Source organism: Halomonas sp. AOP43-A1-21 (assembly GCF_052376775.1).
GTDB lineage: Bacteria > Pseudomonadota > Gammaproteobacteria > Pseudomonadales > Halomonadaceae > Vreelandella > Vreelandella colorata.
The window spans coordinates 1-56,519 of record NZ_JBQSWC010000005.1; the positions used below are offsets into that span (position 1 = coordinate 1).

The following is a 56,519-nucleotide window of genomic DNA, read 5'->3' on the forward strand; positions in this document are numbered from 1 at the left end:
ACGCCTGGGGGCCAAAAAGGTTCTGACGCTGATCAACAACGCCGCCTATGTGGATCTGGTGCAGGGCGGCGATATCGATATCGCGATTTCTCCCCAGCAGGCGACTATCGGCAGCCTCTTAACCCACGTGCGCCGCGGCGATATCGTCAACGTGCACTCGCTGCGCCGTGGGGCGGCGGAAGCCATTGAGGCTATCGCCCACGGCGACAAACAGTCTTCCAAGGTGGTGGGCCGTACCATCCGCGAGATCAACCTACCGGACGGCACTACCATCGGCGCGATTGTGCGCGGCAAGGAAGTCATTATCGCCCACGGCGATGTCCTGGTGGAAAGCGGCGACCACGTGATTCTGTTTGTGATCGACAAGCGCCGCATCCGTGATGTGGAACGCCTATTCCAAGTCGGTTTGACGTTCTTTTAGGAGCATGCAACAACCATGAGTCTGCGGGTCATTTCACGCATTTTAGGGCTACTGCTGATGCTGTTTAGCCTGACCATGCTCCCCCCCATGTTAATTTCCCTATGGTTTCGCGATGGGGTTTGGCACGCCTTTATGATTGGTCTCGCCATTACGGTGGTGACCGGCTTGATCATTTATCTGCCTAATCGAAAAGCTCGTAAAGAGCTGCGCATCCGTGATGGATTTTTAATTGCGGCCATGTTCTGGACGGTACTGGCCCTGTTCGGTTCGCTGCCCTTAATGCTGTTTGGCGATACCGCGCTGAGCATTACCGACGCAGTGTTTGAATCTTTTTCCGGCTTGACCACGACGGGTGCCACGGTGATTACCGGGATCGATTTTCTACCCGAATCGATTCGCTACTATCGTCAGCAGCTCCAGTGGCTAGGCGGAATGGGGATCGTGGTACTGGCCGTGGCGATTCTGCCCATGCTAGGCGTCGGCGGGATGGCACTCTACCGCACCGAGATCCCGGGGCCGCTAAAGGATTCCAAGCTGACCCCCAGAATCACCGAAACGGCCAAGGCGCTGTGGTATATCTATGCCACGCTGACTATTGCCTGCATGGTGGCCTATATGCTCGCGGGCATGAACTGGTTCGATGCGCTCGGGCACAGCTTCTCGACCGTGGCGATTGGCGGCTTCTCGACCCACGATGCCAGCATCGGCTACTTCAATAGCCCGTCTATCGAGCTGATCTGCGTGGGCTTTATGCTGATTTCAGCATTCAGCTTCAGCCTGCACTTTATAGCCTGGCGCGAAAAGCGCTTGCTGCATTACTTCCAGGACCCTGAAGCGCGCTTCTTAATGCTGTTTCTGGCGGGGTTGGTCACCATCGCCGTGATCACCTTATGGCTGACGCAAACCTACGATACGATGAGCGGCTTACGCTACGGTCTGTTCGAGGTGGTGTCGGTTGCCACCACGGCAGGCTTTTCAGTGGCCGACTTCTCGGCCTGGCCCGGCGCGCTACCCTTTTTACTCTTCATTGCAGCGTTTGTGGGTGGCTGCTCAGGGTCAACCGCGGGCGGCATGAAGGTTATCCGTATTATCCTGATCCTCAAGCAGGGCATGCGTGAAGTCATGCGCCTGATTCACCCCAACGCAGTGATTGCGGTCAAGGTCGGCAAAGTAAGCGTACCGGACAGCATCGCCCAGGCGGTTTGGGGATTTTTCTCCGCCTACGTCATGCTGTTCTTTTTAATGATGGTCGGCGTGATGGCCACCGGTGTCGATCAGATCACGGCCTGGTCATCGGTGGGTTCCGCGCTTAATAACCTGGGCCCCGCACTCGGCGAAGCCAGCAGCCACTACGGCGAGCTACCTGACCTTGCGAAATGGATACTGGTACTTGCGATGCTCTTGGGCCGCCTAGAAATTTTTACCGTGTTAGTGTTGTTTACCCCGGCCTTCTGGCGACGCTAGCACCCGCTTTATTATTTGAGTTGAGATATCATGAATCACGATGAAACCACCCCGCTGAGCGCGGCACCTGCCGCCTTGCCGGCCACCAGCGGGCCGCTGAAAACGGTTGCCGTTGGCGATACCACCTATACGCTATTGGGCACGGCACACGTTTCGGCGCAAAGTGCTGATGACGTGCGCAGCCTTGCCGATAGCGGCCATTTTGACGCTATCGCCATCGAGCTCTGCGATGCCCGCCACCACAGCATGAATAACCCTGACGCTATGGGCGAGCAGGACCTGTTCCAGGTATTCAAGCAGGGTAAGGCCGGTATGGTAGCGGCAAGCCTGGCGCTGGGCGCTTTCCAGCAGCGCATCGCCGAGCAGTCGGGTATTGAGCCGGGCGCGGAGATGCGTGCAGCCCTTGAAGAGTGCCGCAGCCGCAACCTACCGTTGCTGCTGGTCGACCGCGATGTGGGCGTAACGCTTAAGCGCATCTACCGTAACGTTCCCTGGTGGCAGCGGTTTTCGCTTTTTTCCGGCTTGATTGGCAGCGTGCTATCACGCCAGGACGTATCCAAGGAAGAGATCGAAAAGCTTAAAGAAGGCGACATGCTGGAAGCCACGTTCAGCGAGTTTGCCGCCGAGTCGGAAGCGCTGTATACCCCGCTGATTCGCGAACGCGACCGCTATATGGCTCTGCGTCTTGCCGAACAGGCCCCACCCGGGCGCTTCAAAAACGTATTGGTGGTACTGGGCGCCGGGCATCTCAAAGGTACCGTTGAGCACTTGGAGGCCCCGCTTCCCGAAAATCCCACCGTTGAGCGTGAAGCCCTGGAAGCAACACCGCCGCCCTCTAAGCTGTGGAAGGCTCTGCCCTGGCTGATTACCATTCTGGTGATTACCGGCTTTGCGATTGGCTTTTCACGCAATACGGATCTCGGCTGGCAGCTGGTGCTGGAGTGGTTTTTGATCAACGGCATCTTATCCGGCGGTGCGACCATTATTGCTCTTGCCCACCCGGTCACGGTCATCGCCACCTTCTTTGCCGCTCCACTGACCTCGCTAAACCCGACCATTGGCGCAGGCTTTGTCGCCGCTGGGGTCGAGCTTTACATGCGCAAGCCCAAAGTGCGTGACTTCTCATCGCTGCGTAAAGATGTCACTCACCTTAAAGGCTGGTGGAAAAATCGTGTATCGCGCACGCTGCTGGTGTTTATCCTGGCAACGCTGGGCTCGGCGATAGGTACCTGGGTCGCGGGCTTCAGAATTGCCGGCGCTCTGTTTGGTGGCGACGCCGCGTGAGTATGCACCGGCGCGCGCCCTGGCAGGCGGATGCCCTGCTGCTGCTGGTAACCATACTGGCGGCAGGCGGGTGGATTTTCTCCAAAGAAGCCCTTGCCGGGATGCCACCGCTGCTGTTTATCGGCACGCGCTTTTTGCTGGCCGGGCTGATCCTGCTGGGGTTTGCCTGGCCTGCGCTAAGCCGTATGCCCGCCCGCCGTATTCGGCGCGGCATTTTTGTAGGCCTGCTGTTTAGCGTCGCCATCGGCTTCTGGATCATGGGACTTAAAACGTCCAACCATCTGGGCGAAAGCGCGTTTATCAATAGCCTTGGGATACTGCTGGTACCTGTGGTCGCCAAGCTGCTGTTTGGCGACCGCCCGCCACGCACCACCTGGATAGCCCTGCCCGTTGCCCTGCTGGGATTTGCCTTACTTTCGCTCAATGCGGGCTTTAGAGTAGAAACCAGCCAGCTATTAATGGTATGCGCAGCGCTCTGCTTTGCGTTCCTGATTAATGTTAATACCCGCGTAGTGCGTAATGTACCCGCCCTGCCGTTGACCACGCTGCAGCTTTTATCGGTGGGTACCGTGTTAACCATCGTGTCGTTTACGTTTGAACGTCAGCCCGTGGCGCTTAATACGTCCATTTTAGGCTGGTTTATCGCCAGCGTGCTGCTCGCAAGCTCTGCGCGGTTTTTCCTGCAGATCACCGCCCAAGGGATGACCACGCCCAGCCATGCCTCGGTCGTTTTGATGCTGGAAGCGGTATGGACGGCGTTATTCGCCGCCTGGTGGTTTGGCGAAACCATGGCACCGCTTCAGTTGCTCGGCTGTGGGCTGATTTTTACCGCCCTGCTGATTAACCGCTGGTATTGGGTGCGGAAAATATTGCTGCGCTGGTTACCCGGCGCTGCCCGCTAAATCCTAGTCTTCCAACACTTCCTGACGTGCTAACAGGCGCGTCATTGCTTCCGTGGGTTCGGCAATTTTCTTGTAGAAGCGGCTGGCGGCGTAACTGTCGTTGAACACGTCAAAATAGTCATCCAGTACCGCCGCCGCGTTCTCATCCCCGCCCTGGCGCAGCAACTCAATAGCCACTTCTGCCGTGCATAAATGCGCTTTAGAAGCAGGCTTGCGCAGCCGGTAGCGGGTTTCGCGCTCGGTACGTAAAGGCAGTACCGGCAAGCTATCCAGGTAAGCGCTTTTGCGGAACATGCGCCGCGCCTGACGCCAGGTGCCATCCAGAATGATAAACACCGGGATGCGTGAATCCTGCTTGGCGCTGTGCACGGCGTCCATCCCCACCACGCGATCCGCATAGTCGGGCTGATCATCAGGGAAAATCAAAAACGGCGCATAGCGCGGGTCTGCCAGCAGAGCGGTCAACTGCGCATCGGGCGCCGTGCGGTACCAGGTAAACACCTGGGTTTGCGCCAGCACATCACCAATCAACCGGCCGGTATTGGTCGGTTTGTAGTGCTCCAGTGAGTGGGTGATCAGCCATACCTGGGCGTCACTTTCCGCCTTTACCTGATACGGGCACAGGCAGTTCAGCTTGGGTAGATTGCAGCCTTCGCAGCGTATGACAAAACTGCCCCGCGCCTTGAACTCACGCCGCGGTGGGCGCGAATGGCCGGTAGCCGGATCACACTCAGGGGAAGTATCAGAGGCAGACATCCGCGCTCCAGACAGAAGAAAAGGGCGCAGAGTATAAAGCAGGGCATCCCGAATGACGAACCCAACCATGTAAACCAGAAAAATTCTTGAAGTTGACATAACACTCTTGGCGCCGATAAAGTCTAGTCAACTTATTAAACTGAAATGGTTTACCGATGACTGCGACTGCCGCCCCCCGCCATGACTGGACGTTAGACGAAATCAATGCGCTTTTTGCGCTGCCGTTCAATGATCTGCTGTTTCAGGCCCAGCAGGTTCACCGGGCGCACTTTGATGCCAACGCCGTGCAGATATCCACGTTACTGTCGATAAAAACCGGCGCCTGCCCGGAAGACTGCAAGTACTGCCCCCAATCCGGCCACTACAACACGAAGCTCGAAAAAGAGAAGCTGCTGGAGATCGAAAAGGTCGTCGAGCAAGCTCAGGCGGCAAAAGCGGCAGGCGCCAGCCGCTTCTGCATGGGGGCTGCATGGCGCAGCCCTCGCGACAAGGATTTAGTGCTGGTTGAAGAGATGGTGCGTCAGGTAAAGGCCTTGGGGCTTGAAACCTGCATGACGCTGGGCATGGTGGACAATCTTCAGGCCAGCCGCCTGGCGGCCGCTGGGCTTGATTACTACAACCATAATCTAGACACATCGCCCGACTATTACGGCGAGATCATCACCACACGCACCTATAGCGACCGCTTGGAGACCCTGGCCACGGTGCGCGACGCGGGCATGAAGGTATGTTCGGGTGGCATTTTGGGCATGGGCGAAGACGCCCAGGATAGAAGCGCCCTGCTGCAACAGCTGGCGAAACTCACTCCCCACCCAGAGTCAGTGCCGATCAACATGCTGGTAAAAGTACCCGGCACGCCGCTGGAAAACGCAGACGACATGGACCCTCTCGAATTTATCCGCGCCATCGCCGTTGCCCGTATAATGATGCCGCAAAGCCACGTGCGTCTTTCGGCCGGGCGCGAGCAGATGAGCGAATCTACCCAGGCGCTGGCGTTTCTGGCGGGCGCCAACTCGATCTTCTACGGTGACAAGCTGCTAACCACCGGCAATCCTCAGGCCGACCGCGACCGCGCCCTGTTTGCCAAGCTGGGCCTTCACCCTGAAAAGCGCGAGACCTGTGAAAGTGAAGATACTCAGGCCGCACGCCTTGCCCAGCAGGCGCAGCAGCAACGGCTTAATGAACGCGCCGCCGAGCTTGCGGTGGATGCCAGTGTCTAAAGCGTGGCGTGAGCGGCTAGGCTATGCTCATGATACTCGCCAGCATGCTCGGCAGTGGCGCACTCGGCGCATCAGGCAGCCGGAATTGCTGGATTTCGCAGGCAATGACTACCTCGGCCTGGCGAAAGACCCGCGGGTCCAGAACGCTCAGGCCGAAGGTGCCCGACGGTTTGGCGCGGGTGCCGGCGCATCGCATCTGGTAAACGGCCACCTAGCGATTCATGAAGCCCTGGAAGAGGCATTGGCCGCCTGGACGGGGCGCGAGCACGCGCTGCTGTTCTCCACCGGCTATATGGCGAATCTGGGCGTACTCCAAGCGCTTGCCGATACTGATACGGCCATCTTTCACGATCGACTCAATCACGCCTCACTGCTGGATGGCAGTGCGCTGAGCGGCGCTCGCTCGCGGCGCTACCACCATAACGATATTGACGATTTGACCCGCCTGATGGCACGCAGCGCCTGTACACACAAGCTGGTGGTAAGCGACGGTGTCTTCAGCATGGACGGCGACGTGGCCGATATTGCCGCTCTGGCGCAGGTAAGCCAGCAGCATGACGCCTGGCTGATGATCGATGATGCCCATGGCATGGGCGTTATGGGCGTTAACGGTAGCGGTTGCGTCGGGCCTCGCTGGAGTAGCCAGCAAGTGCCCATTCTGGTGGGCACGCTAGGCAAGGCGCTAGGTACTGGCGGTGCGTTCGTCGCGGGTGATGCGCTGCTCATTGACCACCTGACCCAGTTCGCCAGAAGCTATGTCTACACCACCGCGCAGCCGCCCGGCGTTGCCGCCGCGACGCTTCAAGCGCTCACCATTGTTCAGCGTGAACCCGAGCACCGCGAGCGCCTTGAGCGGTATATCAGTTACTTTCGTGAGGAGGCCTGGCGGCTCAACCTGCCACTCGGCGAATCACGCACGCCCATTCAGCCGCTGTTGCTGGGAAGCGAATCGCGCTTAATGCTGTGGGCCGAACGCCTGCACCACGCGGGGATCGATGTTGGCGCGATTCGTCCACCGACAGTGCCCAAGGGTGAGTCGCGCCTGCGGATCACGCTGAGCGCCCGCCATTCGCGCGGCGATATTGATCAGTTGCTTGAGACATTGGACGCCTGCCGTCGGGAGATTTCATGACACGCCTGGTAATGCTTTCCGGCTGGGGAATTGACCAGCGCATCTGGCAGCCGCTTGAGCCCCACTGGCCAGACAACGTTGATGTGGTCACCGTTGACTGGCCAGGCTACGGCAAGACGCCCTCTCTACCTGGCAACGCCACCATGGAGACACTTGCCGCGGCCATGGCGAACCGTCTGCCAAGCGATGCGGTGTGGGTGGGGTGGTCGTTGGGCGGCCTGCTGGCAACCGCCCTGCTTGATTACCTGCCCGCGCCGAGGGGGCTAGTGCTGCTGGGAGCAGGCGCCCGATTCTGTGCGCCGGGCAGCACGCTTGCCGCAGAGCTTGCCGACTTCCAGGCAGTATTTGCGCACCGCCCTGATGCCGCTTGGCGGCACTTCCTGCACTGGCAGGCCCAGGGCGAGCCCACGCCCCATCACGCTCATGCACAGCTTCGCGAGTTATTGGGCAAGACGCCTGTTGCAGATCACACGACACTGGCTACGGGCCTTCACTGGCTGGCCACGCTGGATAACCGCCGGCGCCTCAAAACACCTCCTTGTCCGGTGGTTCACCTGGTAGGCGAGCACGACCCGCTGGCAAGCCAAACTGCACGCCACGAGGCGCTGACGCTTGAGCAATGTGGCCATGGTCCGATGCTTTCGCAGCCGACACATCTGGCCTCACTGCTCGCCACTCAGGCCGCCTTGTTATCCGCAAAGGAGGTCGCATGAGTCTCAGCACCGCGCAACCGCTGCTACCGCCCGAGGCTGACTGGCCGGCCAAAGTAGCCCGCGCCTTCTCTCGGGCGGCGTCTCGTTATGACACTCTGGCCAGCGCCCAGCGGCATATCGGCGAGTCGCTGTGGCGCGGCCTGCCAGGCACCGCCCAGCACATACTCGACCTGGGGTGCGGCACCGGCTACTGGTCGCAGCGGCTGGCCGCTCGTTACCCCACCGCGCACGTGACGGGGCTGGATATTGCACCGGGTATGCTGGAACACGCCCGGGCGCGCCATGGCGATACGATTACCTGGCAACTGGGCAGTGCCGAATCGTTACCCCTGCCCGCAGAATCGTTGGACCTGGTATTTTCCAATCTGGCGATCCAGTGGTGCCGCGACAGCTTGGCCGTCATGGAGGCGCTTTATCGCGTATTGGCCCCGGGCGGCCAGGCGTTCATTACTACACTGCTGCCCGGCACGCTCAGCGAGATTGCCTTCGCCTGGCAGCGGCCAGACGCTGTGCTGAAAACGCCAGCATGTTGCGTGCTTGAAGCCGCTATCAGCAAAAGTGGCCTGCTCTCATTGAAGCAGTCGACTTGGGTGGAGACGTTTTTTTACCCTGATTTCAAGGCGGTCATGGCCTCCATCAAGGGGGTGGGCGCCCAAGTGGCCAGACCCAATGCTACGCTCACCCGGGCTGACCTGACAGCGGCAGCAGCGCGCTTTGAGCAGCTTCGCGAGCCACGGGGGCTGCCGGTCAGCTACCACTGCCTAAGCTTGCAGCTGGAGAAACCTCGATGACGTGTTTCTTCGTCACCGGCACCGATACCGATGCGGGCAAAACGCTCGTTACCGGCGCGCTACTCCATGCGGCCCAACGCCAACAGCTAAGTACGCTGGGGCTCAAACCCATCGCCTCTGGCAGCATGCAAACGCCTGATGGGCTGCGCAATAGTGATGCCCTGGCGCTGCAACGCCAATGCGAGCCACCGGTCGACTACACCACGGTCAACCCGCTCACCTTTGAACCAGCCATCGCACCTCATCTGGCCGCGCTGGAAGCGGGCAAGTCGCTAAGTGTGAGTGATATCACCCGTCTGCTGCGCGAAACGCTTAGCCAGACGGCCCGGGACTTCATGTTGATCGAGGGCGCAGGCGGCTGGCGCGTGCCGCTCAACGAGCAGGAGGACTTTGCTGACATTGCGATCGCGTTGAGGCTACCAGTCATCCTGGTGGTTGGTTTAAAGCTCGGCTGCCTGAATCACGCGCGTTTAACAGCCGAAGCTATTCGCGCCGATGGCCTGACGCTTGCGGGCTGGGCAGGCAGCGTGGTTGATCCTGCCTTTGAGGCTCAGCCTGCTCGCTTTGCGAGTAATATCGCCCATCTTGAGGACAAGCTGACGGCGCCCTGCCTGGGCATCATCCCTCATTTGGCAAACCCCGATGCCGCTACCGCCCATCGCTATCTCTCTCTGGAGGCCTTATGAGTTCGCCGGTTTGGCATCCCTATGCGCATATTAAAACCCAAACGCCCGCTCCCAGAGTGGTCGGCGGCAGCGGCGCTCATTTTGAGCTTGAAAGCGGCGAGCGCCTGCTGGATGCCACCTGTTCCTGGTGGTGCATGATTCACGGTTACAGCCACCCACGCCTGGTGGCAGCCATTCGCGAGCAGGCGGGCACGCTGTGCCATGTGATGCTGGGCGGTCTGACCCACGAGCCCGCCGATCAGCTGGCCCGTGAGCTGGTACGCATCACCCCCGCCGGGCTTAATCACGTTTTCTACTCCGACAGCGGCTCGGTGGGCATGGAAGTGGCAATGAAGATGGCGCTTCAATACCAGGTGCTGAGCGGGCGCCCCGGCAAATGCAAGATGCTGTCGTTGATGAAGGCGTACCACGGCGACACCACTGGCTGCATGGCGGTCTGCGACCCGGAAGAGGGCATGCACAGCCTGTTTGCCGGCCTGTTGCCAAAGCATCACTTTGCACCCGCGCCTACGGCCCCTTTTGATGCCTCGCCTGAGCAGGTCGAAGCGGACCTTAACGCCTTGCGCAGCATTCTTGAGCGCCACCATGCCGAGATCGCCGCTCTGCTGATGGAGCCGCTGCTGCAAGCCGCCGGCGGGCTGAACATGACCTCACTCGAGTACCTGCGCGGTGCGCGAGCGTTGTGCGATGAGTTTGGCGTATTGCTGGTGTTTGACGAAGTAGCCACCGGCTTCGGGCGCACCGGCAAGCTGTTTGCCGCCGACCATGCAGGCGTCACGCCGGATATCATGGTGCTTTCCAAGGGGTTGACCGGCGGCTACCTGGGTCATGCGGCAACGCTTGCCACGGACCGCGTTCACGCCGCTTTTATCGGCGACAGCGCGCAGCATGCCTTTATGCACGGCCCTACCTTTATGGGAAACCCACTGGCCTGCCGCGTCGCACTCGAGAGCTTGCGGGTATTTGAAGAAGAGGATTATCTAGGCAAAATCGCCATGCTCAACCAGACGCTAAAACGCGAGCTACTCGATGACCGCGCGTTAAACGCTCACCCGGCGGTGGCCGACGTGCGTGTTCTTGGCGCCACGGCAGTCATCGAAACGCACACGGCAGATGCGCTTGCCGGCGTGGCGAGCTTTGCCCGCCAGCGCGGCGTATGGCTGCGCCCGTTTGGCCGCTGGCTTTACACCATGCCTGCCTATATCACATCGCCTGCGGAGATGGCCCAAATTACTGATGTCATGAAGGCCTGGTTTACAGAGGATTAGCGTCTCTTAATTACCTGAACCGATGGATCACCTGAACTTACGGTAGCACCAGCTTACCGCGTGCTTTCCATTGTTCCACCAAGGCAGGCACGCCCTCCCCGGCGGTGGCGTTGATGGCCGCCACGCCGGGTGGGCTCAGCGCATCGGCATCAGGGTCAATCAGCGCGCACGGCGTATCGTAGTCGATGTAAGAGAGTAGCGACGCGGCCGGCATCACCGCAAGCGACGTGCCCACCACCAGCAAGAAATCTGCCTGGGTGGCAATCTCACAGGCCTCTTCAAACAGCGGTACGGCTTCGCCAAACCAGACCACATCCGGGCGCAGCTGGCTGCCTTTATCGCACACATCGCCCAGCACAATATTGCCTTTCAGCGGATAGCGCATGCGCTCATCTACACTGGAGCGCGCATTGAGTACTTCTCCATGCAGGTGAATCACCTGGCTGGAGCCTGCCCGCTCGTGCAGGTCATCGATGTTCTGGGTGATGATGGTGACCTTGAAGCCCGCCTGCTCAAGGCTTGCCAGCGCACGGTGCGCCGCGTTGGGCTTGGCCTTGCGGATCTGGTCGCGGCGCTGGTTATAAAAACCCAATACGCGCTCGGGGTCACGCTGCCAGCCTTGCGGCGTGGCCACCTCTTCAACCGGATGGTCTTCCCACAGCCCGTCGCTTGCGCGAAATGTCTTGATACCACTTTCGGCGCTGATCCCCGAGCCGGTAAATACCACCAGATGGCGCGCTGTCGTCATGATTACCTCGCTGCTTTACCGCAGTTGCTGTTCAGCGTCTACAAAGCGCTGCTCGTTTCCATAAGGGTACACGTCAATGATACGGCCATCGACAATGGCCTGCTGCAGGCCCTGCCAGTAGCTGACCTCGAAGAGCTCGGGATGGAAGGTCTTGAAAATCCGCAGCCGCTCCGGGTTGGCAAACATGAACGGGCCAAACTCCTCGGGAAAGATATCGTTCGGGCCAATGGAGAAGCTTTCATTTCCACCGCTCAGGTAATCGCCATCGCTTGAGACAGGAATGGCGCGAAAGTGGCATTCGGTGAGATAGCACACTTCATCGTAGTCGTAGAAGATCACCCGCCCCTGGCGCGTAACGCCAAAGTTTTTAAGCAGCATATCGCCGGGAAAAATATTGGCCGCCGCCATCTGCTTGATGGCATCGCCGTAGTCCTTGAGCACGGCCAGCTGCGCCTCATGACTGCACTGCTCCAGGTAAATATTCAGCGGGGTCATCATGCGCTCGGTATAGCAGTGCTTGATGATGACTTTCTCGCCTTTTAAATAAACCGTAGAGGGCGCAACGTCCAGCAGGTGGGCCAAACACTCGGGGGCGAAATGATCCTTGCGGACCGTGAAGTTGGAGAACTCCTGAGTGTCGGCCATGCGTCCCACCCGGTCGTGGCGCTTTACCAGACGGTACTTTTCGCGCACCACGGCATGTGTCACGTCCTTGGCGGGGTCAAACTTGTCCTTGATGACCTTGAATACCATGCGAAAACTCGGTAGCACAAACACCGCCATCACCATGCCGCGCACGCCCGGGGCAATCACGAACTGGTCTTCGCGCTTGGCGACCTGGCGGTTCAGGGCACGAAAGAACTCGGTTTTGCCGTGCTTGAAAAAACCAATGGCTGCATACAGCTCACCGGCCGGTTTATGGGGCATCAGCGTCTGGAGGTAATCGACAAACTCGCCGGGCACCGCTACATCTACCTGAAAGTAGGCGCGGGTGAACGAGAAAATTATCGCCACATCGTCGGAGTCGATCAGCACGGTATCCAGATGCAGCCCGGGGTCCGCGCCCGCCTGTTCATCAAAGCGTTCGCTGTGGCGGATAGGCAGTACCAGCGGTACGTGCTGGCCGCCGCCACTTATCCGCCCCACCAGATAGGCGCCCTTGTTGCGGTAGAAAATGCTGTTGAGCAGCTCAAGCTCGGCGTCTTCGGCGTGAGCGATGGCGGCGGGCAGAAGCTCTGCCAGACGCGCCGCGCCCAGGCGTGTATCGCTAGCCATATCGGCGAAGGGGTTTTCAAGCCCGGCGCCGTCCAGTGCCCAGGTCAAAGCATTTTGCCAATCACCGCCGACCCGGTGGCGGCGACATAGTTCGATCCCCGAACGGTGCGCGGCGTCGGCTCGAGAGCTTTCTACAAACATCCAGTCGTTGCGGATATGGCGATGGTTGAACACGGCGCAAAACAGCGAATTGAAGAACGTCTCGGCCAGTTCGTAATCCAGCCGCTGGCTGATCCGCTCGGCATACTGATCGCGCGCCTCGCGCCACAGGTCGCAGTGGGCCAACGTGTCTTCTGAAAACGCCTGTTTAAGGCTCGCCAGCCCCTCCTGGACCTTCTGCTGATAGAGGTTAATGCGATCAACCGAGGCCTGCTGCCCTTCCCGCCAAGCGCCCTCGCGAAACCGCCGATGGGCGTCTTGGGTGATGGCTTTAAAGCGCGTTCGATACGCTTCAAAACCGTGCAGAATGGTGGCGGCCAGGCGGTCGGCGGGCGTGGTTTTCACAGGCGAATCTCTTGGCGTTTTCCCCCAGCCTATACGGTGCAAAGCCCCCGGGCTATTGAGCGCGGGGGCTTTATCAGCAAGACGGCCGCGTTACGGTTTTGCGCCAGATATTGCCGGCTCTGGCGTGGCGGGAGTTACGTCCGGCTCGGCGATGACCAGCGCAAACTCCTCCTCGGCGGTTTTCGCCACCAGCTTGTTCTTGCTGTACAGGAAGTAATACGCCGCACCGATGATAAACAGCACGATGGTGTAATTAAATGCACGCGGATCAAACGCGTAAACGCCGGTGAGGGCGACCAGCGCCAGCACTAGGGCGATAGACGACGTGACGATACCCCCAGGTGTTTTATAGGGCCGCGGCAGGTCGGGGCGCTTAAGGCGCAGCAGAATATGGCTAAGTGCCATCAGCGCATAGGAAAGCGTGGCGCCCACCACGGCCATCGCCAGGATCAGATCGCCCTCGCCGCTTAACGAGGCCAGAAAGCCGAAGATGCCCGGCACGATCAGCGCCAGATACGGCACTTTACGGCGACTGGTCAGCGACAGCTTTTTCGGTAGGTAACCCGCTCGGGAAAGCGCAAACACCAGGCGGCTATAGCCATAAATAATCGAGAAGAACGAGGCAATCAGGCCCGCCAGCCCCAGCACGTTCACCAGCGTAGCAAGCGTTGGGTTACCCGCCGCGTTAAGTGCATCCACCAGCGGCACACCGCTTTGACCAATCATTTCAGCTCCGGCGGCCCCGGCCAGCAATACCACGACCAGCAAGGCCGTGAAGAGCAAAAACAGCATCGCAGCAATAATCCCCCTGGGCATATCGCGGGCGGGGTCTTTGGCCTCTTCCGCAGCCAGCGGTACGCCTTCCACGGCTAAAAACAGCCACATGCCAAACGGCAGCGCCGCCCAGATGCCGTACCAGCCATAAGGCATAAAGGTGCTGGCGCCGGCCGCGTCAGTGGGCGCAATATCGAATAGATTGTCCACATCAAAACTGCCGATCAGCGCCACCGCCGTGGCCAAAATGGCAAACACGGCCAAGCCGCTGATCACCATCATCACCTTTAGCGCTTCCCCAACCCCTGCCAGGTGAATGCCGATAAAGGCTGCGTAAAACAGCAGATACACCAGCGGCCCATCCAGGCCGGTGAGGGCTTCCACCGCGGAGCCAATAAAAATCACGATCGCGGCGGGCGCCAGAGCGTACTCGATGAGTACCGCCAGCCCGGTTAAATAGCCCCCGGCCGGCCCCATCGCCTGGCGGGCAAAGCTGTAGCCACCACCAGCCGCGGGAATCGCGGCGGACATCTCGGCAAGCGATAGCACCAACGCCAGATACATCAAGGCCATTAAACAGGCGGCAATCGCAAACCCGCCCCACCCGGCCTCGGCGATGCCAAAGTTCCACCCCGCGAAATCACCCGATATAACGTAGGACACCCCAAGCCCTGCCAGAAGTAGCCAGCCAGCGGTGCCTCTACGCAGCTGGCGCTTGGCCAGGTACGCCTGATCAACAGAAGATTGTGTCATTGTCTTGCCCTTTTAGTGAGGAACGAAGCGAATGTCAGCGGCGTGCTGTCAGGCTGTAATGCCAAGTTCTCTATTATTGTTAGTAGTGATACGTCATTGAGTTTAATCAGCAACCAGAAAATTCTGCGTTGAGCCCGGCGCAGCGGAGTCGCCTTCCAGCACATTATCCTCGCTGCGGTCTTTGAGTTTGACGCCGGAAAGCTTTTTCTGACGCGCCTCTTTCAAGAGCAGAAATAGCCGTCTGGCAGCTTCATCCATTTGCAGCCCGGCAGGGCGCACGTTGGAAATGCAGTTGCGCCGGTCATCCTTGAGCCCGGGCTCCGGCGCCCAGGTCATATAAAGCCCCAGGCTGTCCGGCGAGCTAAGCCCCGGGCGCTCGCCAATCATTACCAATACCACATCGGCATTGAGCAGCGCGCCAATTTCATCGCCTATCGCCACCCGGCCCTGCTCGACAATAGCGAGCGGTGCCAGCTGCCACTCAGCGCTATCCTGCTCAAACTGTTGATAAAGTGCTTTTAAGAACGGCTGGCTGTTCTGCTGGACTGCCAACGCGGAAAGCCCATCGACGACCACCACAGCCAAGTCCACGCGGGACTTCGAAGCTACGGCTTCCAAACGCTCGCGCGACTCATCATTCAGCTTGCGGCCAAAATCGGGGCGTTGGAGATACATGGCACGGTCCTCCACTTGGCTGTGCAAGCGAAGCGGCTCATGCTCAAGCACAAAGGCTTCTTGCAACTGCTGAGCCAGCGCCTCGACATCCAGCGGGCAGTGCACCGCATCCTGTGCCTGGGCGTGGGCCAGCTGAAACTCCAGCAGCTTGCCTGTGGGCAGGCTGACACCAGCCCGGCCCAAGCCAATGCGTGCATCGGTAAACGCGCGCAGCCGCTCCCAGGGGTTTTCAACCACGATAGGCTTGTTAGACGTCATGATGCGGCTCCTTGGGCAGGTGGCGCAGGCTGTTGGCAAACGCGGCGGGCAGTTGGTCGTTTAGCTGATGCGTTTTCACATCTTGGAAAATCTGCATCTCGGTAAGCCAGCGCTCAAATTCAGGCGCGACTTTGAGCCCGAGCACCCGACGGGCGTAGAGCGCATCGTGAAACGAGGTGGTCTGGTAATTGAGCATGATGTCGTCAGAGCCCGGAATGCCCATCACGAAATTGCAGCCCGCCACGCCCAACAGGGTCAGCAGGTTATCCATATCATTCTGATCGGCTTCGGCGTGGTTGGTATAGCAGACATCACAGCCCATGGGCACGCCCAGAAGCTTGCCGCAGAAGTGATCCTCAAGCCCGGCTCGGGTGATCTCTTTACCATCGAATAAGTACTCGGGGCCGATAAAACCGACGACCGTATTGACCAGCAGCGGGTTGAATTTACGTGCGACCGCATAGGCGCGGGCCTCGCAGGTCTGCTGGTCAAGCCCGTGATGAGCATCGGCAGAAAGCGCGCTGCCCTGGCCGGTTTCAAAGTACATGACGTTGTGCCCCACCGTACCCCGGTTCAGCGACTGAGCCGCCGCTTCAGCCTCGGCCAGAATGCTTAAATCGAATCCAAAACTGCGGTTAGTCGCTTCGGTGCCGCCAATTGACTGAAACACCAGATCCACCGGGGCGCCCTGCTCGATAGCCTCCAGCGTATTGGTCACATGGGTAAGCACGCAGGACTGGGTGGGAATCTGATACTTCTGAATCACGTCATCCATCAGGCGCATCAGCTTCACGCTCTGGGCGACGTTATCAGTCGCCGGATTAATCCCGATCACCGCGTCGCCGCTGCCGTATAACAGACCATCCAGAATGCTCGCGGCAATGCCGGTAACATCATCCGTCGGATGATTGGGCTGTAGTCGAGTAGAAAGCCGCCCCGGCAGGCCGATGGTGTTACGAAACGCCGTAACGACCCGGCATTTCTTGCCCACCAGAATCAAATCCTGATTGCGCATCAACTTGCTTACCGCCGCAGCCATTTCCGGGGTAATGCCAGAGCGAACGTCGCTCAGGGCTTCTGAAGTTGCCTGGTCCGAAAGCAACCAGTTACGAAAATCTCCCACCGTTAAATGCTGGATGGGCGCAAAAGCCTCGGCGTCATGGTCATCGATAATCAGCCGGGTGATTTCATCCTGCTCGTAGGGCACCAGGGCTTCGTTTAGAAACGTGGTGAGCGGCAGATCCGCCAGAACCATCTGCGCGACCACGCGCTCTTCCGCGCTTTCGGCGATTACACCCGCCAGCCGGTCGCCCGAGCGAGCCGGGGTCGCTTTGGCCATCAGTTCGGCAAGGCTTTTAAAGCGATAATGGCGGCTGCCTACTGTTGTTTGAAAGGTCTGGGCCATGGTGTTTCCTTGTATTTATTTTCCTAACGCCTAGGCGATACGAAATAGAAAGTTATTGGGTTTAACCATAGCGCTTTTACGATAGCTACGCCCCGTGTGCATAGGCTGCCGCCCTAACACCCAGTATTCTATAAGCACATTTCGTACCAATTTTAAGCTCGCCTGAACCACTGGCCGATTTTGATGCCCTATAATGGCGTCGTTACGTCGCCTCTCATTTATTTCCCTGTAAGGTGCCAATATGCCCAACGCATCGGTAAAACGTTTTCGCTGCCTGCCGGATGATGAGCAGTCCCGCGTGATTGAAATGGCTTGGGAAGACCGCACGCCGTTTGAAGCCATCGAAACGCTGTTTGGTCTTTCAGAGCCCGATGTCATCGACGTAATGCGCCAACAGCTAAAGCCCGCCTCGTTTCGGCTTTGGCGCAGGCGCGTCACCGGCCGCACTACCAAGCATCGCGCTTTGCGCTCGCCAAATGTGCTGCGCGGCTACTGCCCTACCCAATACAAGCGCTGAGATTTTTCCTGTCTGACACAACACACGCTTTTTAATCGCCTCCTAATTGTTATACTATTACATAACATAAACCCGTTTAGAGGCGTGCTAGCAATGACTGCGTTTTCTCCCCTGCCCGTTACCGTGCTGTCGGGCTTTCTGGGTGCCGGTAAAACTACCGTGCTCAATCATATTCTCGCCAACCGCGAAGGCCTGCGTGTGGCGGTGATCGTCAACGATATGAGCGAGGTGAATATTGACGCTGCGCTGGTGCGTGGTGGCCCCGGTGAGTCGACGCTTGAGAGCGAAGTGGCGCTCAACCGTTCTGAAGAGCGCCTGGTGGAGATGAGCAACGGCTGCATTTGCTGCACCTTGCGCGAAGATTTGCTTATCGAAGTCAATCAGCTCGCCAAAGAGGGCAAGTTTGATTATCTAGTAATTGAATCCACCGGGGTTTCCGAGCCGCTGCCCGTGGCGGAAACCTTTACCTTTGAAGATGAAAGCGGCCAGAGCCTTTCCCACGTGGCCCGGCTGGATACGCTGGTAACGGTGGTGGATGGCGCCAACTTCCTTAAGCAGTACCGCGAAGCACAAAGCCTGGAAGAGGCTGGCGAGAGCCTGAATGATGAAGATGAGCGTAACGTGGCCGACCTGCTGGTCGATCAGATCGAGTTTTGCGATGTGTTATTAATCAGTAAAACGGACCTGATCAGCGATAAGGAGCTTGCCTCATTAAAGGCTATTCTGCGCTCGCTTAACCCGGATGCCGAGCTGGTACCGATTAGTCGGGGCGGCGTGCCGCTGGATAAGGTGCTAAATACCGGCAAATTTGACTTTGAACGTGCTCAGCAGGCGCCCGGATGGTTGAAAGAGATGCGCGGCGAGCACGTGCCCGAAACCGAGGAGTACGGCATTGGCAGCTTCGCTTATCATGCCCGGCGCCCATTTCATCCAGCGAAGTTTCACGATCTGCTCCATTCCGAGTGGTTCGGCGAAGGTCTATTGCGCTCCAAAGGCTTTTTCTGGCTGGCCACTCGCCCTCAGTGGGCCGGACAATGGAGCCAGGCAGGCGGCATTGCCCACCACGGCGTAGCGGGCATGTTCTGGAAAGCCATTCCGGAAGAGCGCTGGCCGGAGGATGCCGAATACCGCGCGTTTATTCAGGAAAAATGGCAGGAGCCGTTTGGCGATATGCGCCAGGAGCTGGTGTTTATCGGCCAGGGGCTGGATCAAGCGCGGATGCGCCAAGCGCTGGATGATTGCCTGCTTAGCGAAGCCGAGCTATTGGAAGGCATGGACGTTTGGAAAACGCTGCCTGACCCCTTCCCCGCGTGGGAATAAACCCTTTTTTTGAGTCAGTCAAAAAGCCTCAGGTACGACCTGGGGCTTTTCAGTTAAAGCGTAATAGCAGCGCTTGTGCCTAGACCTTTTGAGCTTTCTTCGAGATCAACCAGCGTAGCGTATCAATCAGCGCAATGACGACCAGGCTGCCGCCCAGTACCGGCAAGGCGAATCCTAGCCCCACCATCATGGCAATCAAGCCCAGCTGAATGGATAGGGGCAACATGATAAACAGTGCCGTCATGGTCTGCGCCTGGTTAACCGTGGTGCTTTTGATGCGCTGCCACCACATCCGATAACCCCACACAATCAGGAAAACCAAGGCGGCGGCAAACAGAGCCAACACCAGCTGATTGATCAGCCCAAAGAGGACGCCCATATGCAAATCGATGCCCCAACGCGTCAGCTTTGCCGCCAGAGGGAAGGTAGAAAAATCCGTTTGATCGAGAATCTGCATATCGCCGGGGTTCAGGGCAACCTGATCTACCTGGGTAGGCCAGCGGCGGTCGATTTCAGCCACACGCCACGCTCGGCCTTCACTGGCAGGTGGCTCTATCTGAATCCTTTCCGCCATTAACCCGGCACCTCTAGCCACCGACAGCGCCTGATCAAACCCTTCAGAGCTTGCGTGCTCACACACTTCGGGGGCACTACTCACGCCGTGGTCGGCATGCATATCGTGATGGGCATGACTCGTCGCATTGCCGGGCACCTCGAGTACGGTAGACACACTAGGCGTACCCCATCCCCAGGCTTGCCTTAGCTCGCCGATATTGCCTCCAGCCCACTGCGACCAGGTAAGCCCGGTGGCTGAAAAGAACAGCAGTCCGACAAGTGCCAGCGCACCCACGGTGGCGTGGTGGCGCCTGGGTTTCATGCGCGGGCTTTGGCCGCTCAGCGCTTTACGGCGCGCGATCCAAAGCATTAGCCCCAATAGGGCAATAATCCATAGCCACGAGGCGGCCAGCTCGCTGTAAAGCCGTCCCGTATCGCCTAGCAGCAGGCCTCGGTGAAATTGATCAATGGCGGTACGAAAAGGCAATATGCCGCTGGTGCCGTAAACCGTCATATCGCCTTTCACTTCAAGCGTTGCCGGGTCAACAAAAATGGCACGATGCTCGGAAGGGCCGAGCGCTGGGTCGGCAAACATGACCCGTGTGGTGCTGTACGCATCTGGCGCGGGGCGAACTGCTGCCGGTAGTGTATCTTGCCCGGCAGCTAGTTGGGCGGTCTCAATTTGCCGAGCCAGTGGCTGCGCGGTGCCCGGCGTAGTCGCGGTTAACGCATCACGGTAAAGCCATGTTTCTACCGAAGGTGTTAACACGTATACGATGCCGGTCAAGGCCGCTACCAGTATAAAAGGGCCTACCAGTATGCTTACGTAGAAGTGCATCCGCATTAATAGCGCAAAGAGAATTTTTCCACTTCGCCTAGGCGGTGCTGGGTGGGATTCTTTCTTTAGCATCTTTTAACTTTCCCTAAGGGTTTAGAGCAGGCTTTCTATAAATACACAGTGTGTGAAATTCTTAGCCATTTAAAACCCGTCGAACTAACTATAAGCAGCACATTAAACAGCTTTTCAAACACCGGGCGTAAAGTATGTGGTGCTATGTCGCATAAGATTCAGCACTTGTAGACTTATAAACCAGCCAATTATTTATTTCATAATGTAATAGCGCCCCCCCACAGGGCTGCTACAATAACGCCACTTATTAATGCCCTGAGGGCTGGATTTGATGGCGCTGTCTCGCTCAGCACGCTTACTCTACTACCGCTTTACGTTAGCGATGGCGTGGGTAGCCATGTGTCTGTTATTTGCGGGCCCGCTCATTTCTCAGTTGCAGGCCAGTCATAACGCCCACGGCCACCATGGTCATACGCATATTCAGCATGCCCACAGCCATGGGCACCCGGCTAGCGACCAACACTATGACCACTCTGCCGATGAGCATGCCGGTCATTCTGTAGCCCATCAGGCCGAGCCCACTATCAGTCCGCTGGATAAGGCTCTTGGTCTATCCCCGTCAAGCGCCTTATCGGATTGGCACAATCAGTGTGGTTACTGTGAACTGTGGCAACACAGCCCGTCGCTTTCAATCGCGTTACCTGCCATTGCCAATGACGTTTTTTTGGCACTTTGTGGTGAGTTTCTTGCGCCTAAAGCTGGGGCGCTTTTTCAGTATAACTACCCGCATGCATTAACCCGCGGGCCGCCCTTTTTTATCTATGGCTGCTTAAAACATTATACGCGAGCAGTGTTGATAGTAACGCGAAACAGTAAAAAAGAAATAGGGCTGTTAAGCTTTTTTAAAGCATAACAAGGCTCGGCTTTAGTGCGCTTTTAACTATTTAAATAAACGACCAAATTATTTTCACTATTGTTTATTAAGATCAGTAATAATAGTTTTTCTTTATTGATCACCTTCCGCTTAAATTATCACTACCATCCCATCCTAGGGTTAAGACGATCCAACAAAATAAGGCAGCCACGACCCAGGGTCGGCATCCGAGTGCCACCAGGAAGCCAGTACTTAGAGCCAGTACTTAGAGCCAGGACGTAGCGTCGGTGCAAGCAACCACAAAATTTTTACCGAATAGCTAATGTAGCCTTTTATCTATATAACTACGCCCATCCCTTTACGCGAGCGCCATTGATGTTTCACTTCGTCGTTGCCATACCCTGCCTGATTGTTATCGCCCGCTACCTGGCGCCGCTCCGCTGGCCTCTCTGGTTCAAGATTGCACTCAGCGCCTTACTCCTGCTCATCTCACAGCACCACTTGCTGACGTATCTGGCCTTCGGCAGCATGTTTTCTCCCGAGGTTCCCAGAAGTATGGTGATGGCCATTAATTGGCTGTTCGGCACCATGCTTTTTCTGGCCGTGTTACAGCTCGTCGTTGACTTGATGGCGGTTCTCTTGATGGTGGTAAAGAGACGAGGACTCGCAATTCCTGCCTTTCTACGTTACGCCATCGGGGTATTCGCGCTGGGAGTCGCGGCCTTTGCGGTCAATCAGGCGGCGCGCGTCCCGCCCATGAAGGAAGTCGAGGTGACCATTGGTGGGTTGCCCGCCCAGTTTGAGGGTTATCAAATTATCCATTTAACCGATCTACATATCAGCCGGCTATTCGAGGCGCCCTGGGTTGAAGCCGTGGTCGCCAAAACCAACGCTTTGGCACCTGATTTGATCGTGATTACCGGTGACCTGATCGACGGCGACCTTGAAACCCGGCGGATGGATGTAGCGCCGCTTCAAGCGCTTTCAGCACCGGATGGCGTTTATGCAAGCCCCGGCAATCACGAATACTACTTTGGCTACGAGCAGTGGATGGCGCACTACCAATCATTAGGCATGCAGACGCTGGCTAACCAGCATGCCGTAATCACGCGAGACGGCGCCGATTTAGTGCTTGCTGGGATCACCGATTTACGCGCACCGCGTACCGGCTGGCCCGCACCGGATGTAGATGAGGCAATCGCTGGCGCCCCCGCCAACGCACCAATTATCCTGCTTGACCACCAGCCGTTTGATGCCGCCAGGGCAGCCGCCGCCGGGGTCGATTTGCAGCTTTCCGGCCACACCCACGGCGGCATGATTTGGGGGTTTGATCGTATTGTGGCCTTGGCCAATAACGGCTTTGTCTCGGGCTTTTACGATGTTGACGGAATGACGCTTTACGTCAACAACGGCACCGGCCTCTGGCCTGGGTTTGCACTGCGCCTGGGCAAGCCTTCAGAGCTCACTCGTATTACGCTGCGCCAGGGTTAAGGCACTGCTCGGCCCACTGTCGCACTTTTGGGTAGGCGCGCTGCTCGAACACGCCAAAGCCACCAAGGCTGCGCGCCTTGAGCGGGGTAAACACCGGCATACTCAAGCCGCACAAAAAGTGGGCTAGCCGCTGGCTGTTGGGTGGCTGGCCTACTTGTGTCGTATGGCGTTCGATAAAGGGCGCGGCGTAACGGGTAAAATCGGTGACTTCCAGTGCCGGTAAAGGTGGCGCAGCAGGTAGCTGAACGCTATGCCCATAGCAGACCGAGCAGTGCCCGCATCGGCTATCTTCGTTGGCACTTAACGTGGTGTCGCCAAAGTGCTCGGCTAAACGCCGGGTCAGGCAGGTATCAGACTCAAACAGCGCCAGCATGGCTTGCAGCCGCTCGATCTCGCCCCGCTCTCGCGTTAAACACTCGTCATACAGCTGGCTCGCCAGCATCTCAAGGTTGAGTTCCGGTTGGCGGACGTCATATACGTCGGTCATCCGTTTGCCTTCCAGCGTCAGCCAGCCCTTATCCTGAAAGTACTCAAGGGCAGTGATCACACGGGCCCGCGAGGCATCGATGTGTTGCGCCTGGCCTGCCGACTGTAGCCGTTCAAAGTCCACGCTCCCCCAGGTGCGGGCAATCGGAATGTTATCGACCAGCAGGCGAACAAAGGCCGCCCGCTCGCCTTGAAAGCGTGCAACAAGCGCTTCGGAATCAGTGTGGTAGCGCAGCCGGTATTCTGCCAGAAAGGCAAAGCGTGGTGCGATGATGCCGTGTATTTCCAGGCGTACGAGCAGGGTTTTCAACGGCAGCAGCCGAATATTGGTATCGCGCGACAGCACATTGAGCAGCACTTCCCATTGGCGTTCTGGCGTGGCACCGGCAGCAGCGATCTCTTCAAGCAGGCGCACGATGCCCGCGTACTCCGGCGTATCGCCGTACACAAAGTTTTCCAGCACGCGCAAGCCATCGCGCCCTGCCATGGTTAAGCAAGTGGAAGGCAGGCCATCGCGCCCTGCCCGGCCGATTTCCTGGCTATAATTCTCGATGGATTTGGGCAGATCAAAGTGCACGACATTGCGAATATTGCCTTTATCGATGCCCATGCCAAACGCGATGGTGGCCACAATGCACGGCGACTCCCCATTCATAAACTGGCGCTGAATTTCATCCCGGCGGGCTGAATCAAGCCCCGCGTGATATGCCTGGGCGTTGATTCCCTGGGCAGCCAAGGCATTGGCTACCTGTTCGGCGGTTTGCTGCAAGGTGACATATATGATGCTGGGCGCTTCATTGCCCGGCTGCATTTGGGGTTTTAGCCAATCGATCAAATGTTGCTGGCGGTTACCCATCACCGGGTGCACCAGCAATTCAAGGTTGGGCCGATAGAAGCCCGTGGTAATCACATAGTTTGGATCAATGGCAAACTTCTCGCCCATATCAGCAATAACCGCAGGTGTGGCCGTAGCGGTCAGCAGCAATACCTGAGGGATCGCAAACTCGCGCTGGTACTCTGGCAACTTGAGATAGTCGGGGCGAAAGTTATGCCCCCATTCAGACAGGCAGTGAGCTTCATCGACCACTAACAGCGAAATATTCACCTGGCGCAGAAAGTTCCGGAAACGCTCGTTCTTGAGCCGCTCCACAGAGACCATCAGGATTTTCAGCTCGCCGCTTCTGGCGCGCTCCATTACATCACGCACGGTATCGCGGTCCTGAGTGGAATCGATACTTGCCGCCGCCACGCCGTGGCGGGTTAAAAAGGCGAGCTGATCCTGCATCAGCGCCAGTAGCGGCGACACCACCAGCGTCAAGTGCGGTAGATGCAGCGCGGGCAGCTGATAACACAGCGACTTCCCCGCACCGGTCGCGAAGATAGCCGCCGTGGAGTGGCCCTCCAACACCCGGGAGACCACGGCCTGCTGGCCGCCGCGAAAATCATCGAAACCGAATACTGATTGCAGCGTCTGTCGCGGAGAAGTTGAAGTCATGCGCCGTCCTAAAGTGGGGTTACGTCCTGAGCTAACACGCTACCGGTTTCAGGACGTTTTCACCAATCAAAGACGTACGACAGTAACGCTAGCCCCACTTCGCCCCTTTCAAGGCATCCAGGGGGATTTTCAGATAGCGCTTGCCGTTGGCTTCGGGCTCTGGCAAGCGCCCGCCTTGAGTGTTGACCTGCAGCGCGTGAAGCATCAGTTTCGGTATGGGCAGCTCGCTATCGCGCGTTTCGCGCAGGGCAATGTAATCTGCGGCACTGTTTCCCACTAAGTGCGGATTGGTGTCCCGCTGTTCAGCCACGCTGCTTTCCCATTTTGGCTCGCGGCCATCCGGCATATAGTCGTGGCCGGTAAACAGGCGGGTAGCCGCTGGCAGCGCAAGAATCGCCTGGATGGAATTCCATAACGCCTGGGCATCGCCACCGGGAAAGTCAGCCCGCGCGGTGCCGAAATCCGGCTGAAACAGAGTGTCATGCACAAACGCCGTATCGCCTATTACATAGGTAATTGAGGCCAACGTATGGCCTGGGGAATGCAATACTTTGGCGCTTAACTCCCCAATATTGAACGTATCGCCTGCCGCAAACAGCCTATCCCACTGACGGCCATCAGCGGGCATGTCTGGCCAGTGGTAAATCTCCTTCCACAGCGCCTGTACTTTCGTAATGTGCTCGCCAATCGCGGTGGGTGCGCCAGTTTTGTCTTTCAGATACTGCGCGGCAGAGAAGTGATCCGCATGCGGATGGGTATCCAGAATCCACTCTACCTTCAGATCGTGCTTTGCCACATAGGCAAGCAGTTCGTCGGCATGATGGGTGGCGGTGGCGCCGGACTTCTCGTCGAAATCCAGCACCGGGTCGATAATCGCGCATGCTCGCGAAACAGGGTCACTGACGATGTATTGAACGCTAAACGTACGCGGATCAAAAAAGCCTGCCACCACAGGCATCCCCTCACCCGTACTTGCTGAACGCGCAAACGTCTTCATGCTGTCTCCTGACGGATCAATAAGTGATAGTGCAATAGCCTACCACTTAGGCCAACAGGGTTATAACCATAGCCGTATAAAGAATATAAGGGCTATGGGTGGCTGCACGAATGTTTGCAGTAAAGCGTCGATTAAAACGCCTTTACCAGCGCAAAGCGCGGCTGAGTGTGGCCTTCTTTAGTGACAGTCTCGGTAAACATTTCAAGCGGACGCACCCACAGCCCGTACTCCCCATAAAGGGCGCGGTAGACCACTAGCGGTTCTTCGGTTTCGCTGTGCTGGGCGGTGCCGAGCACTTCGTAAAGTGCGCCTTTATAGTGGCGATAAATACCGGGAATGGGGGCGGTCATTGGCTTTCCTTTTGAGTGGCTGGCTGATTGGCTTTTTTGGCCAGGCGTTCGAGCACTTTGGAGGCCGCTACAAAGCCAAACGTGCCGGTGACGAAGGTAGCCGCGCCGAAGCCCGAGGCGCAGTCCAGGCGGGTGGCATTGCCGCTGCCGGGCTTTTGCAGGCACACTTCACCGTCGCTGCCGGGATACACCAGCTGCTCATCGGAGTAGACGCACTCGACCGAGAAGCGCCGCTTGGGATTACGCGAGAAGTTGTAATCCCGGCGCAGGCGCGAGCGCACTTTGGATAACAGCGGGTCGTGTTCGGTACGGGTTAAATCGGCCACCTGAATACGCGTAGGGTCGGTCTGACCACCGGCGGCACCGGTCACGGTAATCGGGATCTTGCGCCGCTTGCACCAGGCAATCAGCGCGGCCTTGGCGATAACGCTGTCGATGGCGTCCACCACATGATCGGCGTCATCGGGAATGCGCTCGGCCAGGTTAGTGGGCGTGACAAACGCCGTGTCGGCGACGATGTCGATTTCCGGCGCGATCAGGCGGCAGCGTTCGGCCAGCACGTCTACCTTGGGTTGGCCGATAGTGCCGTCCAGAGCGTGCAGCTGGCGGTTAACGTTGGACACACACACATCGTCCAGATCAATCAACGTGAGCTTGCCGATACCCGAGCGCGCCAGCGACTCAACTGCCCAGCTACCTACCCCGCCGACACCGACCACCACTACATGAGCATGACGAAACGCGGTGGCCGCGCGCTGCCCATAAAGGCGCCGAATGCCGCCAAAGCGAAATTCATAATCCTGCGAAGCTGGGCTTCCAGAGACAGAGTCGTTCGCAACTGAGCTAATAGCGGTTGAACCGGCAGAGGCCGGGTCAACACCTGGTGTTGCAGCGGAATTAACCGGAGGCGTAGAAGACATAGCAAACTCAATCTTTTAAGGCATTGGTAAGGCTGATGGCGCGCTTAGCGGCGGCGTACGAACGCTATCCAGCGGCAGGTGCCCCGCCCAACCCAAATGATGAAACAAGGTGGTCATAGTGTCATCGAGTGCACAGCTCACCTGTATCCGATTGGCCAGCACCGGATGGTCAAACGCCAGATAGGTGGCGGCCAATAACAGCCGTGGCGCGCTCAGCTTTTCAGCAAAAAACCGGTTGTGGATACTTTTGCCGTGCTTGGCATCGCCAATAATCGGGTAGCCGCGCCGCGATAGATGACGGCGAATTTGATGCCGCCGCCCGGTCAGCGGTTTCGCTTCTACCAGGGAATAGCGCGCAACCGGATAGCGGTCTACCTGAACGGGGAGCTCGACGCTATCCAGGCGGCGAATATCGGTCATGGCGGGCATCGCCGGCATTTCTGCCTTGGGCCGCGTGCCGTCCTCTTCGCGCAGCGGGTAATCCAGCCGGTCCTGCTCGGGCGCCTTGCCGCGCACGACCGCCAGGTAGCCCTTCTCGACATGCCGTTCACTAAACGCTTCGCTTAAAAGCCCTGCAACGGTTGAAGACAGCGCAAACACAATGGCGCCTGACGTGGGTCTATCCAACCGGTGCACAGGATAAACGCGCTGCCCTAACTGGTCGCGCAGCTGCTGTAGTAAAAACTGGGTTTCCCCACGCGCCAGCGCCGAGCGGTGTACCAAAAGCCCGGAGGGCTTATGCACCACAACAAGGTGCTCATCCTGGTAGAGGATTCTGAGGGGCAACATAGCGCGTCCTGGGGCAAAAACGAGCCGCTATTGTCGCGGCTTGGCCGACAGATGTCATCAACTGCCCGCTTATTATCCAGCCAATCGGCAGGGCAGTTTATCAAAAGCGGGATTGGCGGACTCGCTTTGAGACAGCTACCTTGAATAACAGCGCTTACATAGCGTTTCCATGGAACAGGAAAGGAGAAGTGCACATGCGTCTTGCAACCACACTAACCGGTATCGCGGCTTCATTACTGCTGGCATCAGCGGCTCATGCCAATGAGACCCTTGAGGTCGATATGCACAAGGTGAGCACCGATGGCGTTGAAGAGTCAATCGGTAGCGTATCGCTGGAAACCACCGACCATGGCTTACTGCTCACACCCTCGCTAAGTGGCCTGGAACCCGGTGTCTATGGTTTTCACGTTCACCAGAATGCCAGCTGTGAACCGGCTGAAAACGATGAAGGCGAAATGACCGCGGCACAAGCAGCCGGTGGCCACTATGATCCGGAAGAAACCGGCACGCACCAAGGCCCTTATGGCGACGGTCACCTGGGTGATTTACCCGTCTTAACCGTAAATGAAGATGGCGAAGCTAACCTACCCGTCCTCGCGCCGCGTTTGAGCATGGAAGACATGCCGGGCCGGGCGTTAATGATTCATGAAGGTGGCGACACCTATTCCGACGAGCCCCACCTGGGCGGTGGCGGCGGTCGTATGGCCTGTGGCGTCGTGGAGTCATAATAGTTGAGTCGTAATAGTAGAATCCTGAGGGTTCTGTCATAGCGCTTGATCAATAGCGGCGTCATTAAGTGGTGTATCAGCGGGCAGCCAATGGGCTGCTCGTTTTTTTGGATTAACGATAGGGTACTTATAGCCCACTAAAGTCTAGCAGCGCATCGGTTTATGACTCTGTACATTCTGCAAGGCTAAATAAGGCTCTGCCAGCGTATGCCAGAACCTACCTGTCACGTTAACTCCATCCTTCTGACCACTTTGGTGCCCTAAATGATTACATTTATTGTATCGATCCTGCTGCTGATCGTGGGCTATTTTACGTATGGCAAATTTGTCGAACGCGTTTTTGTAACTAATAGAAAGCGTCAGACACCCGCGTTTAGCATGCGGGATAACATCGATTACGTACCGATGAACACCACGCGTAACTCATTAATTCAATTACTTAATATTGCAGGTGTCGGGCCTATCTTCGGGCCAATCCTGGGTGCTCTGTATGGTCCGATAGCGTTTGTGTGGATCGTGATCGGCTGCATTTTTGCAGGCGCGGTGCACGACTACCTGACCGGTATGATCTCGATTCGTAACCACGGCGCTCACTTGCCCCAATTAGCCGGTAAGTTTTTGGGTAAGGCCATGAAGCATGTGGTGAACGGTTTTGCCATTTTGCTGCTGCTGTTGGTGGGTACAGTGTTTGTTACCTCGCCGGCAGCGCTGTTAAACAACATGACGCCGATCTCCCTTACTCTGATTATTCTGGCGATTTTTGCCTACTACTTGATTGCCACGCTGCTGCCTATTGATAAAGTGATTGGCCGCATCTACCCCTATTTCGGGGCGCTGTTGCTGTTCAGCGCTGCCGGTATCGGCATTGGTCTGGTGGTTACCGGCGCCCCGATTCCTGAGCTTTCGTTCCAGAATATGCATCCGGAAGGCGCCCCTATCTTCCCACTGCTGTTCTTGACCATTTCCTGCGGTGCGCTTTCGGGTTTTCACGCCACGCAAACACCGATTATTTCGCGCACCACTGAGAACGAAACTAACGGGCGCAAAATCTTTTACGGCATGATGATCACCGAAGGCGTTATCGCCATGATCTGGGCCGCGGCCGCGATGAGCCTGTTCCATGGTGACCAAAACCTTTCTGCGGTGCTGGCAGCTGGCGGCCCTGCTGCCGTGGTTAACGAAGTTGCCACCACCATGCTGGGCGCTGTCGGCGGTACACTGGCAGTATTGGGTGTTATCGTGCTACCGATCACCTCGGGCGACACCGCATTTCGTAGCGCACGCATGATTATTGCCGACTATCTGAAAATTGACCAACGCCCGATTATTAAGCGTCTGTTAATTGCCCTTCCGCTATTTGCGATGTCGTACATTCTGACCCATATGGACTTCACCCTGCTGTGGCGCTACTTCTCCTGGGCGAACCAGACTACAGCCGTGATTGCGCTATGGGTCGCGACAATGTATCTAGTGCTTTCGCGTAAGCCTTACCTGATCACATCGATTCCCGCGGTGTTTATGACCATGGCCACCTTTACCTATATCGCCTACGCGCCGATTGGATTTGGGCTTCCGCTTCAGTGGAGCTACGCCGCCGCTGCACTCGGCACGCTGGTGTGTATTGCGCTGTTTATGAAACGCGTACGCCGCTTAAGCCGTGCGACCTTTAAAGTTGATGAGGCTGCCGCTAACTTTACCGATGACGAAGTGTTAGCTTTTTCGTCTAAATAAGGCGTCCTCCACCTGACAGTAGACACTGCCAAGGAATTAATTAAGCGCTGATTTTTCAGCGCTTTTTTTATGCCTGTTGATTGCCGCGCGTTAATTCCCCTTTTATGTCGCTGTTCGTTTTGCTTACGTGCATATTGCCGCCCCGCCAAAAAACGTTATATCATAACGATTATTAACGATTTAGTGGCGCCGTAAGCGATGTTATCAATGTGCAGCGATCCTGTTTTATCCGTGCGTGACCTGCGCATAAAAATCGGCCGACAAACGGTTGTCGACGGCCTTTCTTTCGACGTGCTGCCTGACGAGCGCGTTTGCCTGCTAGGCGCGTCCGGGTCGGGTAAATCGTTCACCGCTAAAGCGGTGCTGGGGCTTTTACCCCCCAATGCCCAGGTGCAAGGCAGCATTCGTATTCAGGGACGCGAAGTCATTCGAACGCCCGCCGCACGACGCCGAAACGATGCCCGGGTGTCGATGGTCTTTCAAGATTCTCTCGCGGCGCTCAATCCCCTGGTCACGGTAGGCTCTCAGCTACGCGAGCCGTTTTCGCGCCACCATGGTTTATCACGCAAGGCCGCCGACCAGGCTGCCATGGCTCTACTTGAAGCCATGGTCCTGGATGATTGCCAACGATTGATAAGGCGAACTCCGGCGGAGCTTTCCGGCGGGCAACGCCAGCGTGTCTGCATTGCGCTGGCGATGGCCTGTAAAACCGCCTTGATGGTCGCTGATGAGCCCACCACCGCGTTGGACGTGGTCACTCAGGCCCAGGTATTACGCGCCTTGCGTGAACATACAGGCACCTCGAACACCGCGTTGCTGTTTATTACCCACGACCTTCACGCGGCAGCGCAGCTCTGCCAGCGGGCCGTGATTATTGAACGTGGCGTGATGATTGAAAGCGGCGCGCTGGACACCCTGATTACTACTCCCCAGCATCGTTTCACCCAAGAGCTGGTGGCTGCCGCACACAGCGTACAGCCCACAGAACTAACCAATGCTGCCGAGCCAATGCCCGTTGACTACCTAAAGAGTGCCTAGATGCAGCGCGCGATCCCCTTTAATAGCCGATCCGTTTTTAATGGCCGACCCATTTCTAATAGCCTGGCAGTGGTGAGCGGAAAAGCCGCTTTCCTCTCGGCACGCGGACTCAACAAGAGCGTCTCGCTACCCCGCGAGGTGTTTTGGCGTGCAGGCGAGCGCAAGCAGGTAATGAACGATATTGATCTCACGCTTTATCCTGGCGAACGCGTGGGGTTAGTGGGCTTATCAGGCTCGGGTAAAACTACCCTGTTGCGCTCGCTTTTAGCGATTGAAGCGCCGGATAGCGGCTCGATTACCTGTGAACAGAAAGATGTGCGCCCTGCTTCGACAACCAAGCTCCGCTGGTACCGCCAAGCGGTTCAGTACATCCCTCAGGACCCGGCTTCCTCGCTGGACCCACGAATGAGCGTTCGCGCCCTGGTCGCCGAGCCGCTGATTCGCCTCAAGGTAGATTGCGACCCGGTTGAGCGGGCTTGCGAAGCGTTAGAGAACGTTGGCCTGGATGCGTGTTTTTTGGATCGCAAGCCTCATGAGCTTTCCGGCGGCCAGGCACAGCGGGTGGCTATTGCGCGTGCCATTGCCACCCGCCCGCGCTATTTATTGGCCGATGAGCCGCTCAGCGGTCTCGACTTGCCGGTTCGCACCCAGGTAATCAACGTACTCAGAAAGCTGTGTGATGAGAATGGCACCGGGCTTTTGATGGTGTCGCATGACTTATCAGTGGTCGCCAAGCTATGCCAGCGCACGCTGGTGATGGATAACGGCAATATCGTCGAAGACCGCCCCACTGCTGAGCTATGGCGTAACCCTCGCCATACGGTCACGCGGGATTTAATTAACGCCGTCTCCCAACTGCCTACCTGTGCTTATCCGGACTGCAACGCCGCTGAGGTAGACACGCTTTTATAAACGTTCACGATCAACCGCCAGGCACTTTTCACCCCCTTCGCCCAGTGAAGCGCTTAGGTATTGTCCTACCGCGCCTGGGCAATCGCTTGCCTGTTAATCACTTTCCCCTAGGAGATTTTTCGATGTTCCGCCACCCACGACGCCATTCCCCACGCCTCTCCCTGCGCCTTTCTCTTCCAATTGCCCTAGCTGCCCCGTTGCTGCTTGCCGGTTGTTTTGAAGAACAGCGCGACACCAACTCATCCGAAGTTGGCACGCGTATTAACGTGGCCATGCTTCAGCCACCGCGCTCTGGGTTAACGCCGCTGTCTGACGATGCCTTCAAGCTTTCGCGATGGAGCAATGCTGAAACCTTGATTCGACTCGATGCCAACAGCGACCCTCAGCCGTTTCTGGCGACCGAGTGGGAACAGCTTGATTCGAAAACCTGGCGGTTTGTGATTCGCGATGGCGTCGTGTTCCATGATGGTACAGCGCTAACGGCGGGAGACGTGGTGAACTCTCTCAAGGCGGCAACTCAGGCAACGCCCAAGCCGCGTATTCTAGATGGGGTCAATATGACCATCGAAGCCGATGGCGATAACGCGGTGATTGTGCGTACAGAAAAAGACGACCCGCTGATCCCTAACCGCCTTTCCAGCCCGCAGCTGGCGATTTTAGCCGCCAAGGCGTATGGCGATGATGGTCGGGTCAACCCTATCGAAGCGGGCACCGGCCCGTTCGTCTTAACAGAGATCAACGGCACCACCAGCGCCAAGCTTGACCGCTTTGACGATTACTGGGGCGAACCTGCGGCGGTGGCCGGTATTGATGCCGACTATGTGCCCGATGGTACCGCACGAGCAGCCTCCTTAAGAACCGGTGTGGCTGATGTGGTTGAGGCCATTCCAGTCTCCCAAGTCGCCCTTCTTGATCCTGAGCGTGTACACGAAGTGCCAATGCCGCGCACCAATACGCTGTACCTCAATACTCAGACTGGCCCGCTGGCCGACCCAGCCCTGCGCGCAGCGATTCGTGAAGCGATTGACCGCCCGTCAATTGTAAACACCGTCTACGAAGGTCGTGCCGATATTGCCGAGGGCTTGCTTGGCCCGGCACTTGCCTGGGCAAACGGCATCCGCCAACCGATCGAGAATCGCGCCGCGCCCGCCGAGCCGAACGGTGCTGAGATCACCCTAGCCACCTTTACCGACCGCGCTGAGCTTCCCGAAGTCGCCGTTCTACTCGAACAGCAGCTAACCCGCGCGGGCTTTAACGTTAGCCAGGAAGTGCGTGAGTACGCTCATATTGAAGCTGATGCGCTGGCAGGTGAATTCGATGCGTTTATTCTCTCCCGAGCGACGGTACTCGACTCTGGCGACCCGGTTGCCTATATGTTTAGCGACTTCGCCTGCGCAGGCTCGTTTAATATCGCTCAGCTATGCGACTCTGCTGTGGATGAAGCGCTAGCAACTGCCTCCGAGCTACCCACAGGGGATGCGCGACGCCAGGCTATTATCGATGTAGAAGCGGCTATTTTGCGCACCGATGCAGCGATTCCCATGCTGCATGAGCGCGTTATTCAGGGCGAGTCGGCACGCGTTGCCAATGCCGAACGCGACCCGCGCGAGCGTACGCTAATCACGGAAAAAACCACACTCGATATTGATAGCGAGTCCTAAGGGCACACCACGTATGACTATCGCGACACCGCGGCGCCTTTGGCGCCGCCTGCGCCTCGAGCCTTTTATCCCGCTGGTCTCACGGTTGGTAACGCTTGGAGGAGTGGTGGTTTTGGTTGGGCTCTTGCCGTGGCTCTCAGGGCGGGATCCGGCGCTGAGCATTTTGCGGGCGCGCTCGGCCGAACAGGAAGCCACGCCCGAAGCCCTGGCCGCCATTCGCGCCCAGCTTGGCCTGGAGCTTGGTCCGTTTGAAAAGCTGCAAAGCTGGCTGATGGGGTTGATGCATGGCGATGCGGGCAACTCCTGGATCTCCGGCGCGCCCGTCCTGCCTGGTATGTTGAAAAGCGCGCAGGTATCGATCACCTTGATGGCGTTTGGCATGCTGGTAGCGGTCATCACGGCCATCCTTATCTGCGTGCCGGTGGTTCACCGAGGCCTTAACGGCCGGGTACGCCGCTCATCCGGCGCAATGGGTGCGACGTTGACCGCCCTGCCTGAATTTTTGCTTGCGTCTGTGCTGCTGGTCATTTTTGCCGCCTGGCTTAACTGGCTACCGCCTTACGGCTGGCGAGGTTTAAGCTATGTAGTACTGCCCGCTTTTGCGCTGGGTTTACCGGCAGGGGGGTTATTGGGCAGGCTGTTTAGTGATGGCCTGGCGGTTACGTTTACCGAGCGCTGGGTGGCAACCTGGAGCGTGGCGGGATTTTCACGCAGCCGGATTACGTTGGCAGCATTAAGGCGAACCCTGCCCAGCCTGATGCCCCAGGTAGGTATGGTGATGGTGGCCTTGACCGGCGGCGCGATTGCCGTCGAGCAAGTGTTTTCCATTCCAGGGCTTGGCCGGGCAACCCTCGGGGCGGCTTCAGCACAGGACTTGCCGGCACTGCAAACCGGGATCCTTATTCTGCTGGTGATTGCGATTATGCTGGGCAGCTTGGCCAATATTGCCCGCGCGCTGCTGCTGGGTCGTGCATTTCGCCTTGGCGCGCTACCGGTGGCACATAGCGAGCATCACGCCCAGCGAGGCGCGTGGGCAGTACCTGCGGTGGCTATTACTCTGCTGTGCGTGCTGGTAGTTACCGGTATTACCCGCGACCCGTTCAGCTCGGCATTTATGCGTCTTGAGCCGCCAAGCTGGGCGCTGCCTTTAGGCGCGGACGGCACCGGGCGCGATATTCTGGCACGCGTTGCCCACGGAGCACTTTCCACCATGGGCATGGCCGTAGTGGTTGTCTGTTTGTCGCTGCTGCTCGGGCTTCTCATTGGGCTGGCGCCAAGGTTTGCAACCGGCCCGATTGAAATCACCAAGGCCACTCCGCCCACTATTGCGGGGCTTATTGTGGCGGGTTTGGCGGGGCCTAGCGCCGGCGGCGCCATTATTGCCGTCACTGCCGTTGCCTGGGCACCATTGGCGGCACACACGGCGGCGCTGGTAGCAGAAGTCAAAGCTCAGCCCCACGTGCGGATTACGCCTATTTTAGGTGTCGGGCATTTTCGCTTGATGAGCCGGTATGTTCTGCCGGCCGTTCTGGGCCCGGTGTTCCGCCACGCCATGCTGCGCTTACCGGGCGTGGCCCTTGCCCTTGCTGCACTGGGGTTTCTGGGCCTAGGCCCACGCCCTCCCTCACCTGAGTGGGGATTAATCCTGGCGGAAGGCATGCCGTATATAGAGCGAGCGCCCTGGGCGGTGCTGATCCCTGCGCTGGCGCTGATTCTGCTTTCTATCCTCGCCGTATCGCTTTCAAGCATTGTCGGTGTCAGGAAATCACTTCGCTAGATCACTTCGCCACAGGTTTCAGGCATAAAAAAACACCCCCGACATCGTGTCGGAGGTGTTGTCTTTTCACGTCTTTAGCGTGGCTTACTCGTGGTCGCCCGCCAGCTGCATTTGGCGCAGCATGTAGTTCTGGATGCCAACCTGATCAATCAGCTTCAGCTCGGTTTCGATATGATCAATATGATCTTCTTCATCGGCGAGCAGGTCGCGCAGCAAATCACGTGATACGTAGTCTTTAACGCTTTCACAGTAGGTGATGGCTTCGATGTAGTCGTTGCGGCCGTCGTGCTCGATTCTAAGATCGCTTTCGAGCATCTCCTTGACGTTTTCACCGATATGTAGCTTGCCCAGATCCTGAAGATTAGGAATGCCTTCCAGGAACAAAATGCGTTCAATCAGCTTGTCAGCGTGCTGCATTTCTTCAATGGACTCGTCGTATTCCCACTTAGCCAGTGCCTTAAGCCCCCAATCCTTATACATTTTGGCATGCAAAAAGTACTGATTAATGGCAATAAGCTCGTTGCCCAATGCTTTGTTTAAATGCTGGATTACCTGGGGATCACCTTTCATGACGTCACCTTTCTCGCTGTAATGCTGATAGTTAATCTAACCAATCAAGCAGTTACGTTAATGAAGGAGTATAGGCCATGCAAAGGCATACTCCCAGTTTTCTGAGAGTATAGAGAAGATGAAGAAAAATTCAAATAAATCAGTTATTTGCTAACGATAACCCTAACAAGAGTGATTCGCGTCACACGGCGTAAGCGAGACTCATATCGGCTTCCATACGTGCTTCATAAAGCGCTTCTTTGGTAAGCGATTTGGCATAGCAGGCGCACTTGCCACACTGGGTGGCACAGCCGGTGGCTTCACGCACTTCTCGCCAGCTGCGCGCTCCATCGCTCACCTGCTGACGAATCTGATGATCGGTTACTCCCTTGCACACGCAAACGTACATGGCGACACCTCATAAATAACATGAGATGAATGTAAATGATTCGCATACATTTTATCAAGTAAAAAACTATGCCTTTTAGTAGTGATTGTCTTTCACTCAAAAAAACCTAAATCAACACAATTGCTTAGTAATTAGTTGCATAAGTTCTAATAAAAAATATTAGTGTTTAAGTGCCCATTTTTTAGTGATCAGGCACGAAAACAGTGCGCGTCTGGGAGGCTATATCTGGCCAGCTGCGTTGACGACTATCCAAAAGAACCCACCAATAGCCCAGGCCAAATAGCGCCAAAGAGAGCCAAGCGATCCCACAGCGTATAAGGCTCTGCCTAAGAGTAATAGTTTGGCCATCAATGGTTTGCACACGCAGACGCCACGCCTGCATGCCCAAGGTCATACCGGCGCACTGCCAAAAAAAACAGAAGAAACCAGTGGTAGAGAGAAGCAGTAAACCGCGCAGGCTCCAGACGGCCAAAGCAGAAGCCCCGACGGCTTCCACGGGTTGACTGAGTATCAGCCGGAAAAACGCTAGATGGATAATCGTAATAAGCAGCCAGAGGGCTAGCACTATTACGCCATCATACGCCATGGCGCCCAGCCGGCGGCCCACCCCGGCTGAAACTACGTTAGCCATTGCGGCGCAGGAAATAAATCCCCACGGCGGCACAGGCCAGGGTCGGCACCAGTACCGCCCATACCGGTGAAAATCCGAAAATCGTGGATGCAGGGGCCAGCAAATCCTGGATATATTTAAACGCAAGCCCGGTGACCACACCATAAAATACCCGCGTGCCCGCCGCCACGGTACGCAGCGGGCCAAATACAAACGAGGCGGCAATCAGGACCAGCGAGCCCATGGTGAGCGGCATAAGCATCTTTTGCCAGAAGTACAGCAGCGGCTGATCCGCGGTTAGCCCCTGCGCCTGCAGATAGCGCGCATAGGCCCATAGCTCACTGGGTGCCTGGCTCTCGATATCACGCAGCAGGCGCTCGAGCTGTACAGGAGTAATATGCGTTTCCCAGAAGGCGCTGGCCTGGCTTTCAGACTCGGTATAATCATCGTAAATACGCGTGGTAGTCACATTTTCAAGCCGCCAGGCGCCCTCCTCCCAATGCGCGCGAGCGGCATGCGTGGCTTCAATCAATCGCCGCTCATCGAAGCGGTAGCGGGTTAAATCGAGCACCACTTCGTCGGCGCGAATCGCCCCGAACCGGTAAACGCTATCGCCTTCAAACTGCCAGCCGCTGCGACTGGCGGGCTGGGCGCTTTCGCCCTGGCGCTGTTCAAGCTGCCACGCTTCGGCAAACTGCTCGGTGCGCGGGCTTACGAACTCGGCGATCAGCAGTACCACAACCACCACCAACAGCACCGGTTTCATTACGCCCCAGACAATACGCGCCAGCGAACGCCCAGAGGCGCGCATAACGGTAAGCTCATTGCTGGACGCCATGCTGCCCAAACCAATCAGCGCGCCGATCAGCACCGCCACCGGGGCATACTGATAAAAACGCCACGGTGTACGCATGAGTAAATAAAAGAACACGTCCAGTGCGGTGTAATTGCCTTGTACGTGGCGCAGGTCACCAATGTAGGCAAGCGTGATATCCAGCCCCAACAGCACGAACTGGACAACGATGATCGCCCCCAGTACGTTGCGGGCGATATACCGATCTAAACGATCCGCAACTATCAGCACATTCAGCATTAACGCATCCCCTTACGCTGAGAGCGCCATAAAAGCAGTAATCCCAGGCCTAAAAACAGTAAATGTACCGGCCAAACGCCGATTAGCGGCGTTAATGTGCCGCTCCCGATGGCATCCACCGCCGCGAGCAGCAAACTTAAATAGCCGACATACAAAAACACCGCGGGCAGCAACTTGGCAAACCGACCCTGGCGAGGGTTTACGCGGGAAAGCGGCTGGGCAAGCAAGGCCAATATAAACACCATGAACGGCAGCCCTGCACGCCACTGAAACTGTGCCTGAGCACGCGGGTTGGGGTCGTGCCAAAGCGCTGCGGTAGTTGCGAACTCAAGCGAATCCAGCTCTTGGCGGCTACGGCTTAATCCCAGGCGCATCGTATAGCGTTCAAAGGTAAGTCGCTGCGCATCCATCTGACCGGGGGCCACGCCATAGCGCTCGCCATCTTCCAGCACCAAAAAGCGACTGCCCGTTTCAACTCGGGTTTCCTGATACCCCGACCCCGCCCGCGTTATAAAGCTATGCGGGTTTTCGGGCCCAGGCAGTTCGTGCACCAGGACTTCCTGCATTTCAGTACCGTCACTACTGAAATCAGTGATATACGCCGTACGACCACCGCCAAAATCCTGAAAGCGCCCAGGGGCCAGCACCGAGACATCCAGCCGGCTGCGCTGTTCTTCTAGCGTGGCCGCTGTTTGCAGTGCGCCGGCCGGGGTTAGCCACAGGCTACAGAGAGCGACCAATACCGCGACGATGGAGGCAGGCAATAGCGTGACCCGTAAAAGACGCAGCGGGCTCATGCCGCAGGCCACCATGACGGTAATTTCGCTGTTCATATAGAGCTGCCCATAGGCCAGCAGAATACCCAGGAAAAACGCCAGTGGGAGCACCAGCTCCATAAAGCCGGGTAGATGAAACATCATCAGGCTGCCCAGAATGGTGACCGGAAAATCACCCTCCGCTGCATCTGAAAAGTAGCGAATAAAACGGCTGCCCATAATGACCAGCAATAGAATACCGGCCACCGCGGACATGGTGAGTAACACTTCGCGAGTTAAGTACCGAAATAAAATCAACGCCCTCTCCGGCTAATCGTGCAGGATGCCATGCAATGCGCCCATGGCTTGGGTACACTAAACGAACACTCAGTACGGGGCATTATCCCGAATCCCTCGATGCTTGTCTTGTTGGAGACGTCATGGAATTTTCCGTTCAGACCGCCAATCCGGCTAAAGCCGAAACGGCTTGTCTCGTCATCCCCATTTTTAAAGGTAGCGACTTACTACCCACGGCCGCCAGATTAGATGACGCCAGCGAGCGTTTAATCGGCCAGTTGCTTGAGCGCGGCGACTTTGATCCAGCGCTTGGCAACGTGCAGATGATTCCGTTTGCACCGGGTCTTGGCGCAGAGCGGCTATTGTTAGTAGGCCTCGGCGAGCGCGAAAAGTGCCAGGAAGCGGCGTTTTTAAAAGCGCTGGATGCCGCCATGGCAGCGCTTACCAAACTGCCGGTGGATGAAGCCAGCATCGCATTTGACGATGTGCCGCTTGAAACCCGTGACAGCAACTGGAAAGCCCGCAAGGTACTGGAAGCGGCTGAGCGCGCCGTCTATCGCTTCGATCAGTTTAAGTCGCAGCCCACACCTTTAGCGAGCCTTAACGCATTAACGCTGATGGTGAGCGAAGCGGGTGACGCTGAGCTTGCCAGCCAAGGGGCGCGCATTGGCGCCGCTATCGGCCAGGGCATCAACTACACGCGCACGCTGGGCAACCTGCCGGGCAATGTGTGCACGCCGCGCTACCTTGCCGAGCAGGCAGAGGAATTGGGCCGGACCTCCAACGGCGCGTTGGACGTCGAGATTCTCGATGAGGACGCACTGGAAGCGCTGGGCGCAGGCTCTTTGCTCTCGGTCGGTCGAGGCAGTCACGAACCTACTCGTCTGATCGTCATGAAGTACAACGGCGCGGCGGAGCGCGAAGAAGCGCCTCACGTTCTGGTAGGTAAAGGTATCACTTTCGATACCGGCGGCATTTCGCTGAAACCTGGCGAAGGCATGGACGAAATGAAATTCGACATGTGCGGCGCCGCCAGCGTATTTGGCACCGTCAAGACGATGCTCGCCATCAAGCCCAAGCTCAACCTGGTGTTTATCGTCGCTGCCGCCGAGAACATGCCGGACGGCCTGGCCACCAAGCCCGGCGATATCATCAAAACGCTTAAAGGCCTGACGGTTGAAGTACTCAATACCGATGCCGAAGGCCGCCTGGTACTTTGCGACGCGCTGACGTATGCCGAGCGCTTCAAGCCGGCAAGCGTTGTGGATATTGCCACGCTTACTGGTGCTGTCATTGTGGGGCTGGGCCATCACGCGACCGGCCTGCTGTCCAATGATGACGACCTGGCGCTCGATTTGCTGGAAGCCGGCGAAGCGGCCTGGGACCGCGCCTGGCACCTGCCCTTATGGGATGAGTACCAGGAGCAGCTGGAATCCAACTTTGCCGACTTGGCCAATATCGGCGGGCGCCCGGCGGGTACGATTACCGCGGCGTGCTTTTTGTCGCGTTTTGCCGATCACTTCCCCTGGGCTCATCTGGATATCGCCGGTACGGCTTGGCATTCAGGCAAACAGAAAGGCGCGACCGGCCGCCCGGTGGGCCTGCTTTCCCAGTACCTGCTAGACCGTGAAGCCGACGCCCAGGTCGAAACCAGCGCCAACTAATCGCACGATTGCGCGCTCAATGGTTGCCTTTGAGTGCCACAACCGTTAAATCTGGAAGCATGAGCGTGTGCCCTACCGTTTATGGCATGCGCTACTTCTAACGACACGCTTATTCGCCCTTCGGGGCCTGGCTCTAGCGGAGAAAACACGCCGTGCCCACTAGTTCTACGACTCGTTTTGAAATCCTGCCGTCCAATCAGCCGACGGCCGATAGTATCCGTGACAACATCCTGACCAACCCAGGGTTTGGCAAGTACTTCACTGACCATATGGTCAATGTCCGCTGGACGGTTGATGCCGACTGGCACGGCCACCAGGTGCGCCCTTACGGCCCGCTAACGCTCGATCCGGCCGCCTCCGTGCTGCATTACGGCCAGGAAATTTTTGAAGGCATCAAAGCCTATCGTCATGCTGACGGTTCGGTCTGGACCTTCCGCCCTGAGAAAAACGCAGAGCGTTTCCGCCGTAGTGCCCGCCGTTTGGCCTTGCCTGAGCTAGCGGATGAGGATTTCATCGGTTCGATCAAGGCGCTGCTGGCCCAGGACCATAGCTGGGTACCCACGCCGCAAAGCGATGCTGACGAGTGCAGCCTGTATCTTCGCCCGTTCATGATCGCCACGGAAGCCTTCCTGGGCGTGCGCCCGGCTCACGAAGTGGACTACTACGTGATCGCATCCCCAGCGGCATCCTACTTCAAGGGCGGCATCAGCCCGGTATCCATCTGGCTCTCCTCGCATTACAAGCGGGCAGCCGCGGGCGGCACCGGCTTTGCCAAGTGCGGCGGCAACTACGCAGCATCACTGGCCGCCCAGAAGGAAGCCGAATCTCACGGCTGTGGTCAGGTAGTGTTTCTGGACGCTGCGGAAAGCAAGTGGATCGAGGAACTGGGTGGCATGAACCTGTTTTTCGTGTTCAAGGATGGCCGTCTGGTCACCCCGCGCCTGACGGATACCATTCTGGAAGGCGTGACCCGCAACTCGGTGCTCACCCTTGCCAAAGACATGGGTCTGACCCCGGAAGAGCGCCCGATCAGTATTGATGAGTGGCGTGACGGCGCGGCTTCCGGCGAGATCACCGAAGTGTTCGCCTGTGGCACCGCCGCGGTCATCACGCCGGTAGGCGAGCTGGTCACGGAAAACGAGCGCATTCGCCTGAACGGCGACGGTGGTAACGACGTCGCCATGCGCATTCGCAAGACGCTTCTGGATATCCAGTACGGCCGCAGCGAAGACAAACACGGCTGGCTTACCCAGCTGGTGTAATGTCTCCCCCGCCGCCGCCAGCAATGGCGGCGGCGATGACGCTTATTTGGAATGGCTTTGAAGCGCTTTTAAAGCCTTTTCAGAGAGCTTGGCAAACGCTGGAGCCGCTATGGCGCGCATCGATTTTTATATTCTCCCTGATACCACTTTAGAAGCGCGCTTGGCATTCGCCTGCAAGCTGGCCGAAACCATTTGGCGCAAAGGCTACCGCCTGCACCTTCACTGCGAAGACAAGGCCCTTGCCGAACAGGCGGACGCAGCCCTGTGGAATTTTCGTGAGGACGCCTACCTGCCCCACGCGCTTGAAGACAGCGAGATGGCGGCCAGCGTACCGATAACGCTGGGTTGGCAGACACTGCCCACGCCTAAAGAAGAAACCGCGCTCCTCAATCTGCACCCCGATATTCCTGACGGCGTTGAACGCTATGCGCGCGTTGCAGAAATTATCAATCAGCATCAACACGTTCTGGTCGCCAAGCGCGCTTGCTGGCAGCGTTATAAAGAGCTTGGGCATGAAGTGGTGCCGCATAAGCTTGGGTAATGGCCAGAACAATCAGCGAAGCGCCCAATCAAACCCCGAAGAGCATAATTCAGGTCTTGTTGATCGAAAGGACCAAACGATATGAACCAGCCTTCAACTCAGGATTCAACACTCCTGCCTGAGCTACGCCAATTAATCGACGTAGCAAGGGAGCGGGCAGCAATTGCCGTCAATGCTGAATTAACGCTTCTCTATTGGCAATTAGGCGACCGCATTCATCGGGAAGTTCTGAGGCAAGAGCGGGCCGGTTATGGTGAGCAAATTGTCTCTTCACTGGGGAGACAATTAACGAGTGAGTACGGCCGAGGATTTTCGGCAAAGAATCTACGCCATATGATCCGCTTCGCCGAGACATTTCCTGAAGAGGAGAAAGTCTCCGCACTGCGGAGACAGTTAAGCTGGACCCATATAAAAAGCCTGATTTATCTCGACGATTCGCTCAAGCGCGATTTTTATATCGAGCTATCTCAGCTTGAAGGCTGGTCGTCTCGTCAGTTACAGCAGCGCATCCAGTCAATGTTATTTGAGCGAACCGCTATTTCCCGCAAGCCAGATGAAACCATTCATCATGAGTTACAAAATCTGCGTAACGCTGGTCAGCCCTCACCACAGCTACTGTTGAAAGATCCTTATGTGCTGGATTTTCTCGGCTTAAATGATCGTTACCTGGAGCGAGATCTGGAAGACGCTATCCTTCGCGAGATTGAGCAATTTCTGCTGGAGTTGGGTGCAGGGTTTACGTTTGTGGCGCGCCAAAAGCGCATTCAGATTGATGACGAGGATTTCTACATTGATTTGCTGTTTTACAACCGCAAGCTTAAGCGGCTGGTAGCGATCGATCTTAAACTGGGGCGTTTCAAGGCTGAATTTAAAGGCCAGATGGAGCTTTATCTGCGCTGGCTAGCTAAACATGAGCAAGAAGACGATGAAAATCCGCCGCTAGGAATAATTCTCTGTGCCGGTAAGCAACAGGAACAGATTGAACTGCTGGAGCTGGATAACAGCGGCATTCACGTGGCGGAATATCTGACCGTCCTACCATCCCGCGAGGCCTTGCAGGCCAAACTGCATCAATCTATTGAAAGCGCTCGAGCTCGCTTATCGAGCGAACAGGCGTAGTTCTCTTTGGATACTCAACAATAACTCAACGCACGAGAGCACTAATGCTGACCTCCTCATGGCTAACCCGCTATCCACTGGCAGTTATCGTCCTCGCCCAGCTGTTTGGCACCTCGCTGTGGTTCAGTGTTAATGGCGTTGGTTTGGCATTGCAGGAGGCAGTGGGTCTTAGTGAAGGTGATCTTGGCTTACTGACCATCGCGGTGCAGGCCGGGTTTATCACCGGCACGCTGTTAATCGCCATTACCGGCCTTGCCGACCGCATGCGAGCCAGTCATCTGTTTGCGCTGTCAGCGGTGCTCGGTGCACTTATCAACGCAGCGTTTATTGGCGTTGCCGACAGCATAATGCTGGCGGCAGTGGCACGCTTTGCCACCGGCCTATGCCTGGCAGGCATCTACCCGCTGGGCATGAAGCTGGTGGTTAGCTGGACACCTTCGCATGCGGGCGCGGCTCTGGGCTGGCTGGTCGGCATGTTAACGCTGGGCATCGCCTCTCCTCACTTACTGCGCGGTTTAACGCTGCATCTTCCCTGGCAGTGGCCGCTGCTGCTGGCATCTCTTTTGGCGCTGGTGGCCGCGTATATGATTTTTCGTTTGGGCGTTGGTCCCCACCTGCCGACCAAGGCAAGTATTGGCCGCCCGTGGGCTGGGCTTAACGCCTTCAAGCAGCGCCAGTTTCGTAAAGCCGCCCTGGGTTATTTCGGTCATTGCTGGGAGCTTTATGCGTTCTGGGCGCTGGTACCCTTTTTGGTCACCCGCGAGCTCGAGCGGCTCAACGGCGCCGCGAGCCTTCAGCCGTGGCTAAGCTTTGCCGTCATTGCCCTGGGCCTGCCTGGCTGTGTATGGGCGGGAAGGTGGAGCCGTAAGGCAGGCAGCGCCCATGTCGCGTTCGTGGCACTACTGACCTCCGGCGTGCTTTGCCTGTTTTATCCCTTGCTGGGAAGTTTTTCGCCCTGGCTATTACTTACCCTTCTGGGTTTATGGGGTGTTAGCGTGATTGCTGATTCAGCGCAGTTTTCGGCTTTGGCATCCGCCCACGCCCCGCCCGAACGCCTAGGCGCCGCCCTGGCGCTGATGAATGCGGTGGGCTTTGGGTTAACCATTCCTTCGATTGCGCTGGTAACGGCGCTCTGGTCAAGCCAGGGGGTAGCCGTTATCTGGTGGCTGCTGCCTGGGCCGGTGCTTGGGCTAATCGCCATGCACGGGCTAAATCGTCACACGCCAAGGACCTGACGCCCTAGCGCTTATCGCGCTATACTTATCGCCATTTTTTTGCAAGCCGTGAGCCGACTCCCCATGGAAAAGACCTACCAACCCGAACAGATTGAAACCCGCTGGTACGAACGCTGGGAAGCCGACAACCGCTTCGCCCCGACGGGCCACGGTAAGCCGTTCTCAATTATGATTCCGCCGCCCAACGTGACTGGCAGCCTGCACATGGGCCATGCGTTCCAGGACACCATCATGGATACCCTGACGCGCTGGAAGCGTATGCAGGGCAACAACACGCTGTGGCAGGTAGGCACCGACCATGCGGGTATCGCCACGCAAATGCTGGTGGAGCGCAAACTCGCTGCTGAAGAGGGCAAGACGCGCCACGATCTGGGCCGCGAAGCGTTTACGGATAAAATCTGGGAGTGGAAGGAAGAGTCGGGCGGACATATTACCCGCCAGCTACGCCGCATGGGCGCAAGCGTCGACTGGAGCCGTGAGCGCTTCACCATGGACGACGGCTTCTACAAAGCCGTTCAGGAAGTCTTCGTGCGCCTGCACGAAGAAAAGCTAATCTATCGCGGCAAACGGCTGGTCAACTGGGACCCGGCCCTGCACACGGCCATTTCCGATCTGGAAGTGGAAAACAAGGAGCAGCAGGGCAGCTTCTGGCACTTCCGCTACCCGCTGGCCGACGGGGTTAAAACCGACGATGGCAAAGACTATCTGGTTGTGGCCACCACCCGCCCGGAAACCCTATTGGGCGATACCGGCGTCGCGGTCAACCCGGAAGATGCGCGTTACGCCTCGCTGGTCGGCAAGTTCATTGAACTACCGTTGGTGGGTCGGCGCATTCCTATCGTGGCCGACGAGCACGCGGTAATGGAAAAAGGCTCGGGCTGTGTAAAAATCACCCCGGCTCATGACTTCAACGACTACGAGGTCGGCAAACGCCAGAACCATCTGCTGATCAACGTCTTTTCCAAGGACGCCGCGATTCTTGAACAGGCGGAAATCTTTAACCTTAAGGGCCAGCCCCAGCCTGAAGAAGACGCTAGCCTGCCCGCCAAGTACGCAGGCCTTGATCGTTTTGAAGCGCGTAAACAGATTGTCGCCGACATGGACGCACTTGGCCTGCTGGAGCAGGTGGAAGCCGTCAACAACACTCTGCCCTATGGCGACCGCTCGGGTGATGTGATTGAGCCGCTGTTGACCGACCAGTGGTTTGTGGCCGTTGAGTCGCTGGCCAAACCGGCCATTAAAGCGGTTGAGGATTGCGAGATCCAGTTCGTACCTAAAAACTACGAAAACATGTACTTTGCCTGGATGCGCGACCTGCAGGACTGGTGTATTTCTCGCCAGCTGTGGTGGGGCCACCGTATTCCCGCCTGGTATGACGTCGAAGGCAATGTGTACGTTGCACGTAGCGAAGCCGAAGCGCGTGAGAAGCACGGACTGGATGCCGATCTGGTACTCACCCAGGACGAGGACGTTCTGGATACCTGGTTCAGCTCGGGCCTGTGGACGTTTGGTACGCTTGGCTGGCCGGAAAAAACCCCGGAGCTTGAAATCTTTCACCCCACCAGCGTTCTAGTCACAGGTTTTGACATTATCTTCTTCTGGGTTGCCCGGATGATTATGATGACCCTGAAGTTCACTGGCCAAGTGCCCTTCAAGACCGTGTATGTCCACGGCTTGGTGCGCGACGGCCAGGGCCAGAAGATGTCCAAATCCAAGGGCAACGTACTCGATCCGATCGACCTTATCGACGGCATCACGCTGGACGCGCTGCTTGAAAAGCGCACCGGCAATATGATGCAGCCGAAACAGGCCAAGGCGATTGCCAAAGCGACCAAGGACGAATTTAAAGACGGTATCGAAGCCCACGGCACCGATGCGCTGCGCTTTACCTTCCTCTCCCAGGCTACCACCGGGCGCGATATCAAGTTTGATATGAATCGCCTGGATGGCTATCGCAACTTCTGCAACAAGCTGTGGAACGCCTCACGCTATGTGCTGATGAATGCCGAAGGCGAAGACTGCGGCAGCGATGGCAGTGAAGTAGAGCTTTCCCTGGCGGACCGCTGGATTATTTCCCAGCTGCAGAAGGTTGAGGCTCAGGTGACCAAGGCAATGGACGAGTACCGCTTCGACCATGCCTCTCAAGCGCTGTATGAATTCGTCTGGAACGAGTACTGCGACTGGTATCTGGAGCTTTCCAAGCCGGTGCTGTGGGACGACAGTGCCTCCGTTGAGGCCAAGCGCGGTACCCGCCGGACGCTGGTGCGCGTATTGGAAGTCATCCTGCGCCTGGCTCATCCGATGATGCCTTATATTACCGAAGAGATCTGGCAGCGCGTGTCGCCCCTGGCCGGTACGTTTATGGGCGAAGGCGCTTCGCTGATGCTGCAAGCCTGGCCGGAAGCTGATGAGAGCAAAATCGACGAGCAGTCGACCCGCGATATCGAGTGGCTAAAAGGCGTTATCATCGCCGTGCGTAACATTCGCGCTGAGATGAACATCGCCCCCGGCAAGCCGTTGGACGTGCTGCTGACCAAAGGCCAGCCCGAAGACGCCAAGCGCCTGGAAAGTAACCGCCACTTTCTGGCCAAGCTTGCCAAGCTTGAAAGCGTCACCTGGCTTGAAAACCCCAACGATGCGCCGCTTTCGGCAACACAGCTAGTAGGCGATATGGAAGTGCTAGTGCCGATGGCCGATCTGATCGACAAAGACACCGAACTTGCCCGCCTGAATAAAGAGATCGAGAAGCAGGACAAGCTGATCGGCGGCATCGAGAAAAAGCTCGGCAACGATGGTTTTATCGCCAAGGCGCCGGAGGCAGTGGTCAACAAAGAGCGCGGCAAGCTGGCCGAGTTCCAAGCGGCTAAAAAGCTGCTTCAGGAGCAGAAGGCCAAAATTGAAGCGTTGTAGGCTGGTTAGCCACTGAAATGACGGGCGGCACCAAGCGGTGTTGCCTGTACCTGGAGTTAGCCTATGCCTACTTGCTGGATCATTGCAGGCCCAAACGGGGCAGGTTGCTGAGCGTGTTTCACACGGTGGACATAGCATTCCCAAAAGGGATATAGAGCGGCGCTTTCCCGTAGCCTTTCAAATTTACTCATGCGCTATAGCTATGCTGTCGATGAATGCCTGTGCTTTATGAATAGCGGTATGGAGCCAGAACCAATATTCAAGCAGCAAGGGTAAACACGACAGATTATTCATCATGAGTATTACCAGCATATCTTGGAGATAGCCACATCGTGAATACCGAGCAAATCACGCCTTCTCCCTTTGCCTAGCAAGCCCTTGAAGCTATGAAACAGGCTGTGCATAAGGAAATGGATCGTAAAAAGCGGTTAGAGCATTATGCGGTTATTTGGAAAGACGGTAAGCCGGTTAAGATTGGAGAAGGTGTTCCCGAACGTTAATAAGATTTAATGCCTACTGCATTGCGGCTAAAAAACGGCTTCAATAGCAGAAAGTCAAAATTGAAGCGTTGCCTAGCCAGCTTTACAAAAACCATCATGTCCGCTTTATGCAGGCATGATGGTTGTAAGGCATTGCCTCTGTTCTACTTCATGCTAATGCGCTTCGCGCCAGCCGTTCATGGTCAATCAGGTAACGGTAAGCGGTGTCCAGCATGTCCGTTACCCGCTTGGCATCCCGTCATATTCGGGCAGGCCATGCGTGTGATGGCAAGTCCTTCAAAATCGATGCGGTGGCTCTCCCCAAGGCTTACTTTGCCGGTAAAGCGATTGCAGCCCTCATGCAGGAAACCTGCGACCGCCTGATGGGCCAGGCGCAAGCCGCGACCGGCGCATCCAGTTCAGTTTACCGGATACTGATGGAACTGCCCGGCGATTTCCCGAGTATGGAACAGGTCGCCTGCACCCTGAACATGACCAGCCAGACGTTGAGGAGAAGACTGGAAGCCGAAGGAACAACATTCCAGATCATCGCAGACGAAGTGCGTTCGACGCTGGCCCATGAATATCTCAGAACCACGAAATTCAGCGTGCTCGACATCGCCATACTTCTGGGTTTCAGCAACAGCGCGGGCTTCCGAAAGGCGCTGAAGCGATGGACGGGCATGATCCCCTCGCAGATTCGACGTTAAAACAGTGCACCTGCAACAAGGATGGGTGATCTCCAGCGCAGAAACGTTTTACACTCCTCCTATATAGTAATCGTTACAGCAGCACCTCACCAGAGAGACACAAAACTCTAACCGGTCAGCAAACTACTCTCCATCACCAGAGGCATCAACACCTAAATAGGCTTTAGCAAACGTCTCCATGACTTCGCGTAAGACCTTCCGCTGGGCTAGCGGTAAACTACGATATAAAGATAATACTTGCCGCTCTTCGCAGCTTGAGGAAACGTCCCAAGCCGCTGAAGGCTCGCTGATGCTATACGTCGCGGTCTCACCATAGCGTAAATAGTGAGGGTCGACGGTTAACCAGCGCGCTAATACTTGTAGTTTATCCTGACTTGGAATCGAATCTCCCCGCAACCAGCGCCTGACGGCCTGGAAGGTAATCGGTTTGCCCCAATAGCGCAAATTAAACTCACGCTCCAGCACTGATGGCCGTACATCGTAACCTGCCGCTTGCATCGCGGCCTTTAAGCGCTCGGCGAACATAGTCTTTTCATTCATGCCGCCAATGTGAATCGATTGTTCAATAACAGTTGAATAACGGTTCACCTTTTGATTGAATCATTAATTCAATTTTGTTTTTTCGCGCTAACTCAAACACCCGGCAATGGTGGTGCGAGCGAACGCTCTTGGCTTGAGGAGTCATTCATGATGGGTGGCACACCTGATTCACCAATTCAGAATCTCGACAGCCTTTATCACGCACTGTCGGTGTTATGCACCGCAACGACGCCTGCCGAGCTTTTCAAGCACTTGGCACAAACGCTACACGGGTTAACAGGCAATCAACCAGTGGCGCTTTTCAGGCGACTGGGAACCGGCGAACTGCGCCTGACCTACTGTTTCCCTCCAAACAGCGTGGCAGCCCCTGACACAGCGATACTGTCGGTCCGATCGCTAGAGGAACTGCACGGTTTGGGGCTACAATATTATGAATTAAAAGGGGAATACGGGATATGGGGCTATATCGGCCACCTACCTTCGACCTATACCGGCCCAGCACAGTGGGTAAACGTTCTGATTGACATTGCTGCCCAGCGATTACGGTTATTGAAAGCCGAGCGCTTGGCCAAGCATCAGTTAAGGCTGAAAACACACCGCAGGCTTCTCTCCAGGGACACCAAACGCTTCACGTCTATTGAGCAACTACTTCAGCATCATGGCGATAGCTGGTGCCATATTTTTCAAGCCAGCGGCATCGTGATCGCTTGCCAGGAAGACCTGTACTGCTTTGGCGATTGCCCCTCTAAACGCCAGCTTTTTCAACAACAGCTACGTTTGAACCAGTCCTCTACTCCCTTGGATGAAGTCACGGAATTAACGGGCGATTGCCAGGGTGGATTGGCGGCCCCTCTCAGCTTGGCTAGCAACCACTTAGGCTGGCTGCTCCTGTTCCGTCAACAGCCTTTAATACCGCTCCCCATGGCGGGTAGTGAGGTTCAAAACTCATTAAGCTGTTGGATGCCCCAAGAGGCCTCCATGGTCATGGAACTGGCAGATGATCTAGCGGTGGCTATTACCGCCGTGGAGGTCGTGCATTTTAATCAACAACTCATCAAAACCAACCAACAACTGAAAGGGCTTGTTCATACCGACCCATTAACTCGATGCTGGAATCGCTACTATACCGAACTGGTGATCGAGGCCCTTCGGCACTCAGCCACCCCGTTTACGCTAATGATGTTCGATATCGATGACTTTAAACAGATTAACGATAGCTACGGCCATGCAGTGGGCGACGATATTTTACGCAGCATGACGTCACTGGTGCAGGAAACACTCCGTGTTGACAATCATTTGGGGCGCTGGGGTGGAGAAGAATTTATTGTGATCGCCAAGGGGCTTAATCAAAAATCCAGCTATCAACTGGCAAACCGGCTGTGCCGCACGGTTGAGGAGCATGTATTCCCCGTTACCGGTAAAGTGACTATTAGCATTGGCCTGACGCTGAGTCGATCCAATGAATCTTCCGACCAGTTGCTGGAAAAGGTGGATCGAGGCATGTATTTAGCGAAAAGAGCTGGCAAAAACCAAGTCGTAATGTACTGAACAAGTTCTTGCCAGCCCCTGCTAGTTCGCTTCGCGCCAGCCGCCTAAAACCCGGCTATCCGGGCCAAAGAACACTAGGCGGTCGTGATCGATCAGGTAGCGGTAAGCGGTGTCCAGCATGTCCGTTACTTGCTTGGCATCCGTCATATTCGGGCAGGCCATGCGTGTGGTGGCAAGCCCTTCAAAATCGATGCGGTGGCTCTCCCCAAGGCTTACCTTGCCGGTAAAGCGGTTACAGCCGTCAAAGCCCGCCACTTTTCCATCCTTCGAGATCGTGAAAAATGGCGTTTCCGCAAACGATAGCCGTTCATCGGTACCTACCAGCAGCAGGTTCCAGCGCTGATCCACTATCGGGCCTGACAAACCTGTGTGGCGCGGTGTGTCGTTAAGCTGTGGTTCGCCCGGGGTGCTGCTGCACGCGCTGAGCAACACGGCGGTAAGGGCCAGAAACGGCAGCAGGCAGGCTCGGGAGCGATGTTTTTTCATGAGCATGTTGTATGTCCTTACCAGCTGCCGCTGTTTTCCATGGAAGCCCAGGGCTCTTGAGGGGCTAGCGCGTCGCCTTTTTGCAGAAGCTCGATAGAAATTCCGTCAGGCGATTTTACAAACGCCATATAACCATCGCGCGGCGGGCGATTTACGGTGACGCCGTTGTCCTGAAACTTCTGGCAGAGTGCGTAAATGTCATCCACGCGGTAAGCCAGATGACCAAAGTTACGCCCGCCGGTGTACTCTTCCGGATCCCAGTTATAGGTCAATTCGAGTTCGGGAGCGGTTAACTGCGCGGAGCGCTCTTCGTCTTCCGGGGCGGCCAGAAATACCAGTGTGAAGCGACCTTTTTCATTCTCTTTACGGCGCACTTCTTTTAGGCCCAGCAAATTACAGTAAAACCGAAGTGAAGCGTCTAAATCCTTAACACGCACCATAGTGTGTAAATATTGCATGCTCTAACTCCTTTGGTGATAACAATCCAGTGTACTCGTCGCGGCTGAGATGACGCAGATGTGATGATTGCGCAGCTGGCCGATTAACGCCAGAGGAAGTGCCAGATTGGGCGCCATGAGCGCCAAATCTCTTGACAAAAATGTGACACCCAGCATTCAACCCAATAACTCTGTACAATAAATAATTGAAGACCATATTAACGGGTATCGCTAAAAGGAGAAACCAGTGGATTCAATCACGCAGGCTGCGCTAGGCGCTGCTGTAGGTGGAGCGCTACTCGGCCGCCGCCTGGGGCGCAAAGCTGTGCTGGTTGGAGCACTGCTGGGTACGCTACCTGACCTGGATGTCGCGCTGGATTATGGCGATGCTATTGCCAATGTGACAGAGCACCGCGGCTTTTCTCATTCGCTACTGGTGCTGACCGGCCTCGCCACGCTGCTTGCGTTGCTGTGTACACGCTTTGCGCCTGCCCGGGATATTTCTCTATCCCGCTGGTGGTGCTTTTTTACGCTATGTTTGGTGACTCACCCGCTGCTGGATGCGCTAACGACCTACGGTACGCAGCTTTTTTGGCCGCTGGATACGCCGCCGGTGGCATGGCCGATCATCTTTATTATTGACCCGATTTATACGCTGGCCCTTTTGATAGGCCTGGGAACGGCGCTGGTATCTCAGCAGGTGCGCAAATACTGTGGTCTGGGTCTTGCCGTATCGTGCGTGTATCTAGCCCTGGCAGCAGGCGCCAAGTGGAGTGTGGAGCAGCGTCTGGCCCCGGCTCTTGCTGAGCAGGGGTTAACGCAGGCCCCTGTATTGATTCAGCCAACACCGTTTAACATTGTGCTATGGCGGGCCACGGTGATTGATGAAGACCGCTATTATGAGAGCCTTATCAGCATCTTCGATGCGCCTCGCCTCCCCCAGCTAGAACCCCTATGGCGAAATACGGCGCTGGAAGAGACGGCGCTTTTCGGCCCGTTAGGCCAACGGTTAACATGGTTTACCGGCCCTTTTTTACGCTACGAAGTTCGCTGGATTGATGGCAAGGAAACGCTACTCGCCACTGATATCCGACTAGGCTTTCCAGGATTTCACCCATTTAGCTTTACGCTCGCCACTCTTGAGGATAATCGCTGGGTCCCAGTGGCAACCAGCAAGCAGGTAAGTGCGGTGCGTGGCCTGAGCCTTGCCACGCTTTCAAGGCTTGCTGCACGTGCTTCAGGAAATGTTTCAGCGTTATGCGCCAGTGATTTTATCGCCACACACTGGCGCGCAGAGCGCTTTCTCTACCGCTGCTAACAGCTACGCGTTAAGACCGTTAAGGGGCAATACCTTGACCACATCCGCTATATTGCTCGCCGGCATAGGTAAGCGTTACGCGGGCGGGAAAAGGCTTGCCGCTCATGTCGTCAAAACAGGCGGCGGCTTCGATACGCAGGCGAAAAAACGGCTCAACGCGGGCATTTTCAAGCACCACTCGACCCGCGTCATTATCCATTACGCTCATCATATACGGAAACTCAAGACGCTCTTCCCCGTAGTTGAGCTGCATGGTTAGCGTGGGTGCGTCGTGCGCTAACGCCACCGTCCAGCCCGGCTCGTTGCCTTGCCCCCAGAACATAACACCCGGTTTTTCCGCCCTGGTAATGGCCGCTCGCTCTTCACTCAGCGTGCACTGCAGCTGACCGCGCGGCGTTTCTACCATGGCCTTATCGCCACGATTCCAAAAACTGATACTGCCGTCTTGATAGCGCGCTCCGCTGGCTACCACGGCTTGAGGTAACCGCCAGGCACCATGCAACGACCAAAGCCGTAAATCACTGGTATTCGTTGCGGTAACCAAGTGCTGATTAGCCGGCTGGCAGTGCCAGCCCTGAAAGCGCTCGGCCGTTCCGGAAAAAAGTACCGACGGCAGTAGCGGTGCACTGCTGTTCACGGTCATTTTGCCTGACTCGCCGACCGGAGCGGCCGTTGAGGCACAGCCGCCTAGCGCGACTAACAGTGCGCTCGCAGCGATTAACGGAAGTGGATTGGACACCAGTGTCATTAACAAATGCTCCCTGCACGCGTGATTTATTGTGTCGTGGATCAGCTTCGCTTGAAAGCGTGTAAATCTTGCGAGTCAAAGGTATCAACCGTGGGCGATAGCCCAAACGCTTCCCGCTTGGCTTTTATATGATTGGCTTCTGCCACCCAGACAGTATCCTGGGAAGGCGACCGGCCATTCAATTCAGCCAGTTGCGTAATACCCTGATGGTAAAAGGTTAAAATATTAAGTGCCGCTTTGTTGTCGTCATCGACCGCGCGGCGGAGCGTAGGTAAATAACCGCTAATCTGCGATAAGTGCTGCTTTAACTGCCAGACGTAACGCATCTCGGTCATCCAGGGGCGTTCGCGCAATACTGCAAATAGCGCACTGGTTGCCAGCAGCCCCAGAAAAACACCCAGCGCGTATAGCCAGAGGCTGCTGCCGAAGGTGGATGTCAGCAGCATGGAGAACAGCATTCCAAAAATAAGCAGCTGGCCCGCCATTGCAAAACTGATCATGCGTGCCTTGCGGCGATAGCTGTGTGAATCATGCTGTTCGAGGGTAAAAACCATGGCCAACCTCGTCATCTAATAGAACGCTCTATGATACGGGGCTGACCATAGCAAACAAGCCTGGGTTACTAAGGTTCGTCTGAAAAGTGTCTGCGCTCGGCAACTTTTCAGACAGAACCTAAAAACCTGAGTGGTCAAACGTTAGCTTAATCGCTCGGCGGCTGTTTTTAGTAACCGCTCGGTTGCCTCCCAGCTAACGCAGGCATCGGTCACTGAAACGCCATAGCGCAGGGCATTCGGCTGCAGTGGCTGCTTGCCTTCAAATAGATGACTTTCCAGCATCAGGGCAACCAGATTGGCATTACCTGCCTGCCGCTGGGCGAGCACATCCAGCATCACCTCACTTTGGCGGCGGTGATCTTTACGCGCATTGGCGTGACTGCAATCAACCATTAACCGCGGGTTCTGGCCGGCCTCATGCAGCGCCTTGATAGCTGCCTGAACATGCGCTGCCTGATAATTAGGCTCGCCATGCCCGCCGCGCAGCACCACGTGTGTATGCGGGTTACCGGCCGTTTGCTGCATGATGGGCCGCCCATTGTTGTCTTGAGCGAAACGCTGGTGACCATGGGCCGCTGCCTGCATGGCGTCGATTGCGACCTGCACATCACCGCTGGTCGCGTTTTTAAATCCCACTGCGGCGGCTAAGTCGCTCGCAAGCTCACGGTGCAGCTGTGATTCGGTGGTCCGCGCCCCAATCGCCACCCAGCTTAAAAGATCATCCAGGTAAGGCGCGAGCATGGGCTGAAGCAGCTCAGTTGCCACCGGCAGGCCGCGGGCGGCAACGGCATGCATCAGCTCCCGGGAGAGCGTAATGCCCTTGGCCATATCGCCGCTGCCGTCTAAATCCGGGTCATAGGCGAGCCCCTTCCAGCCCACGGTGGTGCGGGGTTTCTCAACATAGACCCGCATTACGGGTAAAAGCTGTTCACTTACTTGCTCACTTAATGAAGCGAGACGGTCAGCGTACTCAAGGGCTGCGTCAGGATCATGGATAGAGCAGGGCCCTACCACGACCAGAAGCCTATCATCCTGGCCACTCAGAATGTTTTGAACCGCCTGGCGCTGCTGGGATACCTGCTGGCTTAAATGGGCGCCTACCGCCACGCTTTGGCGCAGCTCGGTCGGTGTGGGAAGCAGCTTTTCCGTGCTGGGCGTGCTGACAGTAATGGGAGTCCCATTACGTTCTGAGCTAAGGGCTAGGCTTGCTGGGGCATTCATAAAGGTTTCTCCGGTAGCGCATGACATCGTTTGACGTTGCCACCCAGGCAAGCACGGTCGGAGGTGGCAGCTTGCACCGACCGCGCGTCGCTAAATCGCCAGCCATAGCCATAGCCCACATAGCCGGTAGCGATAGTGACGTTATATGCGCGATACATCATGGTGCAGCTCCTTAATGACATTCCTATGGCGAAAGCCTTAAAACGCAAAAGCCCCGATTGGGTTACCAACCGGGGCTATATTCGGCAGGCAACCTAGTCGGTGTGCCTGGTAGCGCGACGTTAACCGCCGGCCGCGGGCACACCGTGGCTAAACCAATATCCAAAATAGGCAACAACGCTCATGCACACGCCAACCGCCACCAAGGGCAAACTGTTAGCAGTGTGAGAAGACGCGTAGGTGTGCATATTTTTCCTAATCATTGGCAAGCCTGTAGGCTCTGCGAAATGCAATTCTATAAAATTTTCGTTTTAAAATACCAATCGCTTTAAAAATCAGCCTTTTTAAAACGCTA

At 56.7% G+C, this 56,519-nt stretch carries 53 protein-coding genes and 1 pseudogene; 29 read left to right on the forward strand and 25 right to left on the reverse strand.

Translation table 11 applies throughout. From position 1 onward, the window contains the following. The 4 genes from ACT3R7_RS04145 to ACT3R7_RS04160 all read left to right on the forward strand — a co-directional run. The coding region (locus ACT3R7_RS04145) for a TrkA C-terminal domain-containing protein (protein WP_496198839.1) at positions 1-421 on the forward strand (421 nt) is incomplete at its 5' end. A gap of 15 nt (positions 422-436) precedes the next feature. After that, the gene (locus ACT3R7_RS04150; RefSeq protein WP_018918152.1) at positions 437-1,885 is read left to right on the forward strand and encodes a TrkH family potassium uptake protein; all 1,449 of its coding nucleotides are present in this window, start codon (positions 437-439) and stop codon (positions 1,883-1,885) included. A gap of 30 nt (positions 1,886-1,915) precedes the next feature. Beyond that, the gene (locus ACT3R7_RS04155) at positions 1,916-3,169 is read left to right on the forward strand and encodes a TraB/GumN family protein (protein ID WP_193091077.1); all 1,254 of its coding nucleotides are present in this window, start codon (positions 1,916-1,918) and stop codon (positions 3,167-3,169) included. A gap of 2 nt (positions 3,170-3,171) precedes the next feature. Then, complete coding sequence (locus tag ACT3R7_RS04160; RefSeq protein ID WP_192539134.1) at positions 3,172-4,071, forward strand: DMT family transporter; 900 nt, start codon at positions 3,172-3,174, stop codon at positions 4,069-4,071. Between the two features lie 3 nt (positions 4,072-4,074). On the opposite strand, the gene ACT3R7_RS04165 is transcribed toward ACT3R7_RS04160, so the two are convergent. Beyond that, positions 4,075-4,827 carry a tRNA-uridine aminocarboxypropyltransferase gene (locus tag ACT3R7_RS04165; protein WP_193091076.1) on the reverse strand — a complete coding sequence of 251 codons (753 nt, stop codon included), beginning with the start codon at positions 4,825-4,827 and terminating at the stop codon, positions 4,075-4,077. A 155-nt stretch (positions 4,828-4,982) separates the two neighbouring features. Between ACT3R7_RS04165 and bioB the strand changes: the two genes are divergently transcribed. From bioB to bioA, 6 genes are read left to right on the forward strand one after another with little or no spacing between them, the layout of a single operon-like run. Next, positions 4,983-6,047 carry a biotin synthase BioB gene (gene bioB, locus ACT3R7_RS04170; RefSeq protein ID WP_193091075.1) on the forward strand — a complete coding sequence of 355 codons (1,065 nt, stop codon included), beginning with the start codon at positions 4,983-4,985 and terminating at the stop codon, positions 6,045-6,047. Continuing rightward, a complete protein-coding gene (gene bioF / locus ACT3R7_RS04175; RefSeq protein WP_193091074.1) occupies positions 6,034-7,179 on the forward strand; it encodes an 8-amino-7-oxononanoate synthase in 1,146 nt (381 codons plus the stop codon). The genes bioB and bioF overlap by 14 nt, the downstream gene beginning before the upstream one ends. Further along, complete coding sequence (locus tag ACT3R7_RS04180; protein ID WP_193091073.1) at positions 7,176-7,892, forward strand: alpha/beta fold hydrolase; 717 nt, start codon at positions 7,176-7,178, stop codon at positions 7,890-7,892. The genes bioF and ACT3R7_RS04180 overlap by 4 nt, the downstream gene beginning before the upstream one ends. Further along, positions 7,889-8,683, forward strand: coding sequence for a methyltransferase domain-containing protein (locus ACT3R7_RS04185; protein WP_193091072.1), 795 nt, complete (start codon positions 7,889-7,891; stop codon positions 8,681-8,683). Before ACT3R7_RS04180 ends, ACT3R7_RS04185 begins: the two co-directional genes overlap by 4 nt. Continuing rightward, positions 8,680-9,369: a dethiobiotin synthase gene (gene bioD / locus ACT3R7_RS04190; RefSeq protein WP_193091071.1), complete on the forward strand. Its 690-nt coding sequence runs from the start codon at positions 8,680-8,682 to the stop codon at positions 9,367-9,369. The genes ACT3R7_RS04185 and bioD overlap by 4 nt, the downstream gene beginning before the upstream one ends. Then, entirely contained in the window at positions 9,366-10,637 is a 1,272-nt protein-coding gene (gene bioA, locus ACT3R7_RS04195; protein WP_496198840.1) for an adenosylmethionine--8-amino-7-oxononanoate transaminase, read from the forward strand. Before bioD ends, bioA begins: the two co-directional genes overlap by 4 nt. Positions 10,638-10,674: 37 nt before the next feature. On the opposite strand, the gene ACT3R7_RS04200 is transcribed toward bioA, so the two are convergent. The 5 genes from ACT3R7_RS04200 to ACT3R7_RS04220 all read right to left on the reverse strand — a co-directional run bounded on the left by ACT3R7_RS04200 (position 10,675) and on the right by ACT3R7_RS04220 (position 17,029). Beyond that, complete coding sequence (locus tag ACT3R7_RS04200) at positions 10,675-11,385, reverse strand: SIR2 family NAD-dependent protein deacylase (RefSeq protein ID WP_496198841.1); 711 nt, start codon at positions 11,383-11,385, stop codon at positions 10,675-10,677. 15 nt (positions 11,386-11,400) lie between these two features. Then, positions 11,401-13,164 carry a bifunctional isocitrate dehydrogenase kinase/phosphatase gene (gene aceK, locus ACT3R7_RS04205; RefSeq protein WP_193091068.1) on the reverse strand — a complete coding sequence of 588 codons (1,764 nt, stop codon included), beginning with the start codon at positions 13,162-13,164 and terminating at the stop codon, positions 11,401-11,403. 90 nt (positions 13,165-13,254) lie between these two features. Further along, positions 13,255-14,691, reverse strand: a complete 1,437-nt coding sequence (gene eat / locus ACT3R7_RS04210) for an ethanolamine permease (protein ID WP_417421119.1) — start codon at positions 14,689-14,691, stop codon at positions 13,255-13,257. Positions 14,692-14,793: 102 nt separating this feature from the next. Next, positions 14,794-15,624, reverse strand: a complete 831-nt coding sequence (gene eutC, locus ACT3R7_RS04215; protein WP_496198842.1) for an ethanolamine ammonia-lyase subunit EutC — start codon at positions 15,622-15,624, stop codon at positions 14,794-14,796. Then, positions 15,614-17,029, reverse strand: coding sequence for an ethanolamine ammonia-lyase subunit EutB (locus ACT3R7_RS04220; RefSeq protein WP_417421123.1), 1,416 nt, complete (start codon positions 17,027-17,029; stop codon positions 15,614-15,616). The genes eutC and ACT3R7_RS04220 overlap by 11 nt, the downstream gene beginning before the upstream one ends. A 241-nt stretch (positions 17,030-17,270) precedes the next feature. On the opposite strand from ACT3R7_RS04220, the gene ACT3R7_RS04225 reads away from it, so the two are divergent. Both ACT3R7_RS04225 and zigA read left to right on the forward strand, forming a co-directional pair. Continuing rightward, entirely contained in the window at positions 17,271-17,546 is a 276-nt protein-coding gene (locus ACT3R7_RS04225) for a TIGR03643 family protein (RefSeq protein WP_018918167.1), read from the forward strand. A 93-nt stretch (positions 17,547-17,639) separates the two neighbouring features. Further along, on the forward strand, positions 17,640-18,866 hold the full coding sequence (gene zigA / locus ACT3R7_RS04230; RefSeq protein WP_193091045.1) for a zinc metallochaperone GTPase ZigA: 1,227 nt from the start codon (positions 17,640-17,642) through the stop codon (positions 18,864-18,866). Positions 18,867-18,945: 79 nt separating this feature from the next. Here the strand turns inward: zigA and ACT3R7_RS04235 are convergent, their stop codons facing one another. Beyond that, positions 18,946-20,331 carry a PepSY-associated TM helix domain-containing protein gene (locus ACT3R7_RS04235; protein WP_319643909.1) on the reverse strand — a complete coding sequence of 462 codons (1,386 nt, stop codon included), beginning with the start codon at positions 20,329-20,331 and terminating at the stop codon, positions 18,946-18,948. 271 nt (positions 20,332-20,602) lie between these two features. On the opposite strand from ACT3R7_RS04235, the gene ACT3R7_RS04240 reads away from it, so the two are divergent. After that, entirely contained in the window at positions 20,603-21,184 is a 582-nt protein-coding gene (locus ACT3R7_RS04240) for a DUF2946 domain-containing protein (protein WP_193091044.1), read from the forward strand. Positions 21,185-21,520: 336 nt separating this feature from the next. Next, a complete protein-coding gene (locus ACT3R7_RS04245; RefSeq protein ID WP_193091043.1) occupies positions 21,521-22,636 on the forward strand; it encodes a metallophosphoesterase in 1,116 nt (371 codons plus the stop codon). Here the strand turns inward: ACT3R7_RS04245 and ACT3R7_RS04250 are convergent. The 5 genes from ACT3R7_RS04250 to ACT3R7_RS04270 all read right to left on the reverse strand — a co-directional run bounded on the left by ACT3R7_RS04250 (position 22,617) and on the right by ACT3R7_RS04270 (position 27,673). Further along, positions 22,617-24,617 carry a RecQ family ATP-dependent DNA helicase gene (locus ACT3R7_RS04250; RefSeq protein ID WP_193091042.1) on the reverse strand — a complete coding sequence of 667 codons (2,001 nt, stop codon included), beginning with the start codon at positions 24,615-24,617 and terminating at the stop codon, positions 22,617-22,619. The genes ACT3R7_RS04245 and ACT3R7_RS04250 overlap by 20 nt on opposite strands. An 88-nt stretch (positions 24,618-24,705) precedes the next feature. Beyond that, positions 24,706-25,614 carry an MBL fold metallo-hydrolase gene (locus ACT3R7_RS04255; RefSeq protein WP_192539126.1) on the reverse strand — a complete coding sequence of 303 codons (909 nt, stop codon included), beginning with the start codon at positions 25,612-25,614 and terminating at the stop codon, positions 24,706-24,708. A gap of 131 nt (positions 25,615-25,745) precedes the next feature. Continuing rightward, positions 25,746-25,964, reverse strand: a complete 219-nt coding sequence (locus tag ACT3R7_RS04260) for a DUF1653 domain-containing protein (protein WP_192539127.1) — start codon at positions 25,962-25,964, stop codon at positions 25,746-25,748. Continuing rightward, on the reverse strand, positions 25,961-26,884 hold the full coding sequence (gene tcdA / locus ACT3R7_RS04265) for a tRNA cyclic N6-threonylcarbamoyladenosine(37) synthase TcdA (protein ID WP_226940042.1): 924 nt from the start codon (positions 26,882-26,884) through the stop codon (positions 25,961-25,963). Before tcdA ends, ACT3R7_RS04260 begins: the two co-directional genes overlap by 4 nt. A gap of 15 nt (positions 26,885-26,899) precedes the next feature. Next, the gene (locus ACT3R7_RS04270) at positions 26,900-27,673 is read right to left on the reverse strand and encodes a pseudouridine synthase (RefSeq protein ID WP_018918207.1); all 774 of its coding nucleotides are present in this window, start codon (positions 27,671-27,673) and stop codon (positions 26,900-26,902) included. Between the two features lie 194 nt (positions 27,674-27,867). Between ACT3R7_RS04270 and sodC the strand changes: the two genes are divergently transcribed. From sodC to ACT3R7_RS04300, 6 genes are all read left to right on the forward strand, one after another. Continuing rightward, on the forward strand, positions 27,868-28,401 hold the full coding sequence (gene sodC / locus ACT3R7_RS04275; RefSeq protein WP_192539128.1) for a superoxide dismutase family protein: 534 nt from the start codon (positions 27,868-27,870) through the stop codon (positions 28,399-28,401). Between the two features lie 264 nt (positions 28,402-28,665). Continuing rightward, positions 28,666-30,132 carry a carbon starvation CstA family protein gene (locus ACT3R7_RS04280; protein ID WP_192539129.1) on the forward strand — a complete coding sequence of 489 codons (1,467 nt, stop codon included), beginning with the start codon at positions 28,666-28,668 and terminating at the stop codon, positions 30,130-30,132. A gap of 207 nt (positions 30,133-30,339) precedes the next feature. Then, positions 30,340-31,170, forward strand: coding sequence for an ATP-binding cassette domain-containing protein (locus ACT3R7_RS04285; protein WP_192539130.1), 831 nt, complete (start codon positions 30,340-30,342; stop codon positions 31,168-31,170). Continuing rightward, entirely contained in the window at positions 31,171-32,082 is a 912-nt protein-coding gene (locus ACT3R7_RS04290) for an ABC transporter ATP-binding protein (RefSeq protein ID WP_496198843.1), read from the forward strand. 122 nt (positions 32,083-32,204) lie between these two features. Next, entirely contained in the window at positions 32,205-33,743 is a 1,539-nt protein-coding gene (locus tag ACT3R7_RS04295) for an ABC transporter substrate-binding protein (protein WP_192539132.1), read from the forward strand. Between the two features lie 13 nt (positions 33,744-33,756). Further along, complete coding sequence (locus ACT3R7_RS04300; protein ID WP_193091041.1) at positions 33,757-35,520, forward strand: ABC transporter permease subunit; 1,764 nt, start codon at positions 33,757-33,759, stop codon at positions 35,518-35,520. 84 nt (positions 35,521-35,604) lie between these two features. Here the strand turns inward: ACT3R7_RS04300 and bfr are convergent, their stop codons facing one another. From bfr to lptF, 5 genes are all read right to left on the reverse strand, one after another. Further along, positions 35,605-36,090, reverse strand: a complete 486-nt coding sequence (bfr, locus tag ACT3R7_RS04305) for a bacterioferritin (protein WP_192538059.1) — start codon at positions 36,088-36,090, stop codon at positions 35,605-35,607. Positions 36,091-36,271: 181 nt separating this feature from the next. Further along, complete coding sequence (locus ACT3R7_RS04310) at positions 36,272-36,478, reverse strand: bacterioferritin-associated ferredoxin (protein ID WP_018918215.1); 207 nt, start codon at positions 36,476-36,478, stop codon at positions 36,272-36,274. A 181-nt stretch (positions 36,479-36,659) separates the two neighbouring features. Beyond that, entirely contained in the window at positions 36,660-37,109 is a 450-nt protein-coding gene (locus ACT3R7_RS04315; protein ID WP_193091040.1) for an RDD family protein, read from the reverse strand. After that, complete coding sequence (lptG, locus tag ACT3R7_RS04320; RefSeq protein WP_226940041.1) at positions 37,102-38,181, reverse strand: LPS export ABC transporter permease LptG; 1,080 nt, start codon at positions 38,179-38,181, stop codon at positions 37,102-37,104. Before lptG ends, ACT3R7_RS04315 begins: the two co-directional genes overlap by 8 nt. Then, positions 38,181-39,254, reverse strand: a complete 1,074-nt coding sequence (gene lptF, locus ACT3R7_RS04325) for an LPS export ABC transporter permease LptF (RefSeq protein ID WP_193091039.1) — start codon at positions 39,252-39,254, stop codon at positions 38,181-38,183. Before lptF ends, lptG begins: the two co-directional genes overlap by 1 nt. Before the next feature lie 122 nt (positions 39,255-39,376). On the opposite strand from lptF, the gene ACT3R7_RS04330 reads away from it, so the two are divergent. From ACT3R7_RS04330 to ACT3R7_RS04355, 6 genes are all read left to right on the forward strand, one after another. Further along, complete coding sequence (locus ACT3R7_RS04330) at positions 39,377-40,897, forward strand: leucyl aminopeptidase (RefSeq protein ID WP_193091038.1); 1,521 nt, start codon at positions 39,377-39,379, stop codon at positions 40,895-40,897. 152 nt (positions 40,898-41,049) lie between these two features. Continuing rightward, positions 41,050-42,159: a branched-chain amino acid aminotransferase gene (locus ACT3R7_RS04335; protein ID WP_018918220.1), complete on the forward strand. Its 1,110-nt coding sequence runs from the start codon at positions 41,050-41,052 to the stop codon at positions 42,157-42,159. Between the two features lie 109 nt (positions 42,160-42,268). After that, positions 42,269-42,700, forward strand: coding sequence for a DNA polymerase III subunit chi (locus tag ACT3R7_RS04340; RefSeq protein ID WP_087109941.1), 432 nt, complete (start codon positions 42,269-42,271; stop codon positions 42,698-42,700). Positions 42,701-42,781: 81 nt separating this feature from the next. Next, complete coding sequence (locus ACT3R7_RS04345) at positions 42,782-43,819, forward strand: PDDEXK nuclease domain-containing protein (RefSeq protein WP_193091037.1); 1,038 nt, start codon at positions 42,782-42,784, stop codon at positions 43,817-43,819. Between the two features lie 44 nt (positions 43,820-43,863). After that, positions 43,864-45,054, forward strand: a complete 1,191-nt coding sequence (locus ACT3R7_RS04350) for an MFS transporter (RefSeq protein WP_193091036.1) — start codon at positions 43,864-43,866, stop codon at positions 45,052-45,054. Between the two features lie 63 nt (positions 45,055-45,117). Further along, positions 45,118-47,964 (forward strand): valine--tRNA ligase, encoded by a 2,847-nt coding sequence (locus ACT3R7_RS04355; RefSeq protein ID WP_193091035.1) that lies wholly within the window; start codon positions 45,118-45,120, stop codon positions 47,962-47,964. A gap of 648 nt (positions 47,965-48,612) precedes the next feature. Here ACT3R7_RS04355 and ACT3R7_RS04360 read toward each other — a convergent pair. Then, positions 48,613-48,802 (reverse strand): annotated as a pseudogene (locus ACT3R7_RS04360) (META domain-containing protein); the annotation flags it as partial. Positions 48,803-48,934: 132 nt separating this feature from the next. Between ACT3R7_RS04360 and ACT3R7_RS04365 the strand changes: the two are divergent. Beyond that, the gene (locus ACT3R7_RS04365; RefSeq protein WP_264298905.1) at positions 48,935-49,153 is read left to right on the forward strand and encodes a helix-turn-helix domain-containing protein; all 219 of its coding nucleotides are present in this window, start codon (positions 48,935-48,937) and stop codon (positions 49,151-49,153) included. A gap of 123 nt (positions 49,154-49,276) precedes the next feature. On the opposite strand, the gene ACT3R7_RS04370 is transcribed toward ACT3R7_RS04365, so the two are convergent. Continuing rightward, a complete protein-coding gene (locus ACT3R7_RS04370; protein ID WP_319643907.1) occupies positions 49,277-49,741 on the reverse strand; it encodes a transcriptional regulator in 465 nt (154 codons plus the stop codon). Between the two features lie 99 nt (positions 49,742-49,840). On the opposite strand from ACT3R7_RS04370, the gene ACT3R7_RS04375 reads away from it, so the two are divergent. Then, entirely contained in the window at positions 49,841-51,241 is a 1,401-nt protein-coding gene (locus ACT3R7_RS04375; RefSeq protein ID WP_226940040.1) for a GGDEF domain-containing protein, read from the forward strand. A 21-nt stretch (positions 51,242-51,262) separates the two neighbouring features. On the opposite strand, the gene ACT3R7_RS04380 is transcribed toward ACT3R7_RS04375, so the two are convergent. Together ACT3R7_RS04380 and gloA are read right to left on the reverse strand one after the other, a co-directional pair. Beyond that, positions 51,263-51,733 (reverse strand): META domain-containing protein, encoded by a 471-nt coding sequence (locus ACT3R7_RS04380; protein WP_193091033.1) that lies wholly within the window; start codon positions 51,731-51,733, stop codon positions 51,263-51,265. A gap of 11 nt (positions 51,734-51,744) precedes the next feature. Beyond that, complete coding sequence (gene gloA / locus ACT3R7_RS04385) at positions 51,745-52,185, reverse strand: lactoylglutathione lyase (protein ID WP_193091032.1); 441 nt, start codon at positions 52,183-52,185, stop codon at positions 51,745-51,747. 226 nt (positions 52,186-52,411) lie between these two features. On the opposite strand from gloA, the gene ACT3R7_RS04390 reads away from it, so the two are divergent. Beyond that, positions 52,412-53,482 (forward strand): metal-dependent hydrolase, encoded by a 1,071-nt coding sequence (locus tag ACT3R7_RS04390; RefSeq protein WP_193091031.1) that lies wholly within the window; start codon positions 52,412-52,414, stop codon positions 53,480-53,482. Positions 53,483-53,501: 19 nt separating this feature from the next. On the opposite strand, the gene ACT3R7_RS04395 is transcribed toward ACT3R7_RS04390, so the two are convergent. The 4 genes from ACT3R7_RS04395 to ACT3R7_RS04410 all read right to left on the reverse strand — a co-directional run bounded on the left by ACT3R7_RS04395 (position 53,502) and on the right by ACT3R7_RS04410 (position 56,166). After that, positions 53,502-54,230: an MliC family protein gene (locus ACT3R7_RS04395; RefSeq protein ID WP_193091030.1), complete on the reverse strand. Its 729-nt coding sequence runs from the start codon at positions 54,228-54,230 to the stop codon at positions 53,502-53,504. A 41-nt stretch (positions 54,231-54,271) separates the two neighbouring features. Beyond that, positions 54,272-54,784: a DUF3087 family protein gene (locus ACT3R7_RS04400; protein ID WP_193091029.1), complete on the reverse strand. Its 513-nt coding sequence runs from the start codon at positions 54,782-54,784 to the stop codon at positions 54,272-54,274. Between the two features lie 141 nt (positions 54,785-54,925). Further along, a complete protein-coding gene (locus ACT3R7_RS04405) occupies positions 54,926-56,005 on the reverse strand; it encodes a 3-deoxy-7-phosphoheptulonate synthase (RefSeq protein ID WP_226940039.1) in 1,080 nt (359 codons plus the stop codon). Further along, on the reverse strand, positions 56,002-56,166 hold the full coding sequence (locus ACT3R7_RS04410) for a hypothetical protein (RefSeq protein ID WP_192538077.1): 165 nt from the start codon (positions 56,164-56,166) through the stop codon (positions 56,002-56,004). Before ACT3R7_RS04410 ends, ACT3R7_RS04405 begins: the two co-directional genes overlap by 4 nt. Positions 56,167-56,519: the final 353 nt, after the last annotated feature.

What these genes read in the sequence shown, in the direction of transcription:
- ACT3R7_RS04150 (WP_018918152.1), top strand. Translation starts at nt 437, where the DNA reads ATGAGTCTGCGGGTCATTTCACGCATTTTAGGGCTACTGCTGATGCTG.
- ACT3R7_RS04155 (WP_193091077.1), top strand. Translation starts at nt 1,916, where the DNA reads ATGAATCACGATGAAACCACCCCGCTGAGCGCGGCACCTGCCGCCTTG.
- ACT3R7_RS04160 (WP_192539134.1), top strand. Translation starts at nt 3,172, where the DNA reads ATGCACCGGCGCGCGCCCTGGCAGGCGGATGCCCTGCTGCTGCTGGTA.
- ACT3R7_RS04165 (WP_193091076.1), bottom strand. Translation starts at nt 4,827, where the DNA reads ATGTCTGCCTCTGATACTTCCCCTGAGTGTGATCCGGCTACCGGCCAT.
- bioB (WP_193091075.1), top strand. Translation starts at nt 4,983, where the DNA reads ATGACTGCGACTGCCGCCCCCCGCCATGACTGGACGTTAGACGAAATC.
- bioF (WP_193091074.1), top strand. Translation starts at nt 6,034, where the DNA reads ATGCCAGTGTCTAAAGCGTGGCGTGAGCGGCTAGGCTATGCTCATGAT.
- ACT3R7_RS04180 (WP_193091073.1), top strand. Translation starts at nt 7,176, where the DNA reads ATGACACGCCTGGTAATGCTTTCCGGCTGGGGAATTGACCAGCGCATC.
- ACT3R7_RS04185 (WP_193091072.1), top strand. Translation starts at nt 7,889, where the DNA reads ATGAGTCTCAGCACCGCGCAACCGCTGCTACCGCCCGAGGCTGACTGG.
- bioD (WP_193091071.1), top strand. Translation starts at nt 8,680, where the DNA reads ATGACGTGTTTCTTCGTCACCGGCACCGATACCGATGCGGGCAAAACG.
- bioA (WP_496198840.1), top strand. Translation starts at nt 9,366, where the DNA reads ATGAGTTCGCCGGTTTGGCATCCCTATGCGCATATTAAAACCCAAACG.
- ACT3R7_RS04200 (WP_496198841.1), bottom strand. Translation starts at nt 11,385, where the DNA reads ATGACGACAGCGCGCCATCTGGTGGTATTTACCGGCTCGGGGATCAGC.
- eat (WP_417421119.1), bottom strand. Translation starts at nt 14,691, where the DNA reads ATGACACAATCTTCTGTTGATCAGGCGTACCTGGCCAAGCGCCAGCTG.
- eutC (WP_496198842.1), bottom strand. Translation starts at nt 15,624, where the DNA reads ATGACGTCTAACAAGCCTATCGTGGTTGAAAACCCCTGGGAGCGGCTG.
- ACT3R7_RS04220 (WP_417421123.1), bottom strand. Translation starts at nt 17,029, where the DNA reads ATGGCCCAGACCTTTCAAACAACAGTAGGCAGCCGCCATTATCGCTTT.
- ACT3R7_RS04225 (WP_018918167.1), top strand. Translation starts at nt 17,271, where the DNA reads ATGCCCAACGCATCGGTAAAACGTTTTCGCTGCCTGCCGGATGATGAG.
- zigA (WP_193091045.1), top strand. Translation starts at nt 17,640, where the DNA reads ATGACTGCGTTTTCTCCCCTGCCCGTTACCGTGCTGTCGGGCTTTCTG.
- ACT3R7_RS04235 (WP_319643909.1), bottom strand. Translation starts at nt 20,331, where the DNA reads ATGCTAAAGAAAGAATCCCACCCAGCACCGCCTAGGCGAAGTGGAAAA.
- ACT3R7_RS04240 (WP_193091044.1), top strand. Translation starts at nt 20,603, where the DNA reads ATGGCGCTGTCTCGCTCAGCACGCTTACTCTACTACCGCTTTACGTTA.
- ACT3R7_RS04245 (WP_193091043.1), top strand. Translation starts at nt 21,521, where the DNA reads ATGTTTCACTTCGTCGTTGCCATACCCTGCCTGATTGTTATCGCCCGC.
- ACT3R7_RS04250 (WP_193091042.1), bottom strand. Translation starts at nt 24,617, where the DNA reads ATGACTTCAACTTCTCCGCGACAGACGCTGCAATCAGTATTCGGTTTC.
- ACT3R7_RS04255 (WP_192539126.1), bottom strand. Translation starts at nt 25,614, where the DNA reads ATGAAGACGTTTGCGCGTTCAGCAAGTACGGGTGAGGGGATGCCTGTG.
- ACT3R7_RS04260 (WP_192539127.1), bottom strand. Translation starts at nt 25,964, where the DNA reads ATGACCGCCCCCATTCCCGGTATTTATCGCCACTATAAAGGCGCACTT.
- tcdA (WP_226940042.1), bottom strand. Translation starts at nt 26,884, where the DNA reads ATGTCTTCTACGCCTCCGGTTAATTCCGCTGCAACACCAGGTGTTGAC.
- ACT3R7_RS04270 (WP_018918207.1), bottom strand. Translation starts at nt 27,673, where the DNA reads ATGTTGCCCCTCAGAATCCTCTACCAGGATGAGCACCTTGTTGTGGTG.
- sodC (WP_192539128.1), top strand. Translation starts at nt 27,868, where the DNA reads ATGCGTCTTGCAACCACACTAACCGGTATCGCGGCTTCATTACTGCTG.
- ACT3R7_RS04280 (WP_192539129.1), top strand. Translation starts at nt 28,666, where the DNA reads ATGATTACATTTATTGTATCGATCCTGCTGCTGATCGTGGGCTATTTT.
- ACT3R7_RS04285 (WP_192539130.1), top strand. Translation starts at nt 30,340, where the DNA reads ATGTGCAGCGATCCTGTTTTATCCGTGCGTGACCTGCGCATAAAAATC.
- ACT3R7_RS04290 (WP_496198843.1), top strand. Translation starts at nt 31,171, where the DNA reads ATGCAGCGCGCGATCCCCTTTAATAGCCGATCCGTTTTTAATGGCCGA.
- ACT3R7_RS04295 (WP_192539132.1), top strand. Translation starts at nt 32,205, where the DNA reads ATGTTCCGCCACCCACGACGCCATTCCCCACGCCTCTCCCTGCGCCTT.
- ACT3R7_RS04300 (WP_193091041.1), top strand. Translation starts at nt 33,757, where the DNA reads ATGACTATCGCGACACCGCGGCGCCTTTGGCGCCGCCTGCGCCTCGAG.
- bfr (WP_192538059.1), bottom strand. Translation starts at nt 36,090, where the DNA reads ATGAAAGGTGATCCCCAGGTAATCCAGCATTTAAACAAAGCATTGGGC.
- ACT3R7_RS04310 (WP_018918215.1), bottom strand. Translation starts at nt 36,478, where the DNA reads ATGTACGTTTGCGTGTGCAAGGGAGTAACCGATCATCAGATTCGTCAG.
- ACT3R7_RS04315 (WP_193091040.1), bottom strand. Translation starts at nt 37,109, where the DNA reads ATGGCTAACGTAGTTTCAGCCGGGGTGGGCCGCCGGCTGGGCGCCATG.
- lptG (WP_226940041.1), bottom strand. Translation starts at nt 38,181, where the DNA reads ATGCTGAATGTGCTGATAGTTGCGGATCGTTTAGATCGGTATATCGCC.
- ACT3R7_RS04330 (WP_193091038.1), top strand. Translation starts at nt 39,377, where the DNA reads ATGGAATTTTCCGTTCAGACCGCCAATCCGGCTAAAGCCGAAACGGCT.
- ACT3R7_RS04340 (WP_087109941.1), top strand. Translation starts at nt 42,269, where the DNA reads ATGGCGCGCATCGATTTTTATATTCTCCCTGATACCACTTTAGAAGCG.
- ACT3R7_RS04345 (WP_193091037.1), top strand. Translation starts at nt 42,782, where the DNA reads ATGAACCAGCCTTCAACTCAGGATTCAACACTCCTGCCTGAGCTACGC.
- ACT3R7_RS04350 (WP_193091036.1), top strand. Translation starts at nt 43,864, where the DNA reads ATGCTGACCTCCTCATGGCTAACCCGCTATCCACTGGCAGTTATCGTC.
- ACT3R7_RS04355 (WP_193091035.1), top strand. Translation starts at nt 45,118, where the DNA reads ATGGAAAAGACCTACCAACCCGAACAGATTGAAACCCGCTGGTACGAA.
- ACT3R7_RS04365 (WP_264298905.1), top strand. Translation starts at nt 48,935, where the DNA reads ATGACCAGCCAGACGTTGAGGAGAAGACTGGAAGCCGAAGGAACAACA.
- ACT3R7_RS04375 (WP_226940040.1), top strand. Translation starts at nt 49,841, where the DNA reads ATGATGGGTGGCACACCTGATTCACCAATTCAGAATCTCGACAGCCTT.
- ACT3R7_RS04380 (WP_193091033.1), bottom strand. Translation starts at nt 51,733, where the DNA reads ATGCTCATGAAAAAACATCGCTCCCGAGCCTGCCTGCTGCCGTTTCTG.
- gloA (WP_193091032.1), bottom strand. Translation starts at nt 52,185, where the DNA reads ATGCAATATTTACACACTATGGTGCGTGTTAAGGATTTAGACGCTTCA.
- ACT3R7_RS04395 (WP_193091030.1), bottom strand. Translation starts at nt 54,230, where the DNA reads ATGACACTGGTGTCCAATCCACTTCCGTTAATCGCTGCGAGCGCACTG.
- ACT3R7_RS04400 (WP_193091029.1), bottom strand. Translation starts at nt 54,784, where the DNA reads ATGGTTTTTACCCTCGAACAGCATGATTCACACAGCTATCGCCGCAAG.
- ACT3R7_RS04405 (WP_226940039.1), bottom strand. Translation starts at nt 56,005, where the DNA reads ATGAATGCCCCAGCAAGCCTAGCCCTTAGCTCAGAACGTAATGGGACT.
- ACT3R7_RS04410 (WP_192538077.1), bottom strand. Translation starts at nt 56,166, where the DNA reads ATGATGTATCGCGCATATAACGTCACTATCGCTACCGGCTATGTGGGC.